Source organism: Streptomyces sp. NPDC033270 (assembly GCF_055576575.1).
Genome location: NZ_JBVIRA010000002.1, coordinates 104738 through 158772, shown reverse-complemented (window position 1 = coordinate 158772; position 54035 = coordinate 104738). Strand labels below are relative to the sequence as shown.

Here is a 54035-nt window from a genome sequence, read left to right as displayed (position 1 = left end):
CAGCCGCTCCTGCACGCCCCACAGCCGGCCGCGGCCCGCCATGATCGCGTGCTGGGCGTCGAACCAGGTGGGCCCGGCGGCGGCCCGGCCGAGGTCCTGGCCGGCCCAGTGCCAGCGGTCGTGCAGGCCCATCAGCGCGTGGTACGGGTCGGGGCCCAGCCCCTCGGCGCCCGGGGCCAGATGCTCGGGGCCCAGCCCGCGCAGGGCGGTGACCGGCACCGCGAGCCCGACGTGGTCGTGCTGGTGGCGGCCCTTGACGATGCCGACCACCTCGCCGCGGTCGCAGTCGAGCAGCGGCCCGCCGGAGGCCCCCGGGGTGACCCGGACGTCGCTGCCGAACTGCAGGCCGCGGGCGTCACGGGCGCCGAAGCGGACGGCGATGAAGGTGTCCACGGGGCCGGCGGCGGGCGCGCCCTGGGGGCCGGCCGCCCCGTCGGCGCCGGGCCCGCCGGCACAGTCGCGTACTACGCGTTCGCCGGTCCGGTCCGGGGCCGGCTGCTCGTGCCCGCGGAAGATGTACGCGTCCTCCAGGAGCGTCGCCGGCTGATCGCTCAACCAGGCGCAGGGGTGCTCCGCCTCCCCCTCCAGGAGCCGGACCAGGGCGAGGTCGGCGCGGGGCGCGGCGGGCCCGGCCGCCGGGTCGGGCCGGCTCATGTCGTACACCAGGCGCGCGGGCGACACCCGGCCGCCGAACGCGACGCCGAAGATCCCGTCCGGCCCCGTCTCGCGGCGCCGGCCGTCGCCGGCCGCGAGCACATGGGCGCAGGTCAGCACCCATCCCGGCGCGATCAGCACACCGCTGCCCCACAGCCGGGCCGCGCTCGCGCCGGGTGCGGCACGCAGCCCGACGGTGGTGCGTGCGGCGTGGTCGAGGAGCTGGGCGTAGCGGGCACGGTCACCGCGGCCGCCGGCCGGCGGCTCGGGGGTCGCCATCAGCGGCCCGAATCGTCCGGCTCCCGGCGGTCGGCCGCCTGCGTTCGGTGCCGCCGCCGCGGTGACGGCGCCCCGCCGTCGTGCCGCCAGGTGAGGGTGACGGAGAGATTGGTCTTGGCCTCGCCGTCCGCGAGCAGGGCGACGGCCTTGCCGGGCTTGGCCGACAGCTCCACGCCGAAGGTCACGCTGGTCTCGTCCGGTGCGACCCGCTCGGCGGCCTGGCGGACGCTGCTCGCGACCCCGCCGATCACCTCGCGCAGTCCCTCGACCCGGGCGCCGAGCGCGTCCCAGGCGCCGACGTCCTCGAAATCCTCGTCCGCGTCCTCCCCGCCGTCGAGCCCGGGACCGTCCAGCCGGGAGACCCGGGCCCAGACCTCCGTGCCATCGGGCAGTTCGATGCGCTGTGCGCGATCTTGCATCACGGCCTCCTGCTCCCCCTGGACGGCAATTCCCCAATTGCCGCAGGACCGTTGACAGGTGATCAGGCTAGCCCTCGGTCGCCTGTGGCGCGAGAGGCCCGTGGGCCTGCCTATCCTGGCCGGGAATGTCCCATGACCCCTGGTGGAGAGCGCGTGTATTTCACTGACCGTGGCATCGAGGAGCTGGAGAACCGGCGCGGCGAGGAGGAGGTCACCCTCGGCTGGGTGGCCGAGCAGCTGCGCACGTTCGTCGATCTCAACCCGGACTTCGAGGTGCCGGTGGAGCGGCTGGCCACCTGGCTGGCACGGCTGGACGACGAAGAGGACGAGTAGGGCGAGTAGGGCGAGTAGGACAAGTAGCCGACGGGAGGGCCGCGCGGGGCCGCACCCAAGGGCGACCCCCAAGGGACGCGACGCGTCATATCGGGGTGACGTCAGGGTCGGCACTGCTTGACTTCGGCAAGCCGCGATATATCGTGTCTGGTGAGGACGCGATATGTTGCGTTGCACGGCTATCCAGGGGAGGCCAGGAATGTCAGCCCGGACCGAGTGGTCGCAGAATCCGATGCAGGTGGCCGAACCACGCACACTGGAGATCGCCGAGCCCCTCGACGCGCTCAACGTGCGCGTGGTCGGCGGCGCGGTCAATGTGGTCGGCACCTCCGACGGCAGCCCCGCCCGCCTGGAGGTCAGCGAGCTGCACGGCCCGCCGCTGACCGTCTCCTACCGCGACGGCACCCTGACCATCGCGTACGAGGACCTCCCCTGGAAGGGCTTTTTGAAGTTCCTGGAGCGCAAGGGGTGGAACCGCCGTGCGGTGGTGTCGGTGACGGTGCCGTCCGGCACCCGCGTCGAGGTCGGGGTGGTCGGCGCCGACGCGGTGGTCTCCGGCATCTCGGCGCGTACGGACGTGCGCGGCGTCTCCGGCCACAGCACGCTCGTCGGGCTCTCCGGCGAGGTGCGGGCCGACACCGTCTCCGGCAAGGTCGAGGTGCAGTCGCTCACCGGCGATCTGCGGTTCAACTCCGTCTCGGGCGATCTGACGGTCATCGACGGCGCGGGCGGCGGGGTGCACGCCGACTCCGTCAGCGGCGACATGGTCCTCGACCTGGATCCCGTCAAGGGCGCCGACATCCATCTGACGACGGTCTCCGGCGAGGTCGCCATCCGGCTGCCCGACCCGGCCGACGCCAGGGTGGAGGCGAACACCACGTCGGGCACGGTCTCCAACGCCTTCGACGATCTGCGGGTCAGCGGCCAGTGGGGCGCGAAGAAGATCACCGGCTCGCTGGGCGAGGGCACCGGCACGCTCAAGGTCACCACCATCTCCGGTGGTCTGGCCCTGCTGCGCCGCCCCGCCTTCGAGGACTCCCCCACCGACCCGCCCGCAACGAAGGAGGCGCGCTGACATGCCCCCCGTCTTCGCCCATGGCCGCCTCCGGCTCTACCTCCTCAAGCTCCTCGACGAGGCACCCCGGCACGGCTACGAGATCATCCGCCTGCTGGAGGAGCGCTTCCAGGGCCTGTACGCCCCCTCCGCCGGCACGGTCTACCCCCGGCTGGCCAAGCTGGAGGCCGAGGGCCTGGTGACGCATGCGACCGAGGGCGGCCGCAAGGTCTACTCGATCACCGACGCCGGCCGGGCCGAGCTCGCCGACCGCGGTGGCGAGCTGGCCGATCTGGAGCTGGAGATCAGGGAGTCGGTCGCGGCGCTCGCCTCGGACATCCGCGAGGACGTGAGCGGTTCGGCGCGGGATCTGCGCCGCGAGGTCCGGGCGGCCGCCCAGCAGGCCCGTGCCCAGGCCGGCGCGGCCGGGAAGGCCGGGCGCAACGGCGGCGGGAAGAAGGGCTCCGCGGACGGCGGCGCCGGCCGGCCGTTCCCGGAGGCCGCCGACTACTTCGACGGCGTGTTCGGCGACAAGGAGGCCTGGCGGCAGGCGAAGGAGGAGTTCCGGCGCGCCAAGGAGGAGTGGAAGGAGCAGGCGCGGCGGGCCAAGGAGGAGAGCAAGCGGGCCAAGCAGGACGCCCAGCGGGCACGTAAGCAGGCCAGGGACGCGCAGGTGTTCGCGCGCGAGGAGGTCCAGCGGGTCATCCGGCGCGTACAGGACCAGGCCCAGGAGGCGGTGCGGTCCGGCGACTGGCCGGGCGCGGTGCGCGAGGCGCTGGCCGAGGTGTCCCGCGAGGTCGGCCGCTTCACCGGCGACCGGTCCGGTGAGCACGCCGGCTCCGGGCCCGGTGGCGGCGCGGACGAGACGGCCCGGGTGACGGTCGAGCGCGTCGACCTGGCCAAGGAGCCCGGCGGGCGGGCCCCGTCCGCCGAGGCACCGCCGGCCCCGGAATGGGCGAAGGAGCCGACCAGCGGCGACCCGGCCCGCGACTTCGACCGGCTGCTGGACCGCTTCCGCGACGATCTGCGCGACGCGGCGCGCGATCACGGCGTCACGGCCGAGCAGCTCGGGGAGTCCCGCCGGCGGCTGGGCACGGCCGCCGCGCACATCGGCGCGCTGCTGCGCCATCCCGAGCAGTACGCGTCGCCCCGTAGGGACCCGGACGCGTAGGGCCGGACGGCCGGCGCGGGCCGGCCGGGCCCGCGCCCCCGGCCCCCGTAGGCCCCCGGCTCTCACAGGCCGGGTGCCGGTGACGCTGCGCGCAGGGGGCGCCCGTACGGCACCGCCCGGCCCTGTCCCACCCGCCCCGACGGGCGGCCGAAACCCACTCCGCCCCCAACGAACCCCCAACTACACAGAGTTGTCATCTTCGGGCTGGATTCACGCGGCGTAATCGGGGAAGGCAGTATTTCGCACGGCTTTTCGTCCGGCACCGGGTTCCAGGGAGCCCCAGCTGCCCGATTCCGCGGACCGACGGCCGTGTTCCGGACTACGACCCCCTCTCCCTGTCTGCGCACGCATCGTGAAGGCCATGAGGTGAAGCGATGTCGGAATACCACGCGGTCGCCCGCCGGATGTGGCACCAGCTGGAGCCACTGCACGCCGCGCTGTACTTCGCCCCCGAGGCCCGCCAGGTCGCCGCCGACCTCGGCTACGACGTCGGCTCCCGCTGGCCGAGCTACTTCGCCTGGCGTTGCGCTCCGTTGGGCGCGGCCGGTCCCGAGCTGGTGGCCGCGACGTTCTACACCTTCAGCCCACGCATGATCGCGCGGTATGTCCCGCAGATCTGGACCGTCGCGGAGCCGGCCAAGGTGCTCGACGCCCGGCTGCTGGCCGTGGACCGGGCGCTGACCGCCCTCATCGGCCGCCGGCTGAGCGGCGCACAGCTCGCCGAGGCGGCCCGGCTCGCGCGCCAGGCCGCCGAGAACGCCGGCCCGGCCGCCCGGCCGCTGGCCGCCGCCAACCTCGACCTGCCCTGGCCGGACGCCCCCCATCTCACGCTCTGGCAGGCCGCGACGGTACTGCGCGAACACCGCGGCGACGGCCATCTGGCGGCGCTGCTGACCTTCGGGCTCGATCCGTGCGAGGCGCTGGTGTCGTTCGCCGCGATCGGTGCCGCGCCGGCTTCGGACTTCGCCGGGCGCGGCTGGAGCGGCCAGGAGTGGAGCGAGGCCCGCCGTCGCCTCGCCGCCCGCGGCTGGATCGGCCCGGACGGCGGCGCCACCGAGCGCGCCCGCGAGGAACGCCAGGTGATCGAGCGGATGACGGACCGTCTGGCGGCCGGCCCCTGGCGGGCGCTGGGCCACTCCCGTGCCGAGCGGCTGGCGCAGCTGCTCAACCCCGTGCTCGGCGCGATCTTCGAGGCGGGCTACCTGCCGCGGCACAACACCCTGGGCATCGGCGCGCTGAAGGTGGCCTACCCGTAGGCCCCGGCCCGGCTCCCTCGGTGGCCGCCCCGGGAAGCCAGGGCCTGTTCCGACGGGTCATGGCCGGGCCCGCCGGGCGCCCAACTCGGCCTGCGGGCAGGGCCACTGGGGCACGCCCCGGGCTCGGACGGCTCGCCGGGAGCGCCCCGGAACGCCTCGACGGGCCACGGGCCAGCGGTTTCTGACGCCGTATGACACCGTATGCAGTATCCGGACGTGCGGGGCGCACGGATGCGGGGTGCGATCGAGACGTACCCGCGAGCCCCACCCGATGGGAGATCATCATGCGTGTCCGTACCCTCGCCGTGGCAGTGGCCCTGGCCGGCGTGGCCGTTCTGGGCGGTGCCCCCCTCGCCGCCGCCGACGGCGAAGCCCGCGACCCCTTCAGCGCCATCCGGGGGCACCAGTCCCCGCCGGCCGAGACGACGTGCCTGGCCGACATCTCCATCCTCGTCGACCCCGGGGTCCTTCGCTGCGCCCAGTGAGAGATGCCGCCGCCCCGGCCCCGCATCGGGCGCCCGGGGCGGCGTCCGCTTTCAGGGCACCGCCTCAGGGCGCCCCTTCGCCACCGGACAGCGAGATCACCGCCGCCACACCGTCCGTCCGCAGCTCGACCGGCATCTGAGTGCCCGTCAGCGGCGCGGTCAGCAGGGCGGCGTCGAAGCGCTCCAGCGTCGCCGCGGGGTCGGTGCGCAGCTCGGTGCGCCCCTCCAGCGCGACCACCATGACGGCGTGAGGGCCACCGGCGCCGTGGTCCGGCGGCCGGCCCGGTGCGGGCGCCCGGCTTCCGCGGACCATCTCCACCGTCGCCGCCGCGCGCCCGTCCCGGAGCATCACATTGAGGTTGACGACCGGGCCGGACAGCAGCCGGCAGTCGGTGTCGGCCCCGCCGGGGAAGGAGAACGGGCGGTAGCGGCCCGGGAGGTGGTGGGGGGTGCCGTCCACCGTCAGCTCCAGCCCGGCGCCGTCGACGACGGTCAGGATCCGCCGGACGCCGGGCAGCGGTGAGTACGGGCCGTCCCGGGTGACGTCGGCCAGGCTGACGCGCCAGGCGAAGGTGTCCCAGCCGGCGCCGGGCGGGTGGGCGGCGACCTCGCGGGTCACCCCGCCGCCGTTGCTCCACGGCGCGGCGCGGCGCCCCCGCGCCCGCAGGATCCGCACGTCGGTCGGCAACCGTCAGACCGTCAGCACGATCTTGCCGAACAGGTCGCCCTGGGCCATCTTCGCGAAGCCCTCGCGCGCCCGGTCCAGCGGCAGCGTCGAGTCGATGACCGGACGGATGCCCTTGGCGGCGCAGAAGCTGAGCAGCCCGGCCAGCTCCTCCTTGGTGCCCATCGTGGAGCCGACGACCTTCAGCTCCAGGAAGAAGATCCGGTTGAGCTCCCCGCTCTTGGGGGTGAAACCGCTGGTGGCGCCCGAGATGACCAGGGTGCCTCCGGGCCTGAGCGACTTGACGGAGTGCGACCAGGTGGCCGCGCCGACGGTCTCGATCACCGCGTCCACCCGCTGCGGCAGCCGCTCCCCGCTGGCGTACACCGCCTCGGCGCCCAGCTCCAGTGCGCGCTTGCGCTTGGTCTCGTCCCGGCTGGTGGCGAAGACCCGAAGGCCCGCGGCGGCACCGAGCACGATGGCCGCGGTCGCGACACCGCCGCCGGCGCCCTGCACCAGGACGCTGTCCCCGGGCCGTACGCCCCCGTTGGTGAACAGCATCCGGTACGCGGTCAGCCAGGCGGTCGGCAGGCAGGCGGCCTCCGCGAAGGACAGCTCCTTCGGCTTGGGCAGGACGTTCCAGGCGGGGACGGTGACCCGCTCGGCGAAGGTGCCCTGGTAGCGCTCGGTGAGGATGGAGGGCTTCTCCTTGGGGCCGACGCCGTGTCCGGTCTGGCCGATGACGGAGTGCAGGACGACCTCGTTGCCGTCCTCGTCGATCCCGGCGGCGTCGCAGCCGAGGATCATCGGCAGCGACTCCTCGCTGATGCCGACCCCGCGCAACGACCACAGGTCGTGGTGGTTGAGGGAGGCGGCCTTGACGTTGACGGTCGTCCAGCCGGGGCGTACGTCGGGGGCCGGGCGCTCCCCCAATTCGAGGCCGTTCAGCGGCTGGTCACGGTCGATGCGGGCGGCATAGGCGGCAAACATGATCCCAACGTAGGCCGCGGCCGCGCGCTGCGGTACCACGTACGGGTGTGACACGCACCGCGCCGTTCCGGCCGCGGACCCCCGCCCCGGCCGGGACGCGGGCGCCGCCGTCACGCCGGCGCCACCACCGCGACGGGCCGGGCCCGCACCCTCTCAGGTGCGGGCCCGGCCCGTTGGCGTACGACGGAAGCGCTCAGCGGCGCGCCACGCCCTCGGCCCGGGCCGCGGCCGCGACGGCGGCGGTGACGGCCGGGGCGACCCGCTCGTCGAACGGCGAGGGGATGACCCGGTCGGCGCTGAGTTCGTCGGCGACGACGGCGGCCAGCGCCTCGGCGGCGGCGAGCTTCATGCCCTCGGTGATCCGCGAGGCTCGCACCTGCATGGCGCCGGCGAAGATGCCGGGGAAGGCCAGCACGTTGTTGATCTGGTTGGGGAAGTCGCTGCGCCCGGTGGCGACCACGGCCGCGTACTTGTGCGCGACGTCGGGGTGGATCTCCGGGGTGGGGTTGGCCATCGCGAAGATCAGCGAGTTCTTCGCCATCTTCGCCACCGCCTCCTCGGGCACCGTGCCGCCGGAGACCCCGATGAAGACATCGGCGCCGTCCAGCGCCTGCTCCAGCGAACCGGTCAGCTGCGCCTTGTTGGTGAAGCCGGCCACCTCGCGCTTGACGTCCGTGAGGTCGCCGCGGTCCGTGGAGACCACGCCCTTGCGGTCGCAGACCGCGACATCGCCGATGCCCGCCTCGATGAGGATCTTGGCGATGGCGACACCGGCCGCGCCGGCGCCGGAGATGACCGCCCGCAGCTGGCCGAGCGAGCGGTCGGTGAGCTTGGCGGCGTTGCGCAGCGCGGCCAGCGTGACCACGGCCGTGCCGTGCTGGTCGTCGTGGAAGACCGGGATGTCCAGCGCCTCCTGGAGGCGGCGCTCGATCTCGAAGCACCGGGGCGCCGAGATGTCCTCCAGGTTGACGCCGCCGAAGGACGGCGCGAGCCGGACGACGGTCTCCACGATCTCGTCGGTGTCGGTGGTGGCGAGCGCGATCGGCACCGCGTCCACACCGCCGAACTGCTTGAAGAGGATGGCCTTGCCCTCCATCACGGGGAGGGAGGCCTCCGGGCCGATGTCGCCCAGGCCCAGCACCGCGGTGCCGTCCGTGACGACGGCGACGACCTGGGACTTCCATGTGTAGTCGTGCACGAGCTCGGGCTGCTCGGCGATGGCGCTGCACACCTTGGCGACGCCCGGCGTGTACGCGAGGGACAGGTCGTCCTTGTCGCGGACCGGCACGGTCGCCTGGATGGCCATCTTGCCGCCGCGATGCAGCGCGAAGGCGGGATCGAAGGTTCCGTCGGGCGCCGTGCCCGTGCCTTCGTCCGCGCCCGTATTTCCGTCGCTGCGAGGATTGACGATCTCCGCTGCCACTTGTCTTACCCCTTTATTCGTAAATCTGCTGAGGGTGGCCACTCCCTGGTTGAGGAGTGGGCGGGCACCGCGTCCGCGCCCTGTGGGGGCGGATGGCCGCCCCGCAGGGGGAGGTACGGACGCCGGGCGCGCCGCACACGCGCCCTGAGCCCCGGATGAGGGGTGTAACGAACATTTCTACCGGACGGGCGCGGGCCTCGACGAGTCAGATTCATTACCCTCGGGTTCAAGGTTCCGACAATAACGGCGAAGTGCCGCAGAACGGCCGAAGTACTCTCGCCCCGCTGTCCGGAATCCGAGACGTCCGGAGTGCGCCGAACGTCCCTCGCACCCTGTTGGAGACGGCTTCCCCTTGCGACACAAGGGCGCCACCTTCCCTTCCCCGTCCGTTATCCGATTTTGACCTGAACGGCAGTCCGAATACCGGAGTCCGGATGGCAGGATTCCGTCACCAACCGAGGTCGCGACGCTCGAAGGGTGTCCCCGACCCTTCTGTCACGTCTCCGCCACGTCGGCTTCTCCATCCGCAGGAGGAACAGCATGACCGCAAGCACCACCCGTCGCAGGGCCGCCGGCAGGTCGCGTACAGCCGTGGCCGCCGCGGCGGCGGTCACCGCCTCGCTGATGCTCCTCAGCGCCTGCGGCGACCAGACGGATGCGGCCATCGCCAAACGAGAGGCGCAGAAGAACCGCAACGTCCACGCGCCGCTGTTCAAGCTGCTGCCCAAGGACGTGCAGGAGATCGGCCTGCTCCAGGTCGGCTCCGACATCACGTACAAGCCGGTGGAGTTCCGTACGAACGGCAAGGTCACCGGCATCGACCCGGACCTCGCGGCGGCGATGGAGAAGGCCCTGGGCGTCAAGCTCAACTTCAACAACGCCACCTTCGACACCCTCATGGGCGGCCTGAAGTCCCAGCGCTACGACATCGCGATGTCGGCGATGACGGACACCAAGGAGCGCCAGGAGGGCATCGACAGCAACACCGGCAAGAAGATCGGCCAGGGCGTCGACTTCATCGACTACCTCAACGTCGGCGTCTCGCTCTACACCCAGAAGGGCGAGACCAAGGGCATCGACGGCTGGGAAACGCTGTGCGGCAAGAAGCTCGCGGTACAGCGCGGCACCGTCTCGCACGACCTGGCCAAGGACAAGTCGAAGGCCTGCGAGAAGAACGACGAGGAGCCGATCGCCATCGAGGCGTTCGACAACGACTCCGAGGCCCAGACCCGGCTGCGCACCGGCGGTGTGGACGCCGTCTCCAGCGACTACCCGGTCGCGGCGTACGCGGTGAAGGTCTCCGGGGGCGGCAAGGACTTCCAGATGGTCGGCGGCGCCCCGCTCAAGGCGGCCCCGTACGGCATCGCGGTCCCCAAGGGCCAGGAGAAGCTGCGCGACGCCCTCAGGGCCGCGGTGGAACTCACGATCAAGAACGGCTCCTACGCCAAGGTCCTGGACAAGTGGGACGTCAAGGACGCGGCGGTCAAGGAAGTGAAGATCAACAGCGGCACCTGAGCCGCCGGCAGCCGTCCCGTCCCCTCCGGCCACCCCGCCGAACGCTGAAAGGCAACATCCGTGTCAGTTGACGTCGACAAGTCGGCCCAGCCGCCGGCGGACGCTCCGCCGCCCCAGCCCGAGCCCATCAAAGCCATCCCGGTCCGCCATTACGGCCGCTGGGTCGCGGCGATCGTCGTCATCGGAGTGCTCGCCCTGCTCGTGCGGGCCTTCGCCTCCGGGAACGTCAACTGGGGCGCCATCCCGGAGTACATGTTCAACGCGGACATCCTCAAGGGCCTGCGCAACACCCTGCTGATCACCGTGCTCTCGATGGTCATCGGCATCGTGCTCGGCGTGATCCTGGCCGTGATGCGCCAGTCCAAGAACCCGGTGACCTCGACCGTCTCGTGGTTCTACATCTGGTTCTTCCGCGGTACGCCGGTCTACGTCCAGCTGTTCCTGTGGTTCAACCTCGGCCTGGTCTTCCAGTACATCGACATCATGCCGATCTACAAGGACGAGTGGTCGGACTTCATGACCCCGTTCCTGTGCGCGCTGCTGGGCCTCGGCCTGAACGAGGCGGCGTACATGGCGGAGATCTGCCGGGCCGGTCTGAACGCCGTCGACGAGGGCCAGACCGAGGCGGCGCACGCGCTGGGCATGAGCCACGGCAAGACGCTGCGCCGGATCATCGTGCCGCAGGCGATGCGGGTGATCGTGCCGCCGACCGGCAACGAGGTCATCAACATGCTCAAGACCTCGTCGCTGGTGATCGCGGTCCAGTACTACGACCTGCTCCAGGCCGCCCAGAACGTCGGCCGGGACTCCGGTGTGGTGGTCGAGATGCTGATCCTCGCCGCCGCCTGGTACCTGATCGCCACTACGGTGCTGAGCATCGGGCAGTACTACCTTGAGCGCTACTACGCCCGCGGCTCCAGCCGCCAGCTCCCGCCCACTCCGCTCCAGCGCGCCAAGGCGAAGCTGGCCGGCGGCTTCAACCGCTCCGCCGGAGGTGTCGGATGACCAGCAAGACCACCACGAGCAAGACCGGGGGCACCAGCGGCGGCCCCATGGTCCTGGCCGAGGGCGTCCACAAGTCCTACGGCGCGGCCCACATCCTCAAGGGCATCGACCTGGAGGTCGCGCCCCGGGAGGTCTTCTGCCTGATCGGCCCGTCCGGCTCCGGCAAGTCGACGTTCCTGCGCTGCATCAACCACCTGGAGAAGGTCAACGCCGGCCGGCTGTCCGTCGACGGCGAGCTGGTCGGCTACCGCGAGCACCACGGCAAGCTCTACGAGCTGCGCGACCGCGAGGTCGCCGCCCGCCGCCGCGACATCGGCATGGTCTTCCAGCGCTTCAACCTCTTCCCGCACATGACCGCGGTGGAGAACATCATGGAGGCGCCGATCCAGGTCAAGGGCGAGTCCAAGGCGACCGCCCGCGAGCGCGCGACCAAGCTGCTGGACCGCGTCGGCCTGGCCGACAAGGCGGGGAACTACCCCTCGCAGCTCTCCGGCGGCCAGCAGCAGCGCGTCGCCATCGCCCGTGCGCTGGCGATGGAGCCCAAGCTGATGCTCTTCGACGAGCCGACCTCGGCCCTCGATCCGGAGCTGGTCGGTGACGTCCTGGACGTCATGAAGGACCTGGCGGCGGACGGCATGACGATGGTCGTCGTGACCCATGAGATGGGCTTCGCCCGCGAGGTCGGCGACTCGCTGGTCTTCATGGACGACGGAGTGGTGGTCGAATCCGGCCACCCGCGCGAGGTGCTCGGCAACCCGCAGCACGAGCGGACGAAGTCGTTCCTGTCGAAGGTGCTGTAGTCGACGGTCCTGTAGCGGGTCTCGCACCGGTGCCCGCCGGCGCGGCGGAAGTCTTCGCCGCGACGGCGGGCACCGCTGTTCCCCGGCCCGCCGCGTCAGCGTCCCGCCGGGCTACTTCAGGCCCAGGACCAGGGCGTCCGTGGGCGAGGCCCACACCGCCCGGGCCTCCTCGAAGCCCGACTCGCGCAGCACCTGGGCGTGCCAGGCCACCGACGGCGTGTCCCCGTCCGCGTGCTCGCCGTAGAGAGCGAAGCGCTCGGCGGTCGGCTCGGCCAGCCGCGGGTCGGCGGCGGCCAGCTGCCACCACTCGCCCCAGTCGACCGCGCCGGCCGCCTTCGCCGCGTCCATCCGCGCGTGGCGGAAGGCCCGCTCGGCGGCGTTGATCCGCGGCGTGGACTCCTCCGGCATGTGGTCGGCGTTCATGAACACCCCGCCGTCCCGGACGAGCCTGCCGAGCTGCCCGTACAGCCCGCGCAGGTCCTCGGTGTGCAGCCAGTGCAGCGCGGTGGCGGTCAGTACCGCGTCGTAGGTGTTGTGCGGCAGCTTCGCGGTCCAGTGCGGGTCCTTCAGATCGGCTCGTACGAAGCGGACCCGGGGATCGTCCTCGAAGTACCCTTCCGCGATGGCCAGCAGCGCGGGATCCAGATCGACGCCCACACTCTCGGCCTTCGGGAACCGCTTCAGCAGCCGGTCGGAGATACTGCCCGTACCGCACGCCAGGTCCAGGACCCGGGGCTCGGGGCCCACCAGCGCCTCGACCATGTCCAGCATCACCCGGAACCGCTCCTCGCGATCGGGGAGGTACCACTCCTGCTGGCGGTCCCAACTGTTCTGCCATGCCTGCCAATCGGCGCCGGCGACGGTCTCGGTCATCGCTTCCCCTCCAGGCCGTAATACCCTCGTAGTATCAACGCCCATTACAACGAGCGAGTATCCGCACCCTAACCCCCGCCCGTAAGGACCACAAGTGGAACTGGCCTATTACTCGGACTACGCCGTGCGACTGGTCAACAGCGAGCAGCCCGAGCGCGGCGGCGACAGCCTCACCTCGGTGGAGGCCGTACGCGAGCTCTTCGGCCCGGCCCAGCAGTCCGCCCGGCGCGCGACCGACAGCGACGTCACCCGGCTGCGCACGGTCCGCGCCCGGCTGCGCGCCGTCTTCGAGGCCGCCGACGCCGGCGACGAGGTCCTGGCCGTGGACCTGCTCAACGCCCTGATGATGGAGTTCCCGGTCAGCCCGCAGATCTCCGGCCACGAGTACCGGGACGACGACGGGCGCCCCAAGTGGCACATGCACATCGCCGACCACGCGGCCAACGCCACGGCCGGCTTCACCGCGACCGCCTGCATGGGCCTGGCCTTCCACCTCACCGAGCTGGGCGTGGACCGGCTCGGCATCTGCGAGGCGCGGCCCTGCCGCAACGTCTACGTGGACACCTCGACCAACCGCTCGCGGCGCTACTGCTCCGACCGCTGCGCCACCCGCGCCAACGTCGCCGCCTACCGCGCCCGCAAGCGCCTGGAGAGCGAACGCTCGGCCCTTACGGGACGGACCGCCGACGCCGCCCAGGACAGCACTCCGGCGACGGACCGCTGAATCCCCCGCGGCGAGCGGAGGCGCACCCAGGCGCGGGCGACGACCAGTTCGTCCGGGACCGCACCGAATTCCCGGCTGTCGTTCTCGACGAACGGATTGTCCCCCTGGACCCACCAGCCGCCGTCGCACCGCCGCACGGCGCGCTTGACGATCAGCAGATCCTGCCGGAACGGGTGCCGCAGCACGACCACGTCACCGGGCCGCACCGCCGCGCCGTACTGCACCACCAACTGGTCACCGGGCAGCAGCGACGGCACCATTGACGGGTTGTAGACCTCGGCCAGGCCGAACGCCCGCAGCAGTCCGCCCCGCTCGTGCCCCGGCTCCGCGCCCTCGCCCTGCTCCGGGCCACGCTCGTGCACCCGCTCCGGCATCCCGTACCTCCCGGTCCGACCGCTCACCGGTCCATCCTCCATCAGTCCCAGCGTGACACTGGACTTTTGCCCTAAGACCCCCGGGCCACCCGCGAAAAGCCTTCCCGTACCGAGTAATCTCGCACCTGAGAAGACGATCACGAGGAAGGACTGAACATGCTTTCCCGCCTGTTCGCCCCCAAGGTCAAGGTCAGCGCCCACTGCGACCTGCCCTGCGGCGTGTACGACCCGGCCCAGGCCCGCATCGAGGCCGAGTCGGTCAAGGCCGTCCAGGAGAAGTACCAGGCCAACGAGGACGCGGACTTCCGCACCCGCGCCGTCCTGATCAAGGAGCAGCGCGCGGAGCTGGCCAAGCACCACGTCTCGGTGCTGTGGAGCGACTACTTCAAGCCCCCGCACTTCGAGAAGTACCCGGAGCTGCACCAGCTGGTCAACGACACCCTCAAGGCGCTCAGCGCCGCCAAGGGTTCCAACGACCCGGCCACCGGCCAGAAGGCGCTGGACTACATCGCCCAGATCGACAAGATCTTCTGGGAGACCAAGAAGGCCTGATCTTTGGCCAGGCCGTTTGACCTGCGGTTTCGCGGGTCACATCGCCTTCCTGTCCGCACCCGGTCCGTAAGCCGCCGAACACGGCGTCCCTGACGGACCGGGTGCGGTCTTCTTTGCCCGGCCGCAGGCGCGCATAGCTCCGTGGCGAGGGAGTCTTCCCCGCGTTGACCTGTGCGGGTACGGCCCTTGCGGGGTGACGGAGCCGGGCCAGGTGCGCGTCCACTCTCCGGCTCGTCAGTCGTCGAGGGGCAGAGCCGTTCCCCGCACGCGGTGGCGGGCGCGGTCGACGAGGTGGCGGGCCGCGGCGGGGCTGCCGCCGACGAGGGGGGCGATCGCGTCGAACGGCAAGGAGAACAGGTCGTGCAGGACGAAGGCGAGGCGCTCGGCCGGGGTGAGGGTCTCCAGGGACGCGAGGAGGGCCAGGCCGACGGAGTCCGCCAGCCTGGCCTGTCGCTCGGGGCCGGTGCATTCGGTGTCGTGTTCGTCCATCGGTCGCCTTCCTCCGTCACCTCGTGTCGGAGCAATGACTCGCGAAGCCGTGCCGATGTGACGGACGGGCTGGGTGCCTGGGGCTGATGCTCCGGCCCGGCATCCGCTATCCCGCCGGCACCGACCTGGCCCCCTGCACCGCGGTGCTCGCCTGGTCGGCCGAGCGCCCCCGCAGCGCTGCCCTCGGCTCGCTCCAGACGCTGCTGCGCGACTACGCCGGCACCGTCGACCGCAGGTGGAACCCGCTCCGACAAGCGCTAAGTCGCCACCGGCAGCGGCCCGTCATGGCGTACGAGCCAGGCACGATAGGCCTCGCTCGCCCAGGCGATCTCCATGTACGAGGCGGTCAGGTCGGCGAACAGGTCGTCCTGGGAGGCGGCCGGGGTGCCGTCCTGGCGGCAGGCCATGAAGAGGCGGACGGCCAGCGGGTCGCCGTACAGCGGGCGGATGGCCATGCCGTGCCGGGAGCGGGCGGTCGGCTGGCAGGGGGTGACCACCTCCCCGGCCGTGACCAGGTCGACGGCGGTGAGGTAGTCGCCGTGGACGACCCGGGGGTTGACGCCGGCCGCGGTCCAGATGCGCCGCAGGCCGGCCCATTCGCCGTCCACGGTCGGGTCCACCATCCACTGGTCGTCGGCGAGGTCCGCGACCCGGACGATCTCCTTGGCGGCGGCCGGGTGGGAGTCCGCCAGCGCGATGAACTGCGGTTCCCTGGCGATGAGTTCGTGCTCGACCAGGCCGTCGGGGATCCGCAGCGGCACGCCCTCGACCTCGTGCACGAAGGCGGCGTCGAGCTGCCCCATGGCGACCATGTGCAGCAGGGCATTGGCGGACACATCGGTACGTATCGTCGTGTCCGTCTCCGGCAGCCGCACCCGCAGCCGGCGCAGCCAGCCGGCGACCGCGGGGCTGTTGGTGCTGCCGATGTGCAGCCGGGCGCCCTGTTCGCGGTGGGAGGCCGAGGCGACCTCGTCGACAAGGGCTCGCATTTCGGCCACTATCGGTCTCGCCCGGCACAGCACCGAATGCCCCAGCGGCGTCGGCCGACTGCCGGTCGACTCGCGGAAGAAGAGCTGGCCACCCAGGGCCTTTTCGATGCGGTGGAGCTGGGTCGTCAAGGATGGCTGGGTCATGCCCAGCTGCCGTGCCGCCTTGCGTACGCTGCCTGAGTCGGCGATGGCGCACAGCGCGCGAAGATGCCTTACCTCGAGCTCCACGTCGGGAGCATAACGACCACGGCATCCGTCACACCAGACTCTCAAACCCGCCGGAACGCGCCTTTTTTCCCAAGGCGCTTGGCAGGGGTATAGAGCGGTGCTATCGCCACCTAACATCTCCGTCTTCCGGGTGAACTCCGTCCAGACTCAACGGCACCAAGAAATCCGCAGGGCCCCGGTCGCCGCCCCACACGGCGACCGTACGGCCCTCGGAAATTAAGGAGCCCCCCACATGAGATCTCCTAAGACGGCGCTGTCGGCGGCGCTCGGTCTGGGCCTCGCCGCCACGCTCGCGATCGCCGCGCCGGTGTCGGCATCCTCCCCCTCCCCCGCCAAGTCCGCCCGCAGCACCGCCGCTTCGATCGCGGCGTACAACGGGTCGGCGGCGGAGAAGGCCGACACCAAGGCGTTCTTCGAGGCCGTGATGAAGTCGGCCAGGGCCAAGATGAAGGCCAACCCGCACGCGGCCTCGGTCACCGTGACCTACGACGCCAGCGCGGCGCCGACGTTCAAGGGCCAGATAGCCGAGAGCGCGTCGATCTGGAACAGCGCCGTGAAGAACGTGCAGCTGCAGGAAGGCAGCGGCGGCGACTTCCAGTACCGCGAGGGCAACGACCCGCGCGGTTCGTACGCCAGCACCGACGGCCACGGCAAGGGCTTCGTCTTCCTGGACTACCAGCAGAACCAGGAGTACAACTCCACCCGCGTCGCCGCGCACGAGACCGGCCATGTGCTGGGTCTGCCGGACCACTACGAGGGTCCGTGCAGCGAGCTGATGTCCGGTGGCGGCCCCGGCACGTCCTGCCAGAACAGCCAGCCGGACGACAACGAACGCGCCAAGGTGGAGCAGCTGTGGGCCAACGGCCTGGCGGGCGTCCACTTCGGCAAGGCGTCCTGACCCGGCGCCCGGCCTGAGACGCACCACACCTTCCGCACCAAGAAGCACGTTCGCGCACCACGAGTTCGGCGGTGGTCCGCGGTCCGGACCGTAGTGACGGTGGGCGGTCCGGCCCCCGGCCTGGGGCTGACGAGTACCGGAACCTGGCGGCCGGCCCTCGTACCCCCACCAGCCCTCGCAGTTCCTGCGCCGCCCAGAGCGGTGGGGCTCCTCCACGAGCCCCACCGCTTTCGTGTGTCCGCCGCCGGGTGCTCCCGCCGCCGGTCCGCGACGGGCTCGCCGGAACCTCAGCCCCACAGGGCCCGGGCGGCGGCCGCACCGGCGAACGCGGCCGCCACCGCGGCCAGCACGCTCGCCGCGGCGTTGAGCGCGGCGTAGCCCCGCGCCCCGTCCGCCGCCAGCCGGAACGTCTCGTAGGAGAAGGTCGAGTACGTCGTCAGGGCGCCGCATAGGCCGGTGCCCACCAGCAGCTGGACGTGCGAGGAGGCCACGCCTGCGGTGGCCGCGCCGGTGAGCAGGCCGAGGATCAGCGAGCCGACGGTGTTGACGACGAAGGTCCCCCACGGGAAGACCGTGCCGTGTCGCGCCTGGACGTAGCGGTCGGTCAGGAAGCGCAGCGGCGCCCCGACCATCGCGCCGGCCACCACCAGCAGCCAGTTCACCCGCGTCCGCCCTCCTCCGGGCGCGCGCCGTCGGTGTCCGCGGCCGGGTAGGCGATCATCTCGCAGGCGTCGAGCGTCACCAGACCGCCGCCCGCGAGGAGTTCGTCGAGCTGCGGGAGGAAGGCCCGTACCCGCTCCTGCGCGTCGACGACGACGATCGTGACCGGCAGCTCCTCGCTCAGCGACAGCAGCCGCTGGGTGTGGATGACCGAGGTGGCGCCGAAGCCCTCGATACCGCGGAAGACGCTGGCGCCGGCCAGTCCGGCCGCGCGGGCGCGCAGCACGATCTCCGCGTAGAGGGGCTTGTGGTGCCAGACCTCCTGTTCGCCGACCAGGACCGTGAGCCGCAGCGCGGGGGCGCTGCCGGGGTGTGCCGCGCCGGGGGTCATACCGTCCGCCGCCTCGGTGCGAGCAGTGCGCGGGCGGCGACGACCGCGCCCCACACCGCGGCGAGCGCGGCGAGCAGAGTGCCCGCGAGGTAGGCCGGGGCGAGCAGCGGCTGCCGGGCGTCGGCCAGCCGCTGGATGTCGACCGCGTAGGTGGAGAAGGTGGTGAAGCCGCCGAGGACGCCGGTGCCCAGGAAGGGGCGCAGCAGCCGGTGGGCCGACCGGACCTCGGTGATCAGCACCATCAGCACGCCCATCAGCGCACAGCCCACGACGTTGACGGCCAGCGTCGTCCAGGGGAAGGCGTTGGTGGCGGTGGGCCACAGCAGCGCGGCGCCGTAGCGTGCCGTGGCGCCGGCCGCGCCGCCCGCGGCCACCGCGCCGACGACCGGCCACTGGCCCTCCCAGGGCGCCGCCCGGCGGGCTCGCTCGTCCATATGTCTCCCGGGATCTTCGGCGCCACCAGGCTATCCCCGCCTATTTGACACCGCCAAACATGGGATGTTCCCATCACCGGTGAAATCAAGACGGAGGACGCCCATGCCGCTGCGCAGCACCACCCGCACCAACCTGGTGGACCTGGTCATCGAGCAGATGGAGGGCCTGATCGCCGACGGCGAGTGGCCGGTAGGGACGAAGATCCCCGCCGAGCCCGCGCTGGTCGAGCAGCTCGACGTGGGCCGCAACACCGTCCGTGAGGCCGTGCGCGCGCTGGTGCACACCGGGCTGCTGGAGCCGCGCCAGGGCGACGGCACCTATGTCCGCGCCAGCAGCGGCTTCGGTGCCGCCGTGCAGCGCAGGCTGCGGCGGGCCGGCGACCTGGAGGCGTTCGAGGTGCGCGCCTGCCTGGAGCGCGATGCCGCGCGCTACGCCGCGCAGCGCCGCACCGACGAGGACCTCGCCGCGCTGCGCGCCACCCTCGCCGACCGCGACCGTGCCTGGAAGAGCGGCGATCTGGACGCCTTCATCGACGCGGACGTGGACTTCCACCGCACCATCGCCGCCGCGGCCCACAACAGCGTCCTGGCCGAGCTGTACGAGCACCTCAGCGACGCCCTGCGCGCGACGCTCCAGTCGGTCATCGGCGCCCCCGTCCCCGATTCCGTACGCAACCAGTACGACGCACACGAGGCCATCGTCGACGCCATCGAGGCACGGGACGCCGAGGGCGCCGAGCGTGCCGCGCTGGCGCACCTCGCCCAGGGCATGGCGGCCCTGCGCGAGAGCGCCGGCGACCGCGAGGAGTCCGACGGCCCGAAGGGAAACCAGCAGTGACCCGGGACCAGACCAGCGCACCCGCGCACGCCCCCGCGCCGGCCACGTCGCCGGCGACCCCGCCCGGCGCCACCGGCCGCCGTGCCCTCCACCTCGGCATCGGCGTCGTCCTGCTGGCCCTGAATCTGCGCCCCGCGCTGGTCGCCGTCTCCCCGCTGGCCGGCACCATCCGCGACGACAGCGGGATGTCGGCCGCCGCGACGAGTCTGCTCACCGCGCTGCCGCTGCTCTGCTTCGGCCTGCTGGCGCCGTTCGCGCCGCGGCTGGGGCGGCGGCTGGGCATGGAGCGGTCGCTGCTCGGCACGATGGCGCTGATCTGCCTGGGCACCGCGCTGCGCCTGCTGGACTCGGTGGTGGCGCTGTTCGCCGGGACGATCGTGATCGGCGCCGGGATAGCCGTCGCCAACGTCCTGCTGCCCGGCCTGATCAAGCGCGACTTCCCGGCCCGGGCGGGCCTGATGACCGGCCTGTACTCCATGTCGCTCTTCGGCGGCGCGGCACTGGCGGCCGGGGTCACCGTCCCCGTGCAGCAGGCCGCCGGTCTGACCTGGCAGGCGACGCTGGCCTGCTGGGGCGCGCTGGCGGTGCTGGCGCTGGTCTGCTGGCTGCCGCAGGTCCGCCGCCGTACGCGGGTGCCGCGCGGCGCGGCCGGCGAGGCGGCGCACCCGGTACGCGGCCTGTGGCGCGACCCCCTGGCCTGGCAGGTCACCGGGTACATGGGCCTGCAGTCGCTGAGCTACTACGCGGCCGCGGCGTGGCTGCCGACGATGCTCCACGACGCCGGTCTGGGCGCGGGCGACGCCGGCTGGATGCTCTCCTTCTCCTCGTTGCTGGGCATCGCGGGCTCGTTCCTCGCCCCCGTCGTCGTCGGCCGCCGGCTGCCCGCCGGCGTGCTGGCCGCCGGCTCGGCGCTGCTGTGCGCGGCCGCCTTCGCCGGCGTGCTGATCGCGCCGGTCGGCGGCGCCTACGTCTGGATGGTGCTGCTCGGCCTGGGCCAGGGCGCGGCGATCAGCCTGGCGCTGCTGTTCATCGTCCAGCGCGCCCCGGACGCCCGGCACACCGCCCAGCTGTCCAGCATGGCGCAGTGCTTCGGCTATGTCCTGGCCGCCACCGGCCCGGCCGTCCTGGGCGCCGTGCACGACGCCTCCGGCAGCTGGACGGTGCCGCTGACGCTCCTGCTGGCGCTGCTGCTCCCGCAGATCGCGGTGGGCCTGGGCGCGGCGCGACCGCGGCACGTGGCGGGCCGGTAGGGCGCGGCGGGACCCGCTTGAGCCGCCCTACAGCCAGCCGTTGCGCTTGAAGCCGCGGTGGATGACCCAGCAGGCGGCCGCGATCAGCGCCATCACCAGCGGATAGCCGAACGTCCAGTGCTTCTCCGGCATGTACTCGAAGTTCATTCCGTACACGCCGCAGACCATGGTCGGCACCGCCAGGATCGCGACCCAGGCACTGATCTTGCGCATGTCCTCGTTCTGGGCGACGGTGACCTGGGCGAGATGGGCCTGGAGTATGGAGTTGAGCAGTTCGTCGAAGGCGTTGATCTGCTCGGTGACGCGGTCGAGGTGGTCGGCGACGTCCCGGAAGTAGGTCTTGATCCGGGGGTCGACCTGCCGCATCGGCTGGGTCGCCAGCTCCCGCATCGGCCGGTCCAAGGGGGCCACCGCGCGCTTGAGTTCCAGCAGTTCGCGCTTGAGCTGGTAGATCCGCCCCGCGCCGGCGCCGCCGCGGACCGAGAACACCTCGCTCTCGACGTCGTCGATGTCGTCCTGGACGGCGGCCGTGACGTCCAGGTAGTCGTCCACCACGAGGTCGGCGATGGCGTGCAGGACGGCGGACGGACCGAGCGCCAACTGCTCGGGCACCCGCTCCAGATGCTCGCGCAGCGGGCCCAGCGAGCCGTGCCCGCCGTGCCGGACCGTGATCACGAAGTCGGTGCCGGTGAACACCATGATCTCGCCGGTCTCCACCACTTCGCTGGTGTCCGTGAGCCGGTCGTGCTCGACATAGCGCACCGTCTTGAAGACGGTGAACAGCGAGTCGTCGTAGTTCTCCAGCTTGGGCCGCTGGTGGGCGAGGACCGCGTCCTCGACGGCGAGCGGATGCAGCCCGAACAGCTCGACGATTCCGGAGAACTCCTTCTCGGACGGCTCATGCAGCCCGATCCAGACAAATCCCCGGCCGGATCTGCGGACCCGCCGTATCGCCACGTCGGCGGGGTGGTTGCCGTCCTGCCGTACGCCGTCGACGTACACCGCGCAGTTCACCACGGCGGTGCCCAGCGGGGAGCGCGCCGGATGGCTGAGGTCGACACCCCGGGTGCGCGGCTGCGGCAGCCGGACGGCCTTGCGGAGGTTGCTGATCATCGACACCCGGCAAGTATGGACCGCGAGGGGCCGCGAGGGGTACGGCAAAGCGGCTGTTTTTACGCGGCCGAGGGCCGCCCCGGCGACGGGCGGCCCGTGCGCCGGGACGGTGGGGCGGCGGTGCGGCGGACCTTCAGGAGACCAGGGCCGGCTGCTGCTCCGCCGCGGCCTCGTCCGTCGCGACCCGCTCCCCGGCCGCATGCTGCGCACCGGCCCGCCGCGGCAGCAGGAACAGCAGTCCGAGGACGACGACCAGCCCGCCGGAGACCCACCACAGGGCGTTGGTGGTGGCGTCGATGAACCCGGCGCCCGGCGCGGCCGCCCCGCCCCGCTCCCCCGCGGCGTCGGCGACCTGGAAGAACGCCACCGACGACAGCCCCAGGCCGAGCGCCATGCCCAGCTGACCGGTGGTGTTGAAGATGCCGGACGCCGAACCGGAGTGCTCGGGCGGCACCTCGGAGATCGCCGCATCGGTGATCGGGGCGACGATCAGGCCCATACCGCCGCCCATCAGCAGCATCGCCGGCACCATCTGCCAGGACGTCAGGGCGGTGCCGTAGTGCCCGGCCTGCCAGATGTAGAGCAGCGCGCCCGCCAGCATGATCAGCGCGCCGGCCTGCAGGACCTTGCGGCCGAAGCGCGGCACCAGCTTCTGTACGGACATCCCGGCCGCGGCCGAGCAGGCCAGCGAGAACGGCAGCCCGGTGAGCCCGGCGTGCAGCGGGCTCCAGCCCAGGCCCAGCTGCATATGGAGCGTCCAGATCAGGAAGAACAGGCCGCTGACCACGCCGAACGTCAGCTGGACGCCGGAGCCCGCCGCGAACGTCGTGACCTTGAAGAGGGAGAGCTCGACCAGCGGTGAGCCGTCCTTGCGGGCCTTGGCGCGCTCGTAGCGGACGAAGAGCGCCAGCACGAGCGGGCTCGCGGCCATCGAGACGAAGCCCCACAGCGGCCAGCCGTCCTCGCGGCCCTGGGTGAGCGGATAGAGCAGCATCAGCAGGCCGACGGTGGCCAGCGCGGTGCCGACCAGGTCCAGGCGCAGGGCGTCGGGGGACCGGGACTCGGTGATGAAGCGGCGGCCGAGCAGGATGCCGGCGATGCCGACCGGAAGGTTGATCAGGAAGATCGGGCGCCACTCCAGACCGAGGAGATCGCCCTCGGTGAGCAGCGCGCCGATCAGCGGGCCGCAGACCGCGCCGAGGCCGATCACCGCGCCGAACATCCCGAAGACCTTGCCGCGCTCGTTCGCGGGGAAGGTGACATGGATGATCGCCAGTACTTGCGGCACCATCAGCGCGGCCATCGCGCCCTGCAGCACCCGGGCGCCGACCAGCATCCCCGGGGTCGCGGCGAGGCCGCACAGCGCGGAGGCCAGGGTGAAGCCGCCGATGCCGAGCAGGAAGAGCTTCTTGCGGCCGTAGATGTCGCCGAGCCGGCCGCCGGTGATCAGGCCGAGGGCGAAGGCGAGGGCGTAGCCGGCGGTGACCCACTGCAGGGCGCTGAAGGAGGCGCCGGTGTCCCGCTGGATGCTGGGGATGGCGATGTTGACGATGGTCGCGTCGACCAGGTCCATGAAGCTGGCCGTGAGGACGACGGCGAGCGCCGTCCAGCGTCTGCGGTCGGCCGTCGGGGTGACGGTCGTGGTCATGGCGTTCTCCAGTGATCGGCTCGTTCGACGTCGTCGACACTAGGGCCCGTATAGGACAGCACCGGTCCTACTTGGACGGGCATCATCGGTCCATGAGTGAGACGTCGGCACGACTGCTGAACCTGCTGTCCCTTCTGCAGACCCCGCGCGAATGGCCCGGCAGCGAGCTGGCCGGGCGGCTGCGGGTCACCACCCGCACGATCCGCCGCGACATCGAGCGGCTGCGCGAGCTGGGCTACCCCGTGCACGCCACGATGGGCGCGGAGGGCGGCTACCGGCTCGCCGCGGGCACCGCGATGCCGCCGCTGCTGCTGGACGACGAGGAGGCGGTGGCCATCGCGGTCGGCCTGCGCTCGGCGGCCGGCCACACCATCGAGGGCATCGAGGAGGCGTCCGTACGGGCGCTGGCCAAGCTCGAACAGGTGCTGCCGGCCCGGTTGCGGCGGCGGGTGGGCACGCTCGGCACGGCCACCGTCCCGATGCCCACCGGTGACGGGCCGACCGTCGACCCGGAGCATCTGACGGTGCTGGCCGCGGCCATCGCCAACCACGAGCGGCTGCGCTTCGCCTATCGGGCGGGCGCCGGCGCCCGCAGCAAGCGCCTGGTGGAGCCGCACCGGCTGGTCGCGGCGGGGCGGCGCTGGTACCTCGTCGCCTACGACAACGACCGCGAGGACTGGCGGATCTTCCGGGTGGACCGGCTGAGCGAGCCGTTCCCCACCGGCGTGCGGACCCCGCCGCGCGAGCTGCCCGCCGCCGACGCGGGGGCGTACGTGCGCGCGCGGATGCAGGGGATGGCCCCGGCCCACCGGGCCGTGGCGACGATCCACGCACCGGCCGCCGAGGTGTCCGCCCGGCTGGGCGGGCCGGCGGCGGGCGAGGTCACCGCGCTCGACGAGGCGTCCTGCCGCTGGCGCAGCGCCCCCGAATCCCTGGAGTGGCTGGCGGTGCGGCTGGCCATGCTGGGGCGCGAGTTCACCGTGCACGAGCCGCCGGAGCTGGCCGCGTATCTGCGGGCGATGGCGGGACGGGTGAGCCGGGCGACGGGGCCGGCGGAGGAGGAGGTGGCAGAGGAGGTGGCAGAAAACACGCCCTGACGGAATACCCCTAGGGGGTATATGGTTGGGAGAGTCGAAGGGCACACTCGCACCAGACCGAGGAGCGCGCATGACCACCGTGACCGGAGAGGGCGGCGTCGAGCTGCAGATCGGCGGGATGACCTGCGCCTCGTGCGCCGCCCGCGTCGAGAAGAAGCTCAACCGCATGGAGGGCGTCACCGCCACCGTCAACTACGCCACCGAAAAGGCGCAGGTCGCCTACGAGGGCGAGGTCTCGGTCGCGGACCTGATCGCCACGGTGGAGCGGACCGGCTACACCGCGGCCGTCCCCGAGCCCCCGGCCGCCGCCCCGGCCCCTTCCGAGGCCGGCGGCGACGCCGGGGACGCGGCGGACGACCGGGCCGACGCCCTCACCCCGCTGCGGCAGCGCCTGCTGATCTCCCTCGTCCTGACCGTCCCGGTGGTCCTGATGGCGATGGTGCCGCCGCTGCAGTTCACCTACTGGCAGTGGTTGTCGCTGACCCTCGCCGCGCCGGTGGTGGCGTACGGCGCCTGGCCGTTCCACAAGGCCGCCTGGACGAATCTGCGGCACGGCGCCGCCACGATGGACACCCTCATCTCGATGGGCACCCTCGCGGCGCTGGGCTGGTCGCTGTGGGCGCTGTTCCTCGGCCACGCCGGCATGCCCGGGATGACGCACCCCTTCGAGCTGACCATCGCCCGCACCGACGGCAGCAGCTCCATCTACCTGGAGGCCGCGGCCGGCGTCACCACCTTCATCCTGGCCGGGCGCTACTTCGAGGCGCGCGCCAAGCGGAAGGCCGGCGCGGCGCTGCGCGCACTGCTGGAGCTGGGCGCCAAGGACGTCGCCGTCCTGCGCGAGGGCCGCGAGGTGCGCATCCCCACGCACGAGTTGAGGGTCGGCGACCACTTCGTCGTACGCCCCGGGGAGAAGATCGCCACCGACGGCACGGTCCTGGACGGCGCCTCCGCCGTGGACGCGTCGATGCTCACCGGTGAGTCGGTCCCGGTCGAGGTCTCCCCCGGCGACACGGTCACCGGCGCCACCGTCAACGCGGGCGGCCGGCTGGTCGTGGAGGCCACCCGGGTCGGTGCGGACACCCAGCTCGCCCGGATGGCGCGGCTGGTGGAGGAGGCCCAGAACGGCAAGGCCGCGGCGCAGCGGCTGGCCGACAGGATCTCCGCGGTGTTCGTCCCGGCCGTGATCGTGCTCGCCCTGGCCACCCTCGCCTACTGGCTCGCCACCGGCGCCGGCGCGGTGGCCGCCTTCACCGCGGCCGTCGCCGTCCTGATCATCGCCTGCCCGTGCGCCCTGGGGCTGGCCACCCCGACCGCCCTGATGGTCGGCACCGGGCGGGGCGCCCAGCTGGGCATCCTGCTCAAGGGGCCGGAGGTACTGGAGTCCACCCGCAAGGTCGACACCATCGTCCTGGACAAGACCGGCACGGTCACCACCGGAGAGATGTCGCTGAACGGGATCCACCTCGCCGCGGGCGTCGACGAGACGCAGGCACTGCGGCTGGCCGGCGCCCTGGAGCACGCCTCCGAGCACCCCGTCGCCCGCGCCGTCGCCGGCGGCGCCGAGTCCCGCGTCGGCGCACTGCCCGTCCCCGAGGACTTCGCCAACGTCCCCGGCCTGGGCGTCCGCGGAGTCGTCGAGGGGCACACCGTCCTGGTGGGCCGCGAGCGGCTGCTCACCGACCGGGGCCTGGCCCTGCCGCCCGAGCTGGTCACCGCCAAGGCGGCCGCCGAGGCCGAGGGCGCCACCGCCGTCACCGTCGGCTGGGACGGCGCGGCGCGCGCGGTGCTGGTGGTCTCCGACGCGGTCAAGCCCACCAGCGCCGAGGCGGTCCGTCTGCTGCGCGGCCTGGGGCTGACCCCGGTGCTGCTGACCGGCGACAACAAGGCGGTGGCCGAGGCGGTGGCGGCCGAGGTCGGTATCGACGAGGTGATCGCCGAGGTGCTCCCGGAGGACAAGGTGGCGGTCGTGGCACGGCTGCAGTCCGAGGGGCGCTCGGTCGCCATGGTCGGCGACGGCGTCAACGACGCGGCCGCGCTGGCCCGCGCCGACCTGGGGCTGGCGATGGGCACCGGCACCGACGCCGCCATCGAGGCCGGCGACCTCACCCTGGTACGGGGCGATCTGCGGGCGGCGGCGGACGCCATCCGGCTGGCCCGCGCCACCCTCGGCACCATCCGGACGAACCTGTTCTGGGCGTTCGGCTACAACGTGGCCGCACTGCCGCTGGCCGCGGCCGGACTGCTCAACCCGATGATCGCCGGCGCCGCGATGGCCTTCTCCTCGGTCTTCGTCGTCGGCAACAGCCTGCGGCTGCGCCGCTTCCGTCCGCTGACCCGCCCGGCCGCCGGCGGCTGAGCCACGCCCGACGGGCCGCCCGCGGTTCTGGCGCCTGTCTCCAGTTCTGGAGCCGGAACATTGGTCGATCGCTCACCCGCCGGCCGCGGCCGGCGGGTGAGACTGGTCAGGCATCGACCGTCCACGTACAGGGGAAACCATGACCGGGTCACGCATCCTGGCTCTCGGCCATTACCAGCCCTCCGGCGTGCTCACCAACGACGAACTCGCCAAGATCGTCGAGACCGACGACGCCTGGATCCGCAGCCGGGTCGGCATCCGCACCCGCCATGTGGCGGCGCCCGACGAGACCGTGGACTCGATGGCGGCCGCCGCCGCGGCCAAGGCCCTGGCCGGCAGCGGCCTCGCCCCGCACGACATCGATCTGGTCCTGGTCGCCACCTGCACGGCCACCGACCGCAGTCCCAACACCGCCGCCCGGGTCGCCGCCAAGCTCGAACTGCCCGCGCCGGCCACGATGGACATCAACGTCGTCTGCTCCGGCTTCACCCACGCGCTGGCCGTCGCCGACCACGCCATCCGGGCCGGATCGGCGACGAACGCGCTGGTCATCGGCGCGGAGAAGTTCACGGACGTGGTCGACTGGACGGACCGTACGACCTGTGTGCTGGTCGGCGACGGGGCGGGCGCCGCGGTGGTCACCGCCGCGGCGGAGCCGGGGATCGGCCCGGTGCTGTGGGGCTCGGTTCCCCAGATGGGCGGCGCGGTCCGCATCGAGGGCGAGCCGGCCCGGTTCGCCCAGGAGGGCCAGACCGTCTACCGCTGGGCGACGACGCAGCTGCCGGCGATCGCCCGCCAGGTCTGCGAGCGCTCCGGGATCCAGCCTGCGGACCTCGCGGGAGTGGTGCTGCACCAGGCCAATCTGCGGATCATCGAGCCGGTCGCGGAGCGGCTCGGCGCGGTCAACGCGGTGGTCGCCAAGGACGTCGTCGACTCCGGGAACACCTCCGCCGCCTCGGTGCCGCTGGCGCTGTCCAAGCTGGTCGAGCGCCAGGAGATCGCCTCCGGCGACCCGGTCCTGCTGTTCGCCTTCGGCGGCAACCTCTCGTACGCGGGGCAGGTCATCCACTGCCCGTGAGGCACGGAGGCGCGGGCCGGCGCGCGGCCGGCACCGGCCCTCCCGGAGCGCGTCCGATTCGTTCAAGACCGCGGCCCGGCGGGCTGCCTACGCTCGCGCCATGACCACCACCCCACGGGCCTCGCACCCGTTCCCCCGCTTCGCCGCCATCGGCATCGTCGTCTCCGACATGGCCGCGTCCCTCGCCTTCTACCGCCGCCTGGGCCTTGCCGTCCCCGCCGGGTCGGAGGCCGCCCCGCACGCCGAGGCGCAGCTGCCCGGCGGCCTGCGCCTGATGTGGGACTCCTACGAGACCGCCCGCGCCATCGCCCCCGACTGGACGCCTCCGCAGGCCGGAACCCCTACGGGGCTGGCCTTCGAGTGCGACGGCCCCGCCGGGGTCGACAAGGTCTACGCGGAGCTCACCGCCGCCGGCTATACGGGCGAGAAGCCGCCGTGGGACGCGTTCTGGGGACAGCGCTACGCCGTCGTACAGGACCCGGACGGCCACGGGGTGGACCTGTTCGCGCCGCTGCCCTGAGCACATATGCCCTCGCCGGGAGGGGTGACGGGGAGACAGGCGCGGCTCTGGGGGTGTCCGCCTAGCTGCTTGCCGGGTGCTCCCCCAGGTACAGCACGCCACACTGGCGGCAGAACGGCTGGGCGCCGGCTTCTCCCCAGGCATCGGCCGACTGGGTGGCGGCGGCCGGGGCGAGGTCCCGCCCGCACATGGCCGTGGTGGTCCCCACCCGTGTCATGTGCCAGAGCTTGACCGGGGTGTCCTCGTGCGGGAGGACGCCTTCCTCGTACTCGGCGCGAATCTCGTGCTCCATGGCGGTGCACCTCCTACCCATACGATGCGCCCGCCGGTCAGGGGCCACAACGTCAGCCCGTCCCCGGTGACCAGGAGCTCAGAAGACCGACCAGCCGGTCAGCGTGGTGAAGTGGTCCAGCGCCGCCGCGCCCGCCACCGAGTTGCCGCGGGCGTCGAGACCGGGGCTCCACACGCACAGCGTGCAGCGGCCGGGGATGACGGCGATGATCCCGCCGCCGACGCCGCTCTTGGCGGGCAGCCCCACGCGGTAGGCGAACTCCCCGGCCGCGTCGTACGTCCCGCAGGTCAGCATCACCGCGTTGATCCGCTTGGCCTCGCGGGCCTCCAGCAGCCGGCTGCCGTCGGCGCGCAGCCCGTGGCGGGCCAGGAAGCCGCCGGCCACGGCCAGATCGCGGCAGCTCATCTCGATCGAGCACTGCCAGAAGTAGTGCTCGATGACGCTGGGGACGGGGTTCTCCAGGTTGCCGAAGGACGCCATGAAGTGCGCGAGGGCGGCGTTGCGGTCGCCGTGTGCGGCCTCCGAGTCGGCCACCGCCTGGTCGAAGGCGAGGTCGGGGTTGCCGCTCTCCTCGCGCAGGAAGTGCAGCATCGAGGTGCTGGCGTCGCCGGTGAGGGTCTGCAGCCGGTCGGTGACCACCAGCGCGCCCGCGTTGATGAACGGGTTGCGCGGGATGCCGTTCTCCGCCTCCAGCTGGACCAGCGAGTTGAACGGCGTACCGGACGGCTCGCGGCCGACCCGCCGCCAGATGTCGTCGTCGCCGTGGCCGCTGTGGCTCTGCGACATCACCAGCGCCAGCGAGAAGGTCTTGGAGATCGACTGGACCGAGAACGGCACCTCCCAGTCGCCGACCCCGTACACCGCGCCGTGGATGTCGGCGACCGCAATCCCGAAACGGTCCGCCGACACCCGCTCCAGCGCCGGTATGTAGTCGGCGACCCGCCCATGTCGCACCAGCGGCCTGGCGTAGGCCGCTACCTCCTCGAGAACGGCCTGGTAGTCCATGACCGACACGCTAACCCGGGGCGAGCAGCACCCCCATGGGAGCCCCCGCCAGCGACTTCACCTCGCGCGCGAGGTGCGCCTGGTCCGCGTATCCGGTGCGCAGCGCGACCTCGGCGTAGGGCGTCCCGCGGCGCGCCAGATCGAGCGCGCGGACGAGCCGGAGCACTCGGGTGAGGGTCTTGGGGCCGTAGCCGAAGGCGTCCAGGCTCAGGCGGTGCAGCTGGCGTTCGCTCAGCGCCACGGCGCGGGCGACCTCGGCGACGGGGCGGCCGCGGGCCAGCGCAGCGGCGACGGCGGCGGTCCGACCGTCCGGTGCGGCCGCCTCCCTCAGGCGGGCCGCGGCGGCCTCCTCCAGGACCCGGGCGACCGGCCCGGGCTCCCCGGCCGCCGCCGCCCGCCCGGCCAGCTCCCCCACCGCGCCGGCGGGCCACAGGTCGGCCAACGGCACCCGCCGGTCGCGCAGTTCACGGGCCGGTACGCCGAGGACGGACGGGCCCTGGCCCGGCGCGAAGCGCACCCCGACGAAGCGGGTGCCGGGCGGGACGCCCTCGGGGCGGTACGGCCCGGTGTCCGGGCCGGCCACCAGCAGCCGGCCCTCGCTCCAGATCAGGTCCATGCAGCCGTCGGGCAGCACCGGCCGCGCCGACGCCGTCGTGGTGGTGGTCCACAGCACCGCGCCGGCCAGCCCGGACGGCCGCTCCCGGTACCCGCCGGTTACGCCGGGCGGCCCACCCGTCTCGCGCTCCTGACCCATATCCCTCAGCCTGGCACGGGAACCCCACGGCCGTCCGCGCCGTTGATCCCTTACGACACGGACCTCACGGAGGTGGCACATGTCAGGGTTTCTCGACCGCGCCAAGGAACAGGCCCAAAAGGGGCTGGCGCAGGGCAAACAGAAGGTCGACGAGGTGCAGCAGCACCGGCACGGCAACGACCTGCTGAAGAAGCTGGGCGCTGCGTACTACGCCGAGCACCGGGGCAGCGGTTCGCCCCAGGCCACCCAGGACGCGCTCAGCGCGCTGGAGGCGCACATCAGCGCGCACGGGAACGGGTTCCTGCACGGCTAGGCACGGGCCCACCCGACCAGTCGGGGGCCGGGCGTCCCGGTGGCGGCCGAAACCGCTCGTACGGGCCCCGAACGACCGGTCCGTTTAATTCCGTTCCGCTCCCTCGGTGCCGGACCGTCCCGTACAAGCGAGGCAGGAGGCGGTGCGCGGCCGGCGGCCGCCGCGCACGCATCGGAGTGGGCCATGTCCCGACCGCTGTCCGCCGAACGGTTCCTCGACGCGCTCAGGTCCGAGGGGCTGCGGGTCGTCGAGACCGACGGCTGGAGGACGCACAACCGCGACGACAAGGGGGCCTGGGGCCCGGTGCACGGCGTGATGGTGCACCACACCGGCACCTCCGGCGCCGAGCGCACCGTCCGGCTCTGCCGCGACGGCCGGCCCGATCTGCCCGGCCCGCTGTGCCACGGCGTGATCACCAAGGACGGCACGGTGCATCTGGTGGGCTGCGGCCGCGCCAATCACGCGGGCCTCGGCGACGGCGACGTACTGCGCGCGGTGATCGCCGAGAAGCGGCTGCCGCCGGACAACGAGGCCGACACCGACGGCAACCGCGTCTTCTACGGCTTCGAGTGCGAGAACCTCGGCGACGGCGAGGACCCCTGGCCCGAGGTCCAGCTGGAGGCGCTGGAGCGGGCAGCGGCGGCGGTGTGCCGGGCACATGGCTGGGGGGAGCGTTCGGTGCTCGGCCATCTGGAGTGGCAGCCGGGCAAGGTCGACCCGCGCGGCTTCACGATGGACGCGCTGCGCGAGCGGATCGGCGCGCTGCTGAAGTGAGCGGCCGGCCGGGCGCGGACGTCCGCCTGAGCACACGACGGGCCGGCGCCGCCCCCGCGCGACAATGGGCCGCGTGACCCGCACCGCCCCCGATCCGCCGCCCGGCCTCCGCGCGCTGCGCCCCCGGCTGCCCTCGCCCCTGCAGGAGATCGAGGACGGGCCCTTCGCGCGCCGCGGCGTGCGGCTGCTGCTCAAGCGGGACGATCTGATCCATCCGGACCTGCCGGGCAACAAGTGGCGCAAGCTGGCGCCCAATCTGCGGGCCGCGGCCGCCGCAGGCGAACGCGCGCTGCTGACCTTCGGCGGCGCGTACTCCAACCACCTGCGGGCCACCGCGGCGGCCGGCCGGCTGCTCGGCTTCGCCACCATCGGCGTGGTCCGCGGCGACGAGCTGGCCGGCGCACCGCTCAACTGGTCGCTGGCCCGCTGCGCCGCCGACGGGATGCGGCTGCACTTCATCGACCGGGCCGCCTACCGCCGCAAGGCCGAGGCGGACGTGCTCGACGCGCTGCACGACCGCTTCGGCGCGTTCCGCGTCATACCGGAGGGCGGCAGCAACGCCCTCGCCGCACAGGGCTGTGCGGAGCTGGGCCGGGAGCTGCGCGGCGCCGCGGACACGGTCGCGGTGGCCTGCGGTACGGGCGGCACCCTGGCCGGACTGGCCGCCGGCCTGGCACCCGGCCAGCGGGCCCTGGGCGTCCCCGTACTCAAGGGCGGCACCCCGCACTTCCTCCAGCAGACCGTCGAGGAGCTGCAGCGCGCGGCATTCGGGGCACCGCGCGGCGACTGGCGGCTGGAGACCCGCTTCCACTGCGGTGGCTACGCCCGCAGCACCCCGCAGCTCGACGCGTTCGCCGACGCCTTCGCAGCGCGGCACGGGCTGCCCCTGGAGCGGGTCTACGTCGCCAAGCTGCTCTACGGGCTGACCACGCTGGCCGAGGAGGGCGCCTTCCCGCGGGGCAGCACGGTCGCCGCGGTCGTCACCGGCACGCCGTGAGGCACCGGGCGGAAGGCGCCGGGTGAGAGCCCCCGGGTGAGAACCGCCGCCCGCCCTCCGGGCTACTCGGCGCCCTCCCGGTACGCCGCCGCCTCCTCCAGGTCCAGCCTGCGCAGCAGCGTGCGCATCATCTCGTCGTCGATGCGCCGGGCGTCGCGCAGCCGGACGAAGACCCGTCGCTCGGTGTCGATCATCTCCCGGGCCAGCCGGCGGTAGGTCTCGTCGGCGGACTCCCCCGTGACCTCGTTGACCGCGCCCAGCCGCTCCCACACCGAGTTGCGGCGCCGCTCCATGACGGTGCGCAGCCGGTCGGCGAGCGGGCCGGGCAGCGCGTTGCGCTCGTCCTGGAGCAGTTCGTCCAGGCGCTCCTCGGCGGCCCGCGAGGCCTCGCTCTGGGCCTGGGCCTCGGCGAGCGTCTCGGCCTGGGCGTCCCGGCCGGGCAGCCGCAGCGCACGGATCAGCGGCGGCAGCGTGAGGCCCTGGACGACGAGGGTGGCGATGACGGTGGTGAAGGTCAGGAAGAGCACGAGGTTGCGCGCGGGGAAGGGGCCGCCGCCCTGCACCGTGGCCGGGACGGAGAACGCGATGGCCAGCGACACCACGCCGCGCATCCCGGCCCAGCCGACGATGACCGGCGCGGTCCAGGTCGTGTCGGGCTCGCGGGTGCGGATCCGTGCCGACAGCAGGCGCGGCACATAGGTCGCGGGGAAGACCCAGACGAAGCGGGCCACGACCACGACCAGGAAGACCACGACCGCGTACCAGAGGGCCTGGCCCCCGCTGAACTCCCCCAGGCCGCGCAGCACGACCGGCAGCTGCAGTCCGATCAGCGCGAAGACGGCCGACTCCAGCAGGAAGGAGATCATCTTCCAGACGGCCTCCTCCTGCAGCCGGGTCTCGAAGTCGACCTGCCACGAGCGGTGCCCCAGATAGAGGGCCACCACGACGACGGCGAGCACCCCGGAGGCCCCGACCTGCTCGGCCGCCGCGTAGGCGACGAACGGGATGAGCAGCGACAGGGTGTTCTCCAGCAGCGCCGACTCGCGCAGCCGGACACGCAGCCAGTGCAGCGGCACCATCAGCACGACACCGATGCCGATGCCGCCCACGGACGCCAGGGCGAACTCCTCGATCCCGTCGCCCCAGGTGGCACCGATCCCGACGGCCGCGGCCACCGCCACCTTGTAGGCGGTGATCGCGGTGGCGTCGTTGACCAGCGACTCGCCCTGCAGGATCGTCGTGATCCGGTGCGGCAGCCCGAGCCGGCGGGCGATGGCGGTGGCCGCGACGGCGTCCGGCGGGGCGACGACGGCGCCCAGGACAAGGGCCGCGGTCAGCGGCAGATCCGGGACGAGGAGGTAGGCCGCATAGCCGACCACCAGCATCGCGAACAGCACATAGCCCACCGACAGCAGCGCGACCGGCCGCAGGTTGGCCCGCAGGTCCAGGTAGGAGCTGTCCAGGGCGGCGGTGTGCAGCAGAGGGGGCAGCACCAGCGGCAGCACGATGTGCGGATCGAGGGGGTAGTCCGGGACACCGGGGAGGGCGGACGCCGCGAGCCCGGCGGCCACCAGCAGCAGCGGCGCCGGCACGGGCGTCCGGCGCGCCAGCCCGGCCACCGCCGCGCTCCCCGCGACCAGCAAAAACAGCGGCATCACAGCCATCGGCCCGTCCCGTCCCCGTACCCGTCGCCATCCGTCCCGGCGATCTAACCTGGCCATCATGAGCGAGCGCAGCGAGCGAATCATGCAAAGGTGCGTGCCTGGCGAATGCGGGGCCGAGCGAAGTGAGGTTTCGGCGTGAGCGAGCGCGGCGAGCGAACCATGGAAAGGTGCGTGCCTCGCGAATGCGGGGCCGAGCGAAGTGAGGTTTCGGCATGAGTGAGTGCACGCACATCGCCGACCTGCCGGGCGCCGAGCCGGCCCCGCTGAGCGCGACCTGCCTGGAGTGCCTGGCCGTCGGCAGCCACCCCGTGCAGCTGCGCCTGTGTCTGGCCTGCGGCCATGTCGGCTGCTGCGATTCCTCGCCGTACCGGCATGCGACGGGGCACTTCGAGGAGACCGGCCACCCCGTGATGCGGACGTTCGAGCCGGGTGACGCCTGGCGCTGGTGCTTCGTCGACCAGCAGCTGGTGTGACTCGGGAGCCGGTGCGCGCCGCCCGGCGGTGCGACCGGGAGCCGGTGCGCGCAAAAAGACGGGTGAAACATTCGGCAGGGTCCGTTTAGCCTTCACCTATGATCCGCGAAGCGACCCCGGACGACGTCCCCGTCATTCTCGCCATGATCGGCGAGCTGGCCGCCTACGAGCGCGCCCCCGAGGCCGCGCAGGCCACCGAGCCGCAGCTGAAGGAGGCCCTCTTCGGCGCGCAGCCGGCCGCCTTCGCACTGATCGCCGAGGGGGGCGGCGCCCCGGTGGGCTTTGCCCTGTGGTTCCGGAACTTCTCCACCTGGACGGGCACGCACGGTGTCTATCTGGAGGACCTCTACGTCCGCCCCGAGGCGCGCGGCGGCGGCCACGGCAAGGCGCTGCTCGCGGCCCTCGCGAAGATCTGCGTGGACCGCGGATACGAGCGTTTCGAGTGGTCAGTCCTGGATTGGAATGAACCGTCCATCGGTTTTTACCGGTCGATCGGTGCACAGCCCATGGACGAATGGACCGTCTTCCGGCTCACTGGAGAGGCACTGCACAACCTGGCAGCCGACCCGCGCGTCAACGGAGCGTAATCGGCCTCGATTTGGCAGTGCACACCCCTAGCCACTGTCCGTACCCGCAGTTTTACAATCAGTGACAGCTAAGGTATGCGGCGGCCTCGGGGTCGATGCCGCCCGGAGACGGCCGTGCCTCTTCCGGGCGACACCGGCCCGCAGATCGCGATAGCGTCACAGCCGAACCATGTGCCGCGCCGGATCGTTCTCCTTTCATCCGACAGGAGAAAGCGCCGGAGCGAAATATCCCGAACAACGCGAATATCGCGCATTCCAGCTCAACCAGCTTGTGCCACCTTGGAGGTGAGGGTGTCCCAGATCGCAGGCGAGCCCGGGACTCAGGACTTCGTGGAAGTCCGTCTGCCCGCTGCGGGTGCCTACCTGTCCGTGCTGCGTACGGCCACGGCCGGGCTCGCAGCCCGCTTGGACTTCACCCTCGACGAGATCGAGGATCTGCGCATCGCGGTCGACGAGGCCTGCGCGATCCTGCTGCAACAGGCCGTCCCCGGCAGTGTGCTGAGCTGCGTCTTCCGCTTGATCGACGACGCACTGCAGGTGACCGTGTCCGCCCCGACGACCGACGGCCGTGCCCCGGAGCGCGACACCTTCGCCTGGACGGTGCTCTCCGCACTCGCCGGCAAGGTCGATTCCACCGTCGCCGAGGACCGTACGGTCACCATCAGTCTGTACAAGGAGCGCGGCGCCGGTCCCGGACCGTCATGACCGAACAGGGGGCCCCGTGAAAGATCTCGAACGCGGCGGGCGGATGGCGTCGAGCGCGACCATCCCCGAGCAGCAGGCCCGGCCGCATCCGGTGGGAGTGGACGACCACGGCGGCCATTTGGACGCGGCGGAGCAGGCGGAGCGGGCAGACCACATGGACCACAGCGAGCAGCAGGGTCAGCAGGTGCATCGGCAGGACGCGCCCGCTCCCGACGACAAGCTGCACCACCAGCAGCATTCCCAGGAGCCGCAGGACCGCAGCGGCGCCCGGGCGATGTTCTACGAGCTGCGCAAGCTGCCCGAGGGCTCCCCGGAGCGGGCGGAGCTGCGCAACACCCTTGTCCGCATGCACCTCCCGCTCGTCGAGCATCTGGCCCGGCGGTTCCGCAACCGCGGCGAGCCACTGGACGATCTGACCCAGGTCGCCACCATCGGCCTGATCAAGTCGGTGGACCGCTTCGACCCGGAGCGCGGCGTGGAGTTCTCCACGTACGCCACCCCCACCGTGGTCGGCGAGATCAAGCGGCACTTCCGCGACAAGGGCTGGGCGGTCCGCGTTCCGCGTCGCCTCCAGGAGCTGCGGCTGTCGCTGACGACGGCGACCGCCGAGCTCTCCCAGCGGCACGGCCGGGCGCCGACCGTCCATGAGCTGGCCGAGCATCTGGCGATCTCCGAGGAGGAGGTCCTGGAGGGCCTGGAGTCCGCCAACGCGTACAGCACGCTCTCCCTGGACGTGCCGGACACGGACGACGAGTCCCCGGCCGTCGCCGACACCCTCGGCGCCGAGGACGAGGCGCTGGAGGGTGTGGAGTACCGCGAGTCCCTCAAGCCGCTGCTGGAGGACCTCCCGCCGCGCGAGAAGAAGATCCTGCTGCTGCGCTTCTTCGGCAACATGACCCAGTCGCAGATCGCCCAGGAGGTCGGCATCTCCCAGATGCACGTCTCCCGGCTGCTGGCCCGCACCCTCGCCCAGCTCCGCGACAAGCTGCTCGTGGAGGAGTAACAAGCACCCCCGCGGAGCGGGGCGGGCCCCGGCGATCACGGCAATGCCACCCTGGCCGGTCCTGCACCAACCCCGCGGGCAATGCGGTCCCGGCCACACCCCACCGCTGGGCACCGCCCCGGCCCCCTGCGGAATACCGCCCCGGCCGCGCCCCGTTGTGGCTCGTAGGGGGCCCTCGCGCCCCCTACGGGATCCGTTCCCCGCCCCCCTACAGGTATCGCGGCACGACGTCTCTCGCGGCTTGCGGAGCCGTACGTCGCCTGCTCGCCTGCTCGCCTACGGGTTCTCGCGCGGCCCGATGCCCAGTGCCTCGGTGGCTGTCGGGTTGACCAGCAGGACGAGCACGACGAGCGCGGCGACGGCCAGTGCGATACCGGCGGCGATCAGCGCCCCGCCACCGTTGACCAGCGTCCAGGCCACGGGCAGCGCGACGATCTGCGTGATCAGCGACGGGCCCCGGCTCCAGCGGCGGCGCAGCCACAGCCCCCGGGCCGCGACCAGCGGCAGCGCGGCGAGCGCGAGGACGGTCAGCCCGCCCATCTCCGCCTGCCGCGGGCTGTCCGGCGAACCGGCCAGCCCCATGATCAGCATGTACGCACCCAGTGCCGCGAGCGCGGCTCCCTCGACCGCGGTGAGCGCCGCCGCGGCGCTCAGCCGGGCAGGGCGCGGCCCGGACGGCTCGTTCGGCGCGGCCGCGGCGGGGGCGCCGGCCGCTCGCCGCGCGGACTGTTTCTGCTGACTGCTCACCCCAGCAGGGTAGCGCCGGCCCTCCCCCAGCCCGGGGATGCCCCGGATCCGGACGGGGCGTGAGGCGGGTACCAGCAGGTAGGTACGCTGCTGCACATGCGCGCACTCCTCGTGGTCAATCCCGCTGCAACCACCACCAGTGCCCGCACCCGCGAGGTACTCGCCCACGCACTCGCCAGCGACCTCGAACTGGAGGTCGCCGAGACCCGCTACCGCGGGCACGCCCGCGATCTCGCCCGGCAGGCCACCGAGGGCGGGGAGACCGAACTGGTGGTGGCGCTCGGCGGGGACGGCACGGTCAACGAGGTCGTCAACGGTCTGCTGGCGAACGGCCCCGACCCGGACTCGCACCCGCGGCTGGCCGTCGTCCCCGGCGGCTCCACCAATGTCTTCGCCCGCGCGCTGGGACTGCCCAACGACGTCGTGGAGGCGACCGGCGCCCTGCTGGACGCGCTGCGCGACGGCAGCGAGCGCACGATCGGCCTGGGCCTGGCCGCCGGCACCCCGGGCACCGAGGACGAGGGCGTACCGGAACGCTGGTTCACCTTCTGCGCGGGCTTCGGCTTCGACGCCGGCGTCGTCGGCCGGGTCGAGCAGCAGCGGGAACGCGGCAAGCGTTCGACCCACGCCCTGTACGTGCGACAGGTCGTACGGCAGTTCCTGGGCGAGGCGAACCGCCGCCAGGGGGTCATCACCCTCGAACGTCCGGGCGGTGACGACGGTGCCGCGGAGCTCGTCGAGAACCTGGCGCTGGCCATAATCTGCAACACCGCTCCGTGGTCCTACCTGGGCAATCGGCCGATCTACCCGTCCCCGGACGCGTCGTTCGACACCGGGCTGGACCTGTTCGCACTGAGCAAGCTCTCATCCCCCGCGGTGGCCCGTTATGTCACCCAGCTGCTGACGTCAACACCCGAGCGCGGCCCCCATGGCAAGCACGCACTCTCACTTCACGACCTCACGAACTTCACCTTGCATTCGCAGGTTCCACTGCCCTTCCAGATGGACGGTGACCACCTGGGGCTCCGTACGAGTGTGACGTTCACAGGCGTTCGCCGTGCACTGCGTGTGATTGTGTGAGCAGTAGGGCCCAAAGTCCTTTCACTCGAACGTTTAGGCTGGTTCCCACCCCCTGGAATGACGGCTGTGACCGAGGCGACACCAAGGAATCAAAAAAAAGTTTCCGGAAGGGGTTGTATCCGCAGCCGAGGTTTGCGAGTCTCTTCATGGCGATCGGGACGGCCGCTTTACCGGCCCCCTTGAGAGCCCGAATCCCCCTCCTCATTCACAGGACCGCACCAGTTCACAGCTGGAGATCGGGCCTTCCCTTGTGGAGGGATTCGTGAAAGCGTTCACATTCACAAGCAACGATCCCGTCACACGAGGAGATGGAGCAGCCATGGACTGGCGTCACCGCGCCGTTTGCCGCGAGGAAGACCCCGAGCTCTTCTTCCCTATCGGCAACACCGGTCCTGCGCTGCTGCAGATCGAGGAAGCCAAGGCCGTCTGCCGCCGCTGCCCCGTCATGGAGCAGTGCCTGCAGTGGGCGCTCGAGTCCGGCCAGGACTCCGGCGTCTGGGGTGGTCTGAGCGAGGACGAGCGCCGCGCGATGAAGCGCCGTGCAGCTCGCAACCGGGCGCGCAACGCCAGCGCCTGAGCCAGCCGCCCCGTGGCCCCCGAGCCGCAGCGCGCAGTACACCCGATGCACATCGGCGCCGAATAGCCCGGTCGTTATCGCATCGCAATAGCTTTGAGCCCCGGACCGTATGGTCCGGGGCTTGTTGCTGTTCGGGCCGGGTCCCTTTCCCCTTGTCGGAGGGGATATCGGTTCCGCCTCAGTACGGTCTCGAAACCGCTTCGCCGTACGGCTTTCCCGTCAACCTTTCCGTGCCGGTCCGCCGTACCGCTCCCCCGTCCCGATATACCGCCGCGCGCCTCAGTGCTGCTTCTCGGGGCGCACGGGCACGTCCAGGACGACCTGGGTGCCGCGCCCGGCCGCCCGCACCATGTCGAACTTTCCGCCCAACTCGCCTTCCACCAGGGTCCGTACGATCTGCAGCCCCAGGTTTCCGGCGCGGTGCGGGTCGAATCCCTCGGGGAGCCCGCGGCCGTTGTCCTGAACGGTGACCAGCAGCCGCGGCTCGGTACGGCTGCCGCCGCGCACCGCGCCGACCTCGACGATGCCCTGTTCCGCCTGGTCGAAGGCGTGCTCCAGGGCGTTCTGCAGCACCTCGGTGAGCACCATCGACAGCGGCGTGGCCACCTCCGCGTCCAGGATGCCGAAGCGGCCGGTGCGGCGGGTGATCACCTTGCCCGGGGAGATCTCCGCGACCATGGCCAGCACCCGGTCCGCGATCTCGTCGAACTCGACCCGTTCGTCGAGGTTCTGGGACAGCGTCTCGTGCACGATCGCGATCGAACCGACCCTGCGTACGGCCTCGTTGAGGGCCTCGCGGCCCTGTTCGGAGTCCATCCGGCGGGACTGCAGCCGCAGCAGTGCGGCGACCGTCTGCAGGTTGTTCTTCACCCGATGGTGGATCTCCCGGATGGTGGCGTCCTTGGTGATCAGTTCCCGCTCGCGACGTCGCAGTTCGGTGACATCGCGCAGCAGCACCAGCGAACCGATGTGCGTGCCCTTCGGCTTGAGCGGGATGGCGCGCAACTGGATCACGCCGTCGCTCCCCTCGACCTCGAACTCCCTGGGGGCCCAGCCGCTGGCGAGCTTGACCAGGGCCTCGTCCACCGGGCCGCGCGCGGGTGCCAGTTCGGCGGTGGCCTGGCCCAGGTGGTGGCCCACCAGGTCGGCGGCGAGCCCGAGCCGGTGGTAGGCGGAGAGCGCGTTGGGGCTGGCGTACTGGACGACGCCGTCCGCGTCGAGCCGGATCAGCCCGTCGCCGGCGCGCGGCGAGGCGTCCATGTCGACCTGCTGGCCCGGGAAGGGAAACGTTCCGGCAGCGATCATCTGGGCGAGGTCGGAGGCGCTCTGGAGGTAGGTGAGCTCCAGCCGGCTGGGGGTGCGCACGGTCAGCAGATTGGTGTTGCGGGCGATCACGCCGAGCACCCGGCCCTCGCGGCGTACCGGAATGGACTCAACCCGTACCGGCACTTCCTCTCGCCACTCCGGGTCGCCCTCGCGTACGATGCGGCCCTCATCCAAGGCGGAGTCCAGCATCGGACGTCGTCCCCGGGGAACGAGATGGCCCACCATGTCGTCCTGGTAGGAGGTGGGCCCGGTATTGGGGCGCATCTGGGCGACGGAGACGTAGCGGGTGCCGTCGAGGGTGGGGACCCACAGCACGAGATCGGCGAAGGAGAGGTCGGAGAGCAGCTGCCACTCCGAGACCAGCAGATGGAGCCACTCGAGGTCGGAGTCGCTCAGAGCGGTGTGCTGGCGGACGAGATCGTTCATGGAGGGCACGTCTTGGAGCCTACCGGCGTACGGTGTATGTGTTGTGCCTGCACGGGCATGGACAAGTAAGAATGGTCTAGTCCAGAATTCAGCAAAGCCTCCGTTCTCCCCGCACAGGAGAGCGGAACGAGGCCGACGGCGCTCTCTGCCCTGACTGCGCCAAGGCCTCCGATCGACCGGCCCCAGGACGGGGTGGCGCCCCTACCGCACATGGGGACACCCTCCGCCCGTAAGGCGGGGCCGGCCGATGTCAGCTCCGGGCTGCGGTGCCGGACAGGTTGAGGGTCCTGTCCCGGCGCCGCGGCCCGCGGGTGTTTTCGGGGGCCCTCAGGCCTTCGCCCCGCTCGCCGCCCGCGGCCAGGCCGCCATCGCCAGCTCGGCGATCGCCGCCAGCTCCGTCCGCTCCGCACCGTCCCGCGCCTGCTGGGACATGCCCTGGATGACGACTCCCACGAAGCCGGCCAGCGCACCGGCGTCCGTATCCGCCGGGAGCTCCCCCGTGGCGATGTCCGCCCGGATGGCGCCGGCGAACTCCCTGATGTTCGACAGCCTCATCTCCCGCAGGAAGTCGGCGACTTCGGTGGACGCGGGGGAGATGTTCAGCGCGGCACTGATGACCAGGCAGCCGCGCGGGCGGCCGGGCAGGGTGTATTCGACCGCGGCCTCGCGCAGTGCGCGTCCGACGCCGCGGCGGGCGGTCGGCTCCTCGGCCACGGCTCGGGAGATGAAACCTCCGTAGAGCCGCCCGTACTCGGCGACGACCTCGTCGAACAGCGCCCGCTTGTCGCCGAAGGCGGCATAGAGGCTGGGGGCGCTGATGCCCATGGCGCGGGTGAGGTCGGCGATCGATGTGGCCTCGTAGCCCTGCTCCCAGAAGGACCGGACCGCCCGCTCCAGCGCCGTCTCGCGGTCGAAGGACCGGGGCCGGCCACGCTGCTTCGTTTCCTTGGTCGCCATGGGAGGAATTTTATAGCGGTCGGTACGGAACGCGTGCTACGGTCTTTCTGTAGCGAGCGATATAGAAATAGGTCGCTCGGCGGTCGGGAGCTGCACGCGATCTCGCACGGACGCGCGCACGCACGAACAGGGAGGGGCACGGCCATGGGCGCGCTCAGCGGCAGGACGGCACTGGTGACAGGCGGCAGCAGGGGGATCGGCCGGGCGATCTCCGAGCGGCTGGGGAGGGACGGCGCGCGGGTCGGCGTGCATTACGGCCGCGACGAGACCGCGGCGAAGGAGACGGTCTCGACGATCGAGGCGGCGGGGGGCCAGGCCTTCGCGGTCCGGGCGGAGCTGGGCGCGCCGGGAGACGCCGAAGCGCTGTGGTCCGCGTTCGACGAGCAGGCCGAGGGCCTGGACATCCTGGTCAACAACGCCGGGATCAACACAGCGGTGGACGGGACGCTCAAGCGGATCGGCGAGGTGACGGCGCAGGACTTCGACCACCTCTTCGCGGTCAACACCAAGGCGCCGTTCTTCATCGTCCAGCACGGGCTGTCCCGCCTGCGGGACGGCGGGCGGATCATCAACACCTCGACGGGCCTGACCCGCGGCGCGGCCAAGCCCGAACTGATCGCCTACGCCATGACCAAGGGCGCGCTCGACGTGTTCACCTCGACGCTCGCCAAGGACCTGGGCCCGCGCGGGATCACGGTGAACGCGGTGGCCCCCGGGGCGGTGAACACCGATATGAACGCCGGCTGGCTCAGGGGCGAGGCCAACACCGAAGCGCAGCGGCGACTGGCGGAGATGTCCCCGCTGGGCCGGATAGCGCAGGCCGACGACATCGGCGACGTGGTGGCCTTCCTGGCCTCGGACGACAGCCGCTGGGTGACGGGGCAGTGGATCGACGCGACGGGAGGCGCCCTGCTCTGACGGCGCATGGCCCGCCCTTGGGGACTCGCGGCCTCGATCCTCCGGGCCATGGGCGCCTCCGGGCCATGGACGCCTCCTCCCGGACTGAGCGCCTCCGGATCATGGGCGCCTCCCGGCCTGGGCGCCTCTCGACCTTGGGGCCTCGTCGCTCACCTCCCCCTCCCCCTCCCGACGGCACCTGTTCCGGCGGTCTTCCGGTCACCCGAACGACGGGAAAACGTGTCTCGGCGTTCGCAGGCGCCGTCGGGACCCGGGGCCCACCCTCTGATAGATTGGTCTATACCACATGACCATATGAGTCCACTCTCCAGAACGGCAGGCCAAAGCGTGGAAGTTGTCATCGTTCCGGACGCCAGGGCAGGCGGCGAGCTGATCGCGGAGGCCATCGCGGCTCTGGTGCGCCGCAAGCCCGACGCGCTGCTCGGTGTGGCCACCGGCTCGACCCCGCTGCCCATCTATGAGGCACTGGCGGCCAAGGTCCGGGCCGGCGCCGTGGACGCCTCGCGGGCCCGCATCTGCCAGCTCGACGAGTACGTCGGCCTGCCGGCCGGGCACCCCGAGTCCTACCGTTCGGTGGTGCTGCGCGAGGTGGTCGAGCCGCTCGGTCTCGGCGAGGACTCCTTCATGGGCCCCGACGGCACGGCTCAGGACGTGCAGGCCGCCTGCGAGGCGTACGACCGTGCGCTGGGCGAGGCCGGCGGGGTGGACCTCCAGCTGCTCGGCATCGGTACGGACGGGCACATCGGCTTCAACGAGCCCTGCTCGTCGCTGGCTTCCCGCACTCGCATCAAGACGCTGACCCAGCAGACCCGGGAGGACAACGCCCGGTTCTTCGACAGCCCCGACGAGGTCCCCCACCACGTCATCACCCAGGGCATCGGCACCATCCTGGAGGCCCGCCACCTGGTGCTGCTCGCCACGGGCGAGGGCAAGGCGGACGCCGTGGCCCACGCCGTCGAGGGTCCGGTCGCCGCGCTGGTCCCGGCCTCGGCACTCCAGCTCCACCCCCACGCCACGGTCGTCGTCGACGAGGCCGCGGCCGCCAAGCTGAAGCTCGCCGACTACTTCCGCGCCACCTACGCCGCCAAGCCGGAGTGGCAGGGGCTCTAGGAGGTTCCTCTCCGGTCTCCGTACCCCCGGCCACGGCGTCTTCGGGCGGCCGGGGTCGGAGGCGGGCAACGCGATACCTCGCGCAGTGGAGCGACTCGGACGGTGTGCACGGCCGGGCGGCGATTCCACGCTTACTGCCGGTTTATGGCCTCTTTGAGCAGGATGGGTGAGGCGCGGCAACTGTCGTGCGCTGTGAGGTATCTGAGGAAGGTTCAGCCGTGCGCTCACCCGTGGTCCAGGTTTCGGTCGCCGTGCCCGCCGCTCCGGGTCGTCGGGGCTGAGCGCCGTGGCAGCCTCGGCCCAGCAGCCCGCGCCGGTGACCGTACCTCCGAAGCCCACCCGGAGTCCGAAACCCACGGGGAGTCCCAAACCCACGGGGAGTCCGCAACCCACGGGGCGTTCGGAGACACCCCAGAGCCTTGAGCCGCCCCGGAGCCCTGAGCCCAGCCGGAGTCCTGAGCCGCGCCGTCGTCCCGCGCCGTGGTTGCGGCCGACCATCCGGATACGGCTGACGCTCCTGTACGGCGGCATGTTCCTGATGGCGGGGATCGTGCTGCTGACGATCATCTACATCCTGGCGGCCGACACCCTCAAGGACGGCACCCCCGAGTTCAGGGTCTTCGGCAGTGACGTCAGGGTGGGCAACATCGACTGCCCCGACCTGCCGGCGGTCGGCACGGCCGGCGAGATCAACGCGGCGATCGGCGACTGCATCCAGGACCAGCGCGCACTGGCGCTGAACACCTTCCTGCACCGCTCGCTGATCGCTCTGGTGGGTCTGACGGTGGTGGCGTTCGCGTTTGGTTATGCGATGGCGGGGCGGGTGCTGGCGCCGTTGGGGCGGATCACGCGTACGGCGCAGCGGGTGGCGGGTTCGGATCTGCATCGCAGGATCGAGTTGGGTGGGCCGGATGACGAGCTGAAGGAGCTTGCGGACACCTTCGATGAGATGTTGGACCGGTTGGACCGGGCGTTTGAGTCGCAGCGGCGGTTTGTGGCGAATGCGTCGCATGAGTTGCGGACGCCGTTGGCGATCAATCGGACGCTGTTGGAGGTGCAGCTGGCCGATCCGGGGGCGTCGGCGGAGTTGACGCAGTTGGGCAAGACACTGCTGGCGACCAATGAGCGCAGTGAGCAGTTGGTGGAGGGTCTGTTGTTGCTGGCCCGTAGTGAGAACAGGGTCGTGGACAAGCGGCCGGTGGATCTGTCGGAGGTGGCCGCGCAGGCGGTGGAGCAGATGCGGGGGGAGGCGCAGGCCAAGGGGGTTGCGCTGCGCGGGGTGCGGCAGCAGGTCTTTGTGCAGGGCAATGGTGTGCTGCTGGAGCGGATCGCGCTGAATCTGGTGCAGAACGCGGTGCGCTACAACGTCGCCGAGGAGGGCTGGGTGGAGGTGACCACCGAGCCGGGGCCGGGGTGTGCGGTGCTGGTGGTGGCCAATACCGGGCCGGTGGTCCCCGCCTATGAGGTGGAGAACCTCTTCGAGCCCTTCCGGCGGCTGCGCACCGAGCGCACCGGCAGCGACAAGGGCGTGGGTCTGGGCCTGTCCATCGTGCGCTCGGTGGTGCGCGCCCACGACGGCAGCATCACCGCCGAGCCCCGCGAGGGCGGCGGCCTGACCATGCGCGTCGTCCTACCGCAGTAGGCCCAGTAGGCGCTGTAGGCCCAGTAAGCGCAGTAGGAACCGAGTCGTCAGGCGGCCGAGGGTGCGGGTGCGCTCGGCCGCCGTCCCGGGGCGGCCGAGCGCGGGGGACCGTCGCCGCGCGGACTTCAGGTGCGGTGTGCCGGGGTGCGGCGGGTGAGGGTTTCGGCGGCGGCCTGACCGCAGACGCGGGCGGCGCCGTGGGTGGCGAGGTGCAGGGCGCCTCGGGGCGGGGCCTGGGGGACGCCCATTTCGACGACGGCGGTGTCGGGACGGGCGGTGAGCAGGGCGTCAACGGCGTCGGCCATCCAGGGGTGGCGGTGGACGTCGCGGACGACGGCGACCACGCGTCGGCCGGCGGCCGCAGCGAGCAGGCCGTCGACCAGGGCCCGGGTACCGGCGCGGGCGGCGGATTCGGCGGTGTAGGCGGCGGTTTCGGTGCCGGGTACGAGCCGGGCCAGCTCGGCGCCGACGCCCCAGGGGGTGTCGTCGCCCACGGCGATGTTGGCCAGCGGTGTGAAGGCGGCGACGTGGGCGGGGCCGGTGAGCGGCTCGTAGGGACGGCCGGCGGTGGTGACGCGCAGCGCCCGCCGGGCCGCGGTCAGGCCGATCCCGGGTGCGGGCGCGGCCCCCTCCCCCGCGCCCGCACTCCGTGTCCAGCGCGCCAGGGCCCGCACCCGCGCTGCGGCGTCGGCGAGCCGCTCCTCCGGCAGCTCGCCGTCGCGCACCGCCCTCACCAGGGCGTCCCGCAGCCGCAGCACGGTGTCCTCGTCGGCCAGTCCGCCGCCCACACAGATCGCGTCGGCGCCGGCCGCGACGGCCAGCACGCTGCCGCGCTCGATGCCGAAGGTGGCGGAGATGGCCTGCATCTCCATTCCGTCGGTGACGATCAGCCCGTCGAAGCCCAGACCGCCCTCGCCGGCCGGCGCGCGCAGCAGGCCGTGCAGGGCGGCGGGGCTGAGCGTGGCCGGGCGGTCGCCGTCCAGGGCGGGCAGCAGGATGTGCGCGCTCATCACGGCCCGGGTGCCGGCGGCGACGGCGGCGCGGAACGGCACCAGTTCGCGTTCCTGGAGGGTGGGCAGGTCGGCGGCGATGCGCGGCAGGTCGTGGTGGGAGTCGACCGCGGTGTCGCCATGGCCGGGGAAGTGCTTGGTGCAGGCGGCGACGCCCGCCGACTGCAGCCCCTCGACGTAGGCGGCCGTGTGCCGGGCGACCAGCTGCGGGTCGGCGCCGAAGGAGCGGACGCCGATGACCGGATTGGCGGGGTTGGAGTTGACGTCGGCGGAGGGCGCCCAGTTGAGGTTGACACCGCAGTCGGCCAGCCGGCGGCCGAGCTCGCGGGCGACGCCGCGGGTCAGGGCGGTGTCGTCCACGGCGCCCAGCGCGTGGTTGCCGGGGAAGGAGGAGCCGCCGCGCACTTCGAGGCGGGTGACGTCGCCGCCCTCCTCGTCGATGGCGACCAGGACGTCCTCGCGTGCGCCGCGCAACTGGGCGGTGAGGGTGGCGAGTTGCGCGGGGTCGGTGATGTTGCGGCCGAAGAGGCCGACGGCGGCCAGGCCCTCGTCGAGCCGGCGCAGCAGCCAGTCGGGGGCGGCGGTGCCGGTGAAGCCGGGCTGGAGGACGGCGAGCGCGTCGCGGGTGAGGGTGTCGGTGGCGCGTACCGAGCGTGCGGAGCCTACGGGAGTCATGGACTGCGTTATCCCTTCACTGCGCCGGAGGTGAGACCGCCGACCGCCTTGCGTTGCAGGAACAGGAAGAGGACCAGGATCGGGACGGCGAAGATCGAGGCGGCGGCCATGGTGGCGCCCCAGTCGTCCCCGAACTGGCTCTGGAACTGCGAGAGCCACAGCGGCAGGGTGCCCATGGCCGGCTCCTTGTTGAGGACCAGCACGAGCGGGAACTCGTTCCACGCGGTGATGAAGCCGAAGAGGGAGGTGGCCATCAGTCCGGGTGCCAGCAGCGGGAAGACGACCTTGAGGAAGGCCTGGCGGCGGGAGCAGCCGTCGACCATGGCGGACTCCTCCAGTTCCTTGGGCACCGCGGCGACATAGCCCCGCAGGGTCAGCAGGGTGAAGGGCAGCACCATCAGCAGGTAGAAGCAGGTGAGCGGTACCAGGCTGTTGAGCATGTCCGCGTCCCGGACGATCAGGTAGATCGAGATCACCATGACCTCCCAGGGGGCCATCTGGGCGACCATGAAGGTCAACAGGATGCCGCGGCGTCCCTTGAAGCGCATACGGGTGAGCGCGAACGCCCCGCACAGCGCGACGACCAGCGACAGTCCGACGGCGAGCACGGTCACGAGGACCGAGTTCCCGGCCAGGGTCCAGAAGTTCGGGGCGTGCACGGCGGTCGCGAAGTGCTCCAGGGTGCCGTGGAAGGGGAACCACACGGGGTCTTCGCTGATGATGTCCCGGGTCGGCTTGAAGGCCGTGTTGAACATCCAGTAGACCGGGAAGACGAAGCCGGCGGCGAGCACGAGCGCCGTGGCGTTGGGCCAGATGCGGCCGGCGAGGGAGGGCTTCACCGCTCGTTCTCCTCTTGCTGTTCCTGCTTGAGCGTCAGACGCAGGTAGTACGCGGTCATGGCCAGCAGCACCAGGATCGTCAGCAGCGAGATCGCGGCGCCCATGCCGAAGTGGAGGTTGCCGACGCCCTCGGTGAAGGCGTAGATCGGCAGTGTTTCGGTGAGCCGGTCCGGGCCGCCCTCGTTGATCGCGAAGATCTGCGGGAACGCCTTGAAGACCCAGATCACTTCGAGGAACGTGGTGGCCAGGAAGAAGGGCTTGAGGAAGGGGAAGGTGACCGAGGTGAAGACCTGCCAGGTGCCGGCGCCGTCCATCCGGGCGGCCTCGTAGAGCTCCCTGGGGATGGTCGTGGTGGCCGCGTAGAGGTTGAGCGCCACGAACGGCAGCGACTGCCAGACGATCAGCACGGTGATCACGAAGAAGGTCGACAGCTGGGTGCCGACCCAGTCGTAGTGGGCCATCGCATGCCAGCCGAGCCGGTCCAGCACCCAGTTGACGACGCCGTAGCGGGAGTCGAAGAGCCACTGGAAGACGGTGGTGGCGGCGATCACCGGCATGGCCCAGGCCAGCACCAGCGCGAGGGAGAGCACCAGCCGCATCTTCTTGCCGAGCCGGGCCAGCAGCAGTCCGATCAGCACGCCCAGCACCATGATCAGGATGACGTTGACCGCGGTGAAGACGATGGTGCGGCCGGTGACCCGCCAGAACTGCTCGCTGCCCAGGACCTCCTGGTAGTTGCCGATCCCCCGCCAGTCGGTCAGATGCTGGATCAGCTCCTTCATGTTGAGGTTCTGGAAGGAGAGCAGCAGGTTGCGGACCATGGGCCAGCCCAGGAAGACCGCGGTGGCGGCCAGGGCGGGCAGCAGCAAGAGGTACGGGGTGCGGCGGGCCGGGGGGCGGGGCGCGCCGCGGGCGGCCCGTCGGCCTCCTGCGCCGCGGCGGGCGGGCGGATCGCCGCCCTTGCCGGTTCGCGGCACGGCCTTGGCCGCCGCGTCGTCGAGCTGCACTGCCATGGGTCGCTGCTCCCCCTTGTTGCCGTGGAACCTCGGTGCGCCGGCGGCGGGCGTACGGGGCCGGTGCCGGCCGGCCCCGTACGCGGCCGGGGCCTACTGCTTGGCGAGCCGTGCGTTGACCTCGGACTCGATGTCCTTGGCGGCGTCGGCCGGGGACGTGCCGTTCAACACGGCCGTCATATAGCTCTTGATGGGGTTCGGTACGTTCTCCACCGCGGCCCACTGCGCGATCAGCGGGGTGGTGCCGCCGGACTGCTGCGCCGCGGGGGCGGCGGCAGCGGCCGCCGGGTTCTCCTTGGCGGCGCCGGCCAGGTCCGGGGACTTGGGGGTCCAGCCGGACTCCTTGACCATCTGCCCGTCGTTCTCCTTCGACAGGGCGATCTTCAGGAATTCCTTGGCGAGTTCCTGGTTCTTGCCCATGCCGGCGACCGCGAAGTTGGAACCACCGAGGAATACACCCTCGGGCTTGGCCGCGGTCTCACCGGGAATGGTGAAGAATCCGATGTCGTCCTTGATTTTCGGGTTGGCCTTGACGGCGGTGGCGGCCTCGTAGCCCATGGCGATGACGGCGCCGGTCTTCCCCTTGGCGAAGACCTCGGCCTGCTGCGGGGTGGCCTCGTCCTTGTTCTTCGGCGCGGTGCTGAAGGCCTGGTACTGCTTGTAGACGTCCATGGCCTTGGCGACCTTGGGGTCGCCGAGGTTGGAAACCCATTTGCCGCCCTGCTTCTTCACCAGGTCGGCGCCGGTGCCGATGGTCAGCCCGTCGAGGAAGTACCAGTTCTGGCCGGGGAGGTACAGCGGCTCGGCGTCGGTCTTCCGCTTGATGGCGTCCAACGCCTTGAACAGCTGGTTGCGGGTCTTGGGGAGGTCCTTGAGCCCCGCCTCGGCCCAGATCTTCTTGTTGTACATGACCACGCGGTTTCCGGCGTACCACGGCAGCGCGTACTGCTTTCCGTCGACCAGCGAGGCCTTGTTGAAGGCGTCGTTCCAGTCGGCGCCGATCTCCTTCTTCAGATCGCCGAGGTCGGCCAGCGCGCCGGCCTTCGCATAGGCGGCGGTCTGGGTGTTACCGATTTCGACGACGTCCGGCGGGGTGTCCTCGGAAAGTGCGGTGCTCAGCTTCTGCTGAATTCCGTTCCACTGCTGGACCTTGAACTCGACGGTGGCTCCGGTCTTCTTCTTGAACTGCTCGGAGACCTGCTTGCTCCACTGCTCCGGGTTCGAACCGCTCATCACCCAAACGGTCAGCTTCTGGCCCTTGAAGCCATCCGCGCCCGCCTTGTTGCCGTCGCTGGACCCACAGGCAGCGACACTCACCAGCATTCCCGCGACCGCCGTCGCTGCTATGAGCCCACGCTTCATTGCGCTCTCCCCTAAAGGCCGGGTGTGGTCTTTAATGGTTTAGACCAGTGCCCGCAGCTTGGCCTAGACCTTTTGGGGTGTCAAGGGTGTATAAGAGTCGCTGTCAGGTCCGTTACCGGACCGACATCCGGCACGCCGGGACCTGCGAGGGAGCACAACGAACCCACGCGTGCCACGATGTGAGCCGCTACGTACGGAGGAGCCGGTGACGGCAGCACGACAGGCGTCGGAGAGGCGGGCCATGGAGACCGACGGGGGCAGCGCGGAGAGCGGCGGCGGCACGCGGACCGCACGGGTGCCCAAGTACTACCGCCTCAAGCGGCACTTGCTGGAGATCACCGAGACCCTGCCGCCCGGCACCCCGGTACCCCCCGAGCGCACCCTCGCCGCGGAGTTCGACACCTCCCGCACGACAGTGCGCCAGGCGCTGCAGGAGCTGGTCGTCGAGGGCCGGCTGGAGCGCATCCAGGGCAAGGGCACCTTCGTGGCCAAGCCCAAGGTCTCCCAGGCGCTGCAACTGACGTCCTACACGGAGGACATGCGGGCCCAGGGCCTGGAGCCGACCTCCCAGCTGCTGGACATCGGCTACGTCACCGCCGACGACCGGCTGGCCGGCCTGCTCGACATCGCCCCCGGCGGCAGGGTGCTGCGCATCGAGCGGCTGCGGCTGGCCAGCGGCGAGCCGATGGCCATCGAGACCACCCACCTGTCGGCCAAGCGCTTCCCCGCGCTGCGCCGCAACCTGGTCAAGTACACCTCCCTCTACACCGCGCTGGCCGAGGTCTACGACGTCCGCCTCGCGGAGGCCGAGGAGACCATCGAGACCTCGCTCGCCACCCCGCGCGAGGCCGGTCTGCTGGGCACCGACGTCGGCCTGCCGATGCTGATGCTCTCGCGGCACTCGCTCGACGCGCAGGGCCGGCCGGTGGAGTGGGTGCGCTCGGTCTACCGCGGCGACCGCTACAAGTTCGTGGCGAGGCTGCAGCGCCCCACGGAGTGAACCCGGCCCGCCGACCGCTCCTCCCCCGCGCGGATTCTTCGTACCGATATGCGGACAGCTAGTGACGCGTGCCACGGCTCTGCCATAGATTTTCAGCCGATTGCACAGGAGTTCGCCGCCACGGACGGAGCCACGCGATGCCAGAGCCAGCCGAATCCCCCAGCAGCAGACCCGTCGTCACACCCACACGTGTGGTGGCCGGACTGTGCCTGCTCGCTCCGTTCGTGGCGACGCTGTGGGTGAGTTCCTACGCCCGGATCGAGCCCACGCTCATCGGGATCCCGTTCTTCTACTGGTACCAGATGCTGTGGGTGCTGATCTCGACGGCGCTGACGACGGTGGCGTACAAGCTCGTGCAGCGTGAGCAGCGCGCCCGCAAGGGCGGTGCGGACCAGTGACCGACGCGATCCTCACACCGGGTGCCTCCACCGCGCTCGCGGCCTCCTCGACCCAGGGCGTCAACGGCGTGGCGCTCGCCGTGTTCGTCTTCTTCTTCCTGGCCGTGACGGTCATGGGATTCCTGGCGGCCCGCTGGCGCAAGGCCGAGCAGTCCGCCAACCTCGACGAATGGGGCCTGGGCGGCCGGAGCTTCGGCACCTGGGTGACGTGGTTCCTGCTGGGCGGCGACCTCTACACCGCCTACACCTTCGTGGCCGTACCGGCGGCGATCTACGCGGCGGGCGCGGCCGGCTTCTTCGCCGTCCCGTACACCATCCTGGTCTACCCCCTCATCTTCACGTTCCTGCCCCGCCTGTGGTCGGTCTCGCACAAGCACGGCTACGTCACCACCTCCGACTTCGTCCGCGGACGCTTCGGCTCCAAGGGCCTGTCGCTGGCCGTGGCACTCACCGGCATCCTGGCCACGATGCCGTACATCGCGCTCCAACTGGTCGGCATCCAGGCCGTCCTGGACGTGATGGGCATCGGCGGCGGCGCGCACACCAACTGGTTCGTCAAGGACCTGCCGCTGCTGATCGCCTTCGCGGTGCTGGCCGCGTACACCTACTCCTCCGGCCTGCGCGCGCCCGCCCTGATCGCCTTCGTCAAGGACGGGCTGATCTACCTGGTCATCATCGTGGCGATCGTCTACATCCCGATCAAACTGGGTGGTTTCGACCAGATCTTCGACGCGGCCGGCAAGGCGTTCGCCGAGCCCGGCGCCGTCCCCGGCAAGCCGCGCGGCGAGCTGACCAGCGGGCCCAACGCGCAGTGGGCGTACGCGACCCTGGCGCTCGGCTCGGCGCTGGCGCTCTTCATGTACCCGCACTCGATCACCGCCACGCTCTCCTCGCGCAGCCGCAACGTGATCCGCCGCAACACCACGATCCTGCCCCTGTACTCCCTGATGCTGGGCCTCTTGGCGCTGCTCGGCTTCATGGCCGTCAAGGCCGGTACGGACATCCAGGGCAACCCGCAGCTGGCCATCCCGCAGCTGTTCGAGGACATGTTCCCCAGCTGGTTCTCCGGCGTCGCGTTCGCCGCGATCGGCATCGGTGCGCTGGTCCCGGCGGCCATCATGTCGATCGCCGCGGCCAACCTGTTCACCCGCAACGTCTACAAGGACTTCCTCAAGCCCGGCGCCACGCCCGAGCAGGAGCACAAGGTCGCCAAGCTGGTCTCCCTGCTGGTCAAGGTCGGCGCCCTGGTCTTCGTCCTCACCATGGACAAGACCGTCGCGATCAACTTCCAGCTGCTGGGCGGCATCTGGATCCTGCAGACCATGCCGGCCCTGGTCGGTGGCCTGTTCACCCGCTGGTTCCACCGCTGGGCGCTGCTGACCGGCTGGGCGGCCGGCATGCTCTACGGCACGCTCGCGGCGTACGGCGTCGCGAGCCCGACCCAGGCCCACTTCGGCGGCTCCAGCAAGGAGATCCCCGGCATCGGCGAGATCGGCTACATCGGCCTGACCGCCTTCGTCCTGAACGTCGTGGTGACGGTCGTCCTGACGTTCGCCCTGAAGGCCATGAAGGCCCCTGAGGGCGTCGACGAGACCAGCCCCGGCGACTACACCGCGGACGCCGGCGACGAGGGCGTCTCGGCGGAACTGCCGCCGGCCACGGCGGGGGCACCGGCGGGGCACTGAGGCGCCGGACATCCACGCGGAATGGGCCGCTGCGGCCCCCCGGGGTGGAGCGGGCCCCTCGCACGGGGGGAGGTGTTCGTTCCCCCCATCCTTTCGCGGCTCGGTTTTCCCGGTGATGTCCCCGGGGTCCAGGCGGGTGA

Annotated in this window: 56 protein-coding genes and 1 pseudogene (1 of these 57 cut by a window edge); 32 read left to right on the top strand and 25 right to left on the bottom strand. The window is 71.7% G+C overall.

Annotated elements, in window-relative coordinates; translation table 11 throughout:
* Positions 1-933: the 5' end (the start) of a VMAP-C domain-containing protein gene (locus ACZ5XZ_RS04225; RefSeq protein WP_468974454.1), read on the bottom strand. It extends 1230 nt beyond the left edge of the window; 933 of the gene's 2163 nt are visible here — the first part of the coding sequence; the start codon lies at positions 931-933; its stop codon lies beyond the left edge, outside the window.
* Entirely contained in the window at positions 933-1352 is a 420-nt protein-coding gene (locus ACZ5XZ_RS04220; protein ID WP_468974452.1) for a CU044_2847 family protein, read from the bottom strand. Before ACZ5XZ_RS04220 ends, ACZ5XZ_RS04225 begins: the two co-directional genes overlap by 1 nt.
* 153 nt (positions 1353-1505) lie before the next feature.
* Here ACZ5XZ_RS04220 and ACZ5XZ_RS04215 point away from each other — a divergent pair, with 153 nt between their 5' ends.
* The 5 genes from ACZ5XZ_RS04215 to ACZ5XZ_RS04195 all read left to right on the top strand — a co-directional run bounded on the left by ACZ5XZ_RS04215 (position 1506) and on the right by ACZ5XZ_RS04195 (position 5651).
* A complete protein-coding gene (locus ACZ5XZ_RS04215) occupies positions 1506-1685 on the top strand; it encodes a DUF6104 family protein (RefSeq protein WP_384434017.1) in 180 nt (59 codons plus the stop codon).
* Positions 1686-1884: 199 nt separating this feature from the next.
* Positions 1885-2760, top strand: coding sequence for a DUF4097 family beta strand repeat-containing protein (locus tag ACZ5XZ_RS04210; RefSeq protein WP_468974450.1), 876 nt, complete (start codon positions 1885-1887; stop codon positions 2758-2760).
* Between the two features lies 1 nt (position 2761).
* Positions 2762-3910, top strand: coding sequence for a PadR family transcriptional regulator (locus ACZ5XZ_RS04205; protein WP_468974448.1), 1149 nt, complete (start codon positions 2762-2764; stop codon positions 3908-3910).
* A 374-nt stretch (positions 3911-4284) separates the two neighbouring features.
* Positions 4285-5166 carry an SCO6745 family protein gene (locus ACZ5XZ_RS04200; protein ID WP_468974446.1) on the top strand — a complete coding sequence of 294 codons (882 nt, stop codon included), beginning with the start codon at positions 4285-4287 and terminating at the stop codon, positions 5164-5166.
* 284 nt (positions 5167-5450) lie between these two features.
* Positions 5451-5651: a hypothetical protein gene (locus ACZ5XZ_RS04195; RefSeq protein WP_468974444.1), complete on the top strand. Its 201-nt coding sequence runs from the start codon at positions 5451-5453 to the stop codon at positions 5649-5651.
* Positions 5652-5715: 64 nt separating this feature from the next.
* On the opposite strand, the gene ACZ5XZ_RS04190 is transcribed toward ACZ5XZ_RS04195, so the two are convergent.
* The 3 genes from ACZ5XZ_RS04190 to ACZ5XZ_RS04180 form a co-directional block, all read right to left on the bottom strand.
* Entirely contained in the window at positions 5716-6339 is a 624-nt protein-coding gene (locus ACZ5XZ_RS04190) for a HutD/Ves family protein (RefSeq protein ID WP_468974442.1), read from the bottom strand.
* Between the two features lie 3 nt (positions 6340-6342).
* Positions 6343-7305: a zinc-binding dehydrogenase gene (locus tag ACZ5XZ_RS04185; RefSeq protein ID WP_384434002.1), complete on the bottom strand. Its 963-nt coding sequence runs from the start codon at positions 7303-7305 to the stop codon at positions 6343-6345.
* Between the two features lie 193 nt (positions 7306-7498).
* Complete coding sequence (locus ACZ5XZ_RS04180; RefSeq protein WP_384434000.1) at positions 7499-8728, bottom strand: NAD(P)-dependent malic enzyme; 1230 nt, start codon at positions 8726-8728, stop codon at positions 7499-7501.
* A 540-nt stretch (positions 8729-9268) separates the two neighbouring features.
* On the opposite strand from ACZ5XZ_RS04180, the gene ACZ5XZ_RS04175 reads away from it, so the two are divergent.
* From ACZ5XZ_RS04175 to ACZ5XZ_RS04165, 3 genes are read left to right on the top strand one after another with little or no spacing between them, the layout of a single operon-like run.
* Positions 9269-10243 (top strand): ABC transporter substrate-binding protein, encoded by a 975-nt coding sequence (locus tag ACZ5XZ_RS04175; RefSeq protein ID WP_468974439.1) that lies wholly within the window; start codon positions 9269-9271, stop codon positions 10241-10243.
* Positions 10244-10303: 60 nt separating this feature from the next.
* On the top strand, positions 10304-11248 hold the full coding sequence (locus ACZ5XZ_RS04170; protein WP_468974435.1) for an amino acid ABC transporter permease: 945 nt from the start codon (positions 10304-10306) through the stop codon (positions 11246-11248).
* Positions 11249-11295: 47 nt separating this feature from the next.
* Positions 11296-12048: an amino acid ABC transporter ATP-binding protein gene (locus ACZ5XZ_RS04165; RefSeq protein ID WP_468974902.1), complete on the top strand. Its 753-nt coding sequence runs from the start codon at positions 11296-11298 to the stop codon at positions 12046-12048.
* Positions 12049-12159: 111 nt separating this feature from the next.
* Here ACZ5XZ_RS04165 and ACZ5XZ_RS04160 read toward each other — a convergent pair whose 3' ends face one another.
* Positions 12160-12921: a class I SAM-dependent methyltransferase gene (locus tag ACZ5XZ_RS04160; protein WP_468974432.1), complete on the bottom strand. Its 762-nt coding sequence runs from the start codon at positions 12919-12921 to the stop codon at positions 12160-12162.
* Between the two features lie 94 nt (positions 12922-13015).
* On the opposite strand from ACZ5XZ_RS04160, the gene ACZ5XZ_RS04155 reads away from it, so the two are divergent.
* Positions 13016-13645, top strand: coding sequence for a CGNR zinc finger domain-containing protein (locus ACZ5XZ_RS04155; RefSeq protein WP_468974430.1), 630 nt, complete (start codon positions 13016-13018; stop codon positions 13643-13645).
* On the opposite strand, the gene sodX is transcribed toward ACZ5XZ_RS04155, so the two are convergent.
* Complete coding sequence (sodX, locus tag ACZ5XZ_RS04150; protein WP_468974901.1) at positions 13549-14019, bottom strand: nickel-type superoxide dismutase maturation protease; 471 nt, start codon at positions 14017-14019, stop codon at positions 13549-13551. The genes ACZ5XZ_RS04155 and sodX overlap by 97 nt on opposite strands.
* Before the next feature lie 156 nt (positions 14020-14175).
* Here sodX and sodN point away from each other — a divergent pair, with 156 nt between their 5' ends.
* Positions 14176-14571 (top strand): superoxide dismutase, Ni, encoded by a 396-nt coding sequence (gene sodN, locus ACZ5XZ_RS04145; RefSeq protein WP_030085982.1) that lies wholly within the window; start codon positions 14176-14178, stop codon positions 14569-14571.
* Between the two features lie 240 nt (positions 14572-14811).
* Here sodN and ACZ5XZ_RS04140 read toward each other — a convergent pair.
* Positions 14812-15036: pseudogene (locus ACZ5XZ_RS04140) on the bottom strand (sigma factor-like helix-turn-helix DNA-binding protein); the annotation flags it as partial.
* A gap of 281 nt (positions 15037-15317) precedes the next feature.
* Positions 15318-16277 carry a LysR family transcriptional regulator gene (locus ACZ5XZ_RS04135; RefSeq protein WP_468974427.1) on the bottom strand — a complete coding sequence of 320 codons (960 nt, stop codon included), beginning with the start codon at positions 16275-16277 and terminating at the stop codon, positions 15318-15320.
* Positions 16278-16509: 232 nt separating this feature from the next.
* Between ACZ5XZ_RS04135 and snpA the strand changes: the two genes are divergently transcribed.
* On the top strand, positions 16510-17175 hold the full coding sequence (gene snpA / locus ACZ5XZ_RS04130; protein ID WP_468974425.1) for a snapalysin: 666 nt from the start codon (positions 16510-16512) through the stop codon (positions 17173-17175).
* 287 nt (positions 17176-17462) lie between these two features.
* Here snpA and crcB read toward each other — a convergent pair whose 3' ends face one another.
* Genes crcB through ACZ5XZ_RS04115 form a run of 3 tightly spaced genes read right to left on the bottom strand, consistent with a single transcriptional unit; the run spans position 17463 to position 18660 of the window.
* Positions 17463-17837, bottom strand: a complete 375-nt coding sequence (gene crcB, locus ACZ5XZ_RS04125; RefSeq protein WP_468974423.1) for a fluoride efflux transporter CrcB — start codon at positions 17835-17837, stop codon at positions 17463-17465.
* Entirely contained in the window at positions 17834-18226 is a 393-nt protein-coding gene (locus ACZ5XZ_RS04120) for a DUF190 domain-containing protein (RefSeq protein WP_468974421.1), read from the bottom strand. The genes crcB and ACZ5XZ_RS04120 overlap by 4 nt, the downstream gene beginning before the upstream one ends.
* Positions 18223-18660 carry a fluoride efflux transporter FluC gene (locus ACZ5XZ_RS04115; RefSeq protein WP_468974419.1) on the bottom strand — a complete coding sequence of 146 codons (438 nt, stop codon included), beginning with the start codon at positions 18658-18660 and terminating at the stop codon, positions 18223-18225. Before ACZ5XZ_RS04115 ends, ACZ5XZ_RS04120 begins: the two co-directional genes overlap by 4 nt.
* A gap of 103 nt (positions 18661-18763) precedes the next feature.
* Here ACZ5XZ_RS04115 and ACZ5XZ_RS04110 point away from each other — a divergent pair, with 103 nt between their 5' ends.
* Complete coding sequence (locus tag ACZ5XZ_RS04110) at positions 18764-19498, top strand: FadR/GntR family transcriptional regulator (protein ID WP_468974417.1); 735 nt, start codon at positions 18764-18766, stop codon at positions 19496-19498.
* The gene (locus ACZ5XZ_RS04105) at positions 19495-20748 is read left to right on the top strand and encodes a CynX/NimT family MFS transporter (protein WP_468974415.1); all 1254 of its coding nucleotides are present in this window, start codon (positions 19495-19497) and stop codon (positions 20746-20748) included. Before ACZ5XZ_RS04110 ends, ACZ5XZ_RS04105 begins: the two co-directional genes overlap by 4 nt.
* Before the next feature lie 27 nt (positions 20749-20775).
* Here ACZ5XZ_RS04105 and ACZ5XZ_RS04100 read toward each other — a convergent pair whose 3' ends face one another.
* Positions 20776-21861 carry a magnesium and cobalt transport protein CorA gene (locus tag ACZ5XZ_RS04100; protein WP_468974900.1) on the bottom strand — a complete coding sequence of 362 codons (1086 nt, stop codon included), beginning with the start codon at positions 21859-21861 and terminating at the stop codon, positions 20776-20778.
* Positions 21862-21994: 133 nt separating this feature from the next.
* Positions 21995-23509, bottom strand: a complete 1515-nt coding sequence (locus ACZ5XZ_RS04095; RefSeq protein ID WP_468974413.1) for an MFS transporter — start codon at positions 23507-23509, stop codon at positions 21995-21997.
* A 92-nt stretch (positions 23510-23601) separates the two neighbouring features.
* Here ACZ5XZ_RS04095 and ACZ5XZ_RS04090 point away from each other — a divergent pair, with 92 nt between their 5' ends.
* The 4 genes from ACZ5XZ_RS04090 (at position 23602) to ACZ5XZ_RS04075 (ending at position 28563) form a co-directional block, all read left to right on the top strand.
* The gene (locus tag ACZ5XZ_RS04090) at positions 23602-24606 is read left to right on the top strand and encodes a helix-turn-helix transcriptional regulator (RefSeq protein WP_468974411.1); all 1005 of its coding nucleotides are present in this window, start codon (positions 23602-23604) and stop codon (positions 24604-24606) included.
* A gap of 70 nt (positions 24607-24676) precedes the next feature.
* On the top strand, positions 24677-26965 hold the full coding sequence (locus tag ACZ5XZ_RS04085) for a heavy metal translocating P-type ATPase (protein ID WP_468974409.1): 2289 nt from the start codon (positions 24677-24679) through the stop codon (positions 26963-26965).
* A gap of 139 nt (positions 26966-27104) precedes the next feature.
* A complete protein-coding gene (locus tag ACZ5XZ_RS04080) occupies positions 27105-28043 on the top strand; it encodes a beta-ketoacyl-ACP synthase III (RefSeq protein WP_468974407.1) in 939 nt (312 codons plus the stop codon).
* Positions 28044-28143: 100 nt separating this feature from the next.
* Entirely contained in the window at positions 28144-28563 is a 420-nt protein-coding gene (locus ACZ5XZ_RS04075) for a VOC family protein (RefSeq protein WP_468974405.1), read from the top strand.
* Between the two features lie 61 nt (positions 28564-28624).
* Here ACZ5XZ_RS04075 and ACZ5XZ_RS04070 read toward each other — a convergent pair whose 3' ends face one another.
* The 3 genes from ACZ5XZ_RS04070 to ACZ5XZ_RS04060 form a co-directional block, all read right to left on the bottom strand.
* The gene (locus tag ACZ5XZ_RS04070) at positions 28625-28855 is read right to left on the bottom strand and encodes a hypothetical protein (protein ID WP_384433936.1); all 231 of its coding nucleotides are present in this window, start codon (positions 28853-28855) and stop codon (positions 28625-28627) included.
* 78 nt (positions 28856-28933) lie between these two features.
* Positions 28934-29860: a glutaminase gene (locus ACZ5XZ_RS04065; RefSeq protein WP_468974402.1), complete on the bottom strand. Its 927-nt coding sequence runs from the start codon at positions 29858-29860 to the stop codon at positions 28934-28936.
* Positions 29861-29870: 10 nt separating this feature from the next.
* Positions 29871-30614: a helix-turn-helix domain-containing protein gene (locus tag ACZ5XZ_RS04060; protein ID WP_468974400.1), complete on the bottom strand. Its 744-nt coding sequence runs from the start codon at positions 30612-30614 to the stop codon at positions 29871-29873.
* Between the two features lie 79 nt (positions 30615-30693).
* Between ACZ5XZ_RS04060 and ACZ5XZ_RS04055 the strand changes: the two genes are divergently transcribed.
* The 3 genes from ACZ5XZ_RS04055 (at position 30694) to ACZ5XZ_RS04045 (ending at position 32698) form a co-directional block, all read left to right on the top strand.
* Complete coding sequence (locus ACZ5XZ_RS04055; RefSeq protein ID WP_468974398.1) at positions 30694-30927, top strand: hypothetical protein; 234 nt, start codon at positions 30694-30696, stop codon at positions 30925-30927.
* A 183-nt stretch (positions 30928-31110) separates the two neighbouring features.
* Complete coding sequence (locus ACZ5XZ_RS04050; RefSeq protein WP_468974396.1) at positions 31111-31701, top strand: N-acetylmuramoyl-L-alanine amidase; 591 nt, start codon at positions 31111-31113, stop codon at positions 31699-31701.
* A gap of 64 nt (positions 31702-31765) precedes the next feature.
* Positions 31766-32698 carry a 1-aminocyclopropane-1-carboxylate deaminase/D-cysteine desulfhydrase gene (locus ACZ5XZ_RS04045; RefSeq protein WP_468974394.1) on the top strand — a complete coding sequence of 311 codons (933 nt, stop codon included), beginning with the start codon at positions 31766-31768 and terminating at the stop codon, positions 32696-32698.
* Positions 32699-32760: 62 nt separating this feature from the next.
* On the opposite strand, the gene ACZ5XZ_RS04040 is transcribed toward ACZ5XZ_RS04045, so the two are convergent.
* On the bottom strand, positions 32761-34362 hold the full coding sequence (locus ACZ5XZ_RS04040; protein WP_468974392.1) for a Na+/H+ antiporter: 1602 nt from the start codon (positions 34360-34362) through the stop codon (positions 32761-32763).
* Between the two features lie 212 nt (positions 34363-34574).
* Here ACZ5XZ_RS04040 and ACZ5XZ_RS04035 point away from each other — a divergent pair, with 212 nt between their 5' ends.
* The 4 genes from ACZ5XZ_RS04035 (at position 34575) to ACZ5XZ_RS04020 (ending at position 37130) form a co-directional block, all read left to right on the top strand.
* Positions 34575-34835, top strand: a complete 261-nt coding sequence (locus ACZ5XZ_RS04035) for a UBP-type zinc finger domain-containing protein (protein ID WP_468974390.1) — start codon at positions 34575-34577, stop codon at positions 34833-34835.
* Between the two features lie 98 nt (positions 34836-34933).
* The gene (locus ACZ5XZ_RS04030) at positions 34934-35422 is read left to right on the top strand and encodes a GNAT family N-acetyltransferase (protein ID WP_468974388.1); all 489 of its coding nucleotides are present in this window, start codon (positions 34934-34936) and stop codon (positions 35420-35422) included.
* Positions 35423-35713: 291 nt separating this feature from the next.
* Positions 35714-36127 (top strand): ATP-binding protein, encoded by a 414-nt coding sequence (locus tag ACZ5XZ_RS04025; RefSeq protein WP_003985353.1) that lies wholly within the window; start codon positions 35714-35716, stop codon positions 36125-36127.
* Between the two features lie 43 nt (positions 36128-36170).
* Positions 36171-37130 carry an RNA polymerase sigma factor SigF gene (locus tag ACZ5XZ_RS04020; protein ID WP_468974899.1) on the top strand — a complete coding sequence of 320 codons (960 nt, stop codon included), beginning with the start codon at positions 36171-36173 and terminating at the stop codon, positions 37128-37130.
* A 276-nt stretch (positions 37131-37406) separates the two neighbouring features.
* Here ACZ5XZ_RS04020 and ACZ5XZ_RS04015 read toward each other — a convergent pair whose 3' ends face one another.
* The gene (locus ACZ5XZ_RS04015) at positions 37407-37877 is read right to left on the bottom strand and encodes a hypothetical protein (protein ID WP_468974386.1); all 471 of its coding nucleotides are present in this window, start codon (positions 37875-37877) and stop codon (positions 37407-37409) included.
* A 96-nt stretch (positions 37878-37973) separates the two neighbouring features.
* Between ACZ5XZ_RS04015 and ACZ5XZ_RS04010 the strand changes: the two genes are divergently transcribed.
* Both ACZ5XZ_RS04010 and ACZ5XZ_RS04005 read left to right on the top strand, forming a co-directional pair.
* On the top strand, positions 37974-38957 hold the full coding sequence (locus ACZ5XZ_RS04010; protein WP_468974384.1) for a diacylglycerol/lipid kinase family protein: 984 nt from the start codon (positions 37974-37976) through the stop codon (positions 38955-38957).
* A gap of 319 nt (positions 38958-39276) precedes the next feature.
* Entirely contained in the window at positions 39277-39534 is a 258-nt protein-coding gene (locus ACZ5XZ_RS04005) for a WhiB family transcriptional regulator (protein WP_003983230.1), read from the top strand.
* A gap of 279 nt (positions 39535-39813) precedes the next feature.
* On the opposite strand, the gene ACZ5XZ_RS04000 is transcribed toward ACZ5XZ_RS04005, so the two are convergent.
* Together ACZ5XZ_RS04000 and ACZ5XZ_RS03995 are read right to left on the bottom strand one after the other, a co-directional pair.
* On the bottom strand, positions 39814-41286 hold the full coding sequence (locus ACZ5XZ_RS04000) for a sensor histidine kinase (RefSeq protein ID WP_384491986.1): 1473 nt from the start codon (positions 41284-41286) through the stop codon (positions 39814-39816).
* 327 nt (positions 41287-41613) lie between these two features.
* Entirely contained in the window at positions 41614-42243 is a 630-nt protein-coding gene (locus tag ACZ5XZ_RS03995; protein WP_468974382.1) for a TetR/AcrR family transcriptional regulator, read from the bottom strand.
* Between the two features lie 144 nt (positions 42244-42387).
* Between ACZ5XZ_RS03995 and ACZ5XZ_RS03990 the strand changes: the two genes are divergently transcribed.
* From ACZ5XZ_RS03990 to ACZ5XZ_RS03980, 3 genes are all read left to right on the top strand, one after another.
* On the top strand, positions 42388-43161 hold the full coding sequence (locus ACZ5XZ_RS03990) for an SDR family oxidoreductase (protein WP_468974380.1): 774 nt from the start codon (positions 42388-42390) through the stop codon (positions 43159-43161).
* Between the two features lie 327 nt (positions 43162-43488).
* Entirely contained in the window at positions 43489-44271 is a 783-nt protein-coding gene (gene nagB / locus ACZ5XZ_RS03985; RefSeq protein WP_468974376.1) for a glucosamine-6-phosphate deaminase, read from the top strand.
* Positions 44272-44587: 316 nt separating this feature from the next.
* Positions 44588-45913: an ATP-binding protein gene (locus ACZ5XZ_RS03980; protein WP_468974898.1), complete on the top strand. Its 1326-nt coding sequence runs from the start codon at positions 44588-44590 to the stop codon at positions 45911-45913.
* A gap of 125 nt (positions 45914-46038) precedes the next feature.
* On the opposite strand, the gene ACZ5XZ_RS03975 is transcribed toward ACZ5XZ_RS03980, so the two are convergent.
* The 4 genes from ACZ5XZ_RS03975 to ACZ5XZ_RS03960 form a co-directional block, all read right to left on the bottom strand.
* Positions 46039-47598 carry a glycoside hydrolase family 3 protein gene (locus ACZ5XZ_RS03975; RefSeq protein WP_468974373.1) on the bottom strand — a complete coding sequence of 520 codons (1560 nt, stop codon included), beginning with the start codon at positions 47596-47598 and terminating at the stop codon, positions 46039-46041.
* An 8-nt stretch (positions 47599-47606) separates the two neighbouring features.
* The gene (locus ACZ5XZ_RS03970; protein ID WP_468974372.1) at positions 47607-48437 is read right to left on the bottom strand and encodes a carbohydrate ABC transporter permease; all 831 of its coding nucleotides are present in this window, start codon (positions 48435-48437) and stop codon (positions 47607-47609) included.
* Positions 48434-49450: a carbohydrate ABC transporter permease gene (locus tag ACZ5XZ_RS03965; RefSeq protein ID WP_468974370.1), complete on the bottom strand. Its 1017-nt coding sequence runs from the start codon at positions 49448-49450 to the stop codon at positions 48434-48436. Before ACZ5XZ_RS03965 ends, ACZ5XZ_RS03970 begins: the two co-directional genes overlap by 4 nt.
* Positions 49451-49543: 93 nt before the next feature.
* Positions 49544-50812, bottom strand: a complete 1269-nt coding sequence (locus ACZ5XZ_RS03960) for an extracellular solute-binding protein (RefSeq protein ID WP_468974367.1) — start codon at positions 50810-50812, stop codon at positions 49544-49546.
* Between the two features lie 241 nt (positions 50813-51053).
* Here ACZ5XZ_RS03960 and ACZ5XZ_RS03955 point away from each other — a divergent pair, with 241 nt between their 5' ends.
* The 3 genes from ACZ5XZ_RS03955 to mctP all read left to right on the top strand — a co-directional run bounded on the left by ACZ5XZ_RS03955 (position 51054) and on the right by mctP (position 53895).
* Positions 51054-51812 (top strand): GntR family transcriptional regulator, encoded by a 759-nt coding sequence (locus tag ACZ5XZ_RS03955; protein ID WP_468974897.1) that lies wholly within the window; start codon positions 51054-51056, stop codon positions 51810-51812.
* A 137-nt stretch (positions 51813-51949) separates the two neighbouring features.
* The gene (locus ACZ5XZ_RS03950) at positions 51950-52210 is read left to right on the top strand and encodes a DUF3311 domain-containing protein (RefSeq protein ID WP_384433880.1); all 261 of its coding nucleotides are present in this window, start codon (positions 51950-51952) and stop codon (positions 52208-52210) included.
* On the top strand, positions 52207-53895 hold the full coding sequence (gene mctP, locus ACZ5XZ_RS03945; protein WP_468974365.1) for a monocarboxylate uptake permease MctP: 1689 nt from the start codon (positions 52207-52209) through the stop codon (positions 53893-53895). Before ACZ5XZ_RS03950 ends, mctP begins: the two co-directional genes overlap by 4 nt.
* Positions 53896-54035: the final 140 nt, after the last annotated feature.

Excerpts from the sequence above, each read along its gene's own strand:
- ACZ5XZ_RS04220 (WP_468974452.1), bottom strand. The coding sequence starts at position 1,352 with ATGCAAGATCGCGCACAGCGCATCGAACTGCCCGATGGCACGGAGGTC.
- ACZ5XZ_RS04210 (WP_468974450.1), top strand. The coding sequence starts at position 1,885 with ATGTCAGCCCGGACCGAGTGGTCGCAGAATCCGATGCAGGTGGCCGAA.
- ACZ5XZ_RS04205 (WP_468974448.1), top strand. The coding sequence starts at position 2,762 with ATGCCCCCCGTCTTCGCCCATGGCCGCCTCCGGCTCTACCTCCTCAAG.
- ACZ5XZ_RS04200 (WP_468974446.1), top strand. The coding sequence starts at position 4,285 with ATGTCGGAATACCACGCGGTCGCCCGCCGGATGTGGCACCAGCTGGAG.
- ACZ5XZ_RS04195 (WP_468974444.1), top strand. The coding sequence starts at position 5,451 with ATGCGTGTCCGTACCCTCGCCGTGGCAGTGGCCCTGGCCGGCGTGGCC.
- ACZ5XZ_RS04185 (WP_384434002.1), bottom strand. The coding sequence starts at position 7,305 with ATGTTTGCCGCCTATGCCGCCCGCATCGACCGTGACCAGCCGCTGAAC.
- ACZ5XZ_RS04175 (WP_468974439.1), top strand. The coding sequence starts at position 9,269 with ATGACCGCAAGCACCACCCGTCGCAGGGCCGCCGGCAGGTCGCGTACA.
- ACZ5XZ_RS04165 (WP_468974902.1), top strand. The coding sequence starts at position 11,296 with ATGGTCCTGGCCGAGGGCGTCCACAAGTCCTACGGCGCGGCCCACATC.
- ACZ5XZ_RS04160 (WP_468974432.1), bottom strand. The coding sequence starts at position 12,921 with ATGACCGAGACCGTCGCCGGCGCCGATTGGCAGGCATGGCAGAACAGT.
- sodX (WP_468974901.1), bottom strand. The coding sequence starts at position 14,019 with ATGCCGGAGCGGGTGCACGAGCGTGGCCCGGAGCAGGGCGAGGGCGCG.
- sodN (WP_030085982.1), top strand. The coding sequence starts at position 14,176 with ATGCTTTCCCGCCTGTTCGCCCCCAAGGTCAAGGTCAGCGCCCACTGC.
- snpA (WP_468974425.1), top strand. The coding sequence starts at position 16,510 with ATGAGATCTCCTAAGACGGCGCTGTCGGCGGCGCTCGGTCTGGGCCTC.
- ACZ5XZ_RS04120 (WP_468974421.1), bottom strand. The coding sequence starts at position 18,226 with ATGACCCCCGGCGCGGCACACCCCGGCAGCGCCCCCGCGCTGCGGCTC.
- ACZ5XZ_RS04115 (WP_468974419.1), bottom strand. The coding sequence starts at position 18,660 with ATGGACGAGCGAGCCCGCCGGGCGGCGCCCTGGGAGGGCCAGTGGCCG.
- ACZ5XZ_RS04110 (WP_468974417.1), top strand. The coding sequence starts at position 18,764 with ATGCCGCTGCGCAGCACCACCCGCACCAACCTGGTGGACCTGGTCATC.
- ACZ5XZ_RS04100 (WP_468974900.1), bottom strand. The coding sequence starts at position 21,861 with ATGATCAGCAACCTCCGCAAGGCCGTCCGGCTGCCGCAGCCGCGCACC.
- ACZ5XZ_RS04095 (WP_468974413.1), bottom strand. The coding sequence starts at position 23,509 with ATGACCACGACCGTCACCCCGACGGCCGACCGCAGACGCTGGACGGCG.
- ACZ5XZ_RS04090 (WP_468974411.1), top strand. The coding sequence starts at position 23,602 with ATGAGTGAGACGTCGGCACGACTGCTGAACCTGCTGTCCCTTCTGCAG.
- ACZ5XZ_RS04085 (WP_468974409.1), top strand. The coding sequence starts at position 24,677 with ATGACCACCGTGACCGGAGAGGGCGGCGTCGAGCTGCAGATCGGCGGG.
- ACZ5XZ_RS04080 (WP_468974407.1), top strand. The coding sequence starts at position 27,105 with ATGACCGGGTCACGCATCCTGGCTCTCGGCCATTACCAGCCCTCCGGC.
- ACZ5XZ_RS04075 (WP_468974405.1), top strand. The coding sequence starts at position 28,144 with ATGACCACCACCCCACGGGCCTCGCACCCGTTCCCCCGCTTCGCCGCC.
- ACZ5XZ_RS04070 (WP_384433936.1), bottom strand. The coding sequence starts at position 28,855 with ATGGAGCACGAGATTCGCGCCGAGTACGAGGAAGGCGTCCTCCCGCAC.
- ACZ5XZ_RS04065 (WP_468974402.1), bottom strand. The coding sequence starts at position 29,860 with ATGGACTACCAGGCCGTTCTCGAGGAGGTAGCGGCCTACGCCAGGCCG.
- ACZ5XZ_RS04060 (WP_468974400.1), bottom strand. The coding sequence starts at position 30,614 with ATGGGTCAGGAGCGCGAGACGGGTGGGCCGCCCGGCGTAACCGGCGGG.
- ACZ5XZ_RS04055 (WP_468974398.1), top strand. The coding sequence starts at position 30,694 with ATGTCAGGGTTTCTCGACCGCGCCAAGGAACAGGCCCAAAAGGGGCTG.
- ACZ5XZ_RS04050 (WP_468974396.1), top strand. The coding sequence starts at position 31,111 with ATGTCCCGACCGCTGTCCGCCGAACGGTTCCTCGACGCGCTCAGGTCC.
- ACZ5XZ_RS04045 (WP_468974394.1), top strand. The coding sequence starts at position 31,766 with ATGGGCCGCGTGACCCGCACCGCCCCCGATCCGCCGCCCGGCCTCCGC.
- ACZ5XZ_RS04040 (WP_468974392.1), bottom strand. The coding sequence starts at position 34,362 with ATGGCTGTGATGCCGCTGTTTTTGCTGGTCGCGGGGAGCGCGGCGGTG.
- ACZ5XZ_RS04035 (WP_468974390.1), top strand. The coding sequence starts at position 34,575 with ATGAGTGAGTGCACGCACATCGCCGACCTGCCGGGCGCCGAGCCGGCC.
- ACZ5XZ_RS04030 (WP_468974388.1), top strand. The coding sequence starts at position 34,934 with ATGATCCGCGAAGCGACCCCGGACGACGTCCCCGTCATTCTCGCCATG.
- ACZ5XZ_RS04020 (WP_468974899.1), top strand. The coding sequence starts at position 36,171 with ATGGCGTCGAGCGCGACCATCCCCGAGCAGCAGGCCCGGCCGCATCCG.
- ACZ5XZ_RS04010 (WP_468974384.1), top strand. The coding sequence starts at position 37,974 with ATGCGCGCACTCCTCGTGGTCAATCCCGCTGCAACCACCACCAGTGCC.
- ACZ5XZ_RS04005 (WP_003983230.1), top strand. The coding sequence starts at position 39,277 with ATGGACTGGCGTCACCGCGCCGTTTGCCGCGAGGAAGACCCCGAGCTC.
- ACZ5XZ_RS04000 (WP_384491986.1), bottom strand. The coding sequence starts at position 41,286 with ATGAACGATCTCGTCCGCCAGCACACCGCTCTGAGCGACTCCGACCTC.
- ACZ5XZ_RS03995 (WP_468974382.1), bottom strand. The coding sequence starts at position 42,243 with ATGGCGACCAAGGAAACGAAGCAGCGTGGCCGGCCCCGGTCCTTCGAC.
- ACZ5XZ_RS03990 (WP_468974380.1), top strand. The coding sequence starts at position 42,388 with ATGGGCGCGCTCAGCGGCAGGACGGCACTGGTGACAGGCGGCAGCAGG.
- ACZ5XZ_RS03975 (WP_468974373.1), bottom strand. The coding sequence starts at position 47,598 with ATGACTCCCGTAGGCTCCGCACGCTCGGTACGCGCCACCGACACCCTC.
- ACZ5XZ_RS03965 (WP_468974370.1), bottom strand. The coding sequence starts at position 49,450 with ATGGCAGTGCAGCTCGACGACGCGGCGGCCAAGGCCGTGCCGCGAACC.
- ACZ5XZ_RS03960 (WP_468974367.1), bottom strand. The coding sequence starts at position 50,812 with ATGAAGCGTGGGCTCATAGCAGCGACGGCGGTCGCGGGAATGCTGGTG.
- ACZ5XZ_RS03955 (WP_468974897.1), top strand. The coding sequence starts at position 51,054 with ATGGAGACCGACGGGGGCAGCGCGGAGAGCGGCGGCGGCACGCGGACC.
- ACZ5XZ_RS03950 (WP_384433880.1), top strand. The coding sequence starts at position 51,950 with ATGCCAGAGCCAGCCGAATCCCCCAGCAGCAGACCCGTCGTCACACCC.